Annotated in this window: 51 protein-coding genes (2 of these 51 cut by a window edge); 25 read left to right on the forward strand and 26 right to left on the reverse strand. The window is 45.0% G+C overall.

Going from position 1 to position 57671, the window contains the following annotated elements; translation table 11 throughout:
- The 3 genes from FC652_RS13845 to FC652_RS13855 form a co-directional block, all read right to left on the reverse strand.
- Positions 1-364 carry the 5' portion of a DUF3319 domain-containing protein gene (locus FC652_RS13845; RefSeq protein ID WP_176299054.1) on the reverse strand. It extends 11 nt beyond the left edge of the window, so the window shows 364 of its 375 coding nt (coding positions 1-364); its start codon is at positions 362-364; its stop codon lies off the left edge, out of view.
- Positions 365-609: 245 nt separating this feature from the next.
- A complete protein-coding gene (locus FC652_RS13850) occupies positions 610-1608 on the reverse strand; it encodes a D-alanine--D-alanine ligase (protein ID WP_176299055.1) in 999 nt (332 codons plus the stop codon).
- Between the two features lie 167 nt (positions 1609-1775).
- Positions 1776-2348: an SPOR domain-containing protein gene (locus FC652_RS13855; protein WP_176299056.1), complete on the reverse strand. Its 573-nt coding sequence runs from the start codon at positions 2346-2348 to the stop codon at positions 1776-1778.
- A gap of 223 nt (positions 2349-2571) precedes the next feature.
- On the opposite strand from FC652_RS13855, the gene FC652_RS13860 reads away from it, so the two are divergent.
- On the forward strand, positions 2572-5250 hold the full coding sequence (locus tag FC652_RS13860; RefSeq protein WP_176299057.1) for a bifunctional acetate--CoA ligase family protein/GNAT family N-acetyltransferase: 2679 nt from the start codon (positions 2572-2574) through the stop codon (positions 5248-5250).
- A 106-nt stretch (positions 5251-5356) separates the two neighbouring features.
- On the opposite strand, the gene FC652_RS13865 is transcribed toward FC652_RS13860, so the two are convergent.
- Positions 5357-6244 (reverse strand): LysR family transcriptional regulator, encoded by an 888-nt coding sequence (locus tag FC652_RS13865; RefSeq protein WP_176299058.1) that lies wholly within the window; start codon positions 6242-6244, stop codon positions 5357-5359.
- A 230-nt stretch (positions 6245-6474) separates the two neighbouring features.
- On the opposite strand from FC652_RS13865, the gene FC652_RS13870 reads away from it, so the two are divergent.
- Positions 6475-8640, forward strand: a complete 2166-nt coding sequence (locus tag FC652_RS13870; protein ID WP_176299059.1) for a TonB-dependent hemoglobin/transferrin/lactoferrin family receptor — start codon at positions 6475-6477, stop codon at positions 8638-8640.
- A gap of 282 nt (positions 8641-8922) precedes the next feature.
- Here the strand turns inward: FC652_RS13870 and FC652_RS13875 are convergent, their stop codons facing one another.
- Positions 8923-10920, reverse strand: a complete 1998-nt coding sequence (locus tag FC652_RS13875; protein ID WP_176299060.1) for a sensor domain-containing diguanylate cyclase — start codon at positions 10918-10920, stop codon at positions 8923-8925.
- A 268-nt stretch (positions 10921-11188) separates the two neighbouring features.
- Here FC652_RS13875 and FC652_RS13880 point away from each other — a divergent pair, with 268 nt between their 5' ends.
- The 3 genes from FC652_RS13880 to FC652_RS13890 are packed head-to-tail and all read left to right on the forward strand — an operon-like array spanning position 11189 to position 13557.
- Positions 11189-11932, forward strand: coding sequence for a 5-oxoprolinase subunit PxpA (locus tag FC652_RS13880; RefSeq protein WP_176299061.1), 744 nt, complete (start codon positions 11189-11191; stop codon positions 11930-11932).
- 9 nt (positions 11933-11941) lie between these two features.
- On the forward strand, positions 11942-12625 hold the full coding sequence (locus tag FC652_RS13885; RefSeq protein WP_176299062.1) for an allophanate hydrolase subunit 1: 684 nt from the start codon (positions 11942-11944) through the stop codon (positions 12623-12625).
- On the forward strand, positions 12622-13557 hold the full coding sequence (locus tag FC652_RS13890; protein ID WP_176299063.1) for a biotin-dependent carboxyltransferase family protein: 936 nt from the start codon (positions 12622-12624) through the stop codon (positions 13555-13557). Before FC652_RS13885 ends, FC652_RS13890 begins: the two co-directional genes overlap by 4 nt.
- Before the next feature lie 90 nt (positions 13558-13647).
- Here the strand turns inward: FC652_RS13890 and FC652_RS13895 are convergent, their stop codons facing one another.
- The 3 genes from FC652_RS13895 to FC652_RS13905 form a co-directional block, all read right to left on the reverse strand.
- Positions 13648-15105, reverse strand: a complete 1458-nt coding sequence (locus FC652_RS13895) for an FAD-dependent oxidoreductase (RefSeq protein ID WP_176299064.1) — start codon at positions 15103-15105, stop codon at positions 13648-13650.
- 318 nt (positions 15106-15423) lie between these two features.
- The gene (locus FC652_RS13900; RefSeq protein WP_176299065.1) at positions 15424-17871 is read right to left on the reverse strand and encodes an ABC transporter permease; all 2448 of its coding nucleotides are present in this window, start codon (positions 17869-17871) and stop codon (positions 15424-15426) included.
- Position 17872: 1 nt separating this feature from the next.
- Positions 17873-18550: an ABC transporter ATP-binding protein gene (locus tag FC652_RS13905; RefSeq protein WP_176299066.1), complete on the reverse strand. Its 678-nt coding sequence runs from the start codon at positions 18548-18550 to the stop codon at positions 17873-17875.
- Here FC652_RS13905 and tesA point away from each other — a divergent pair.
- The 5 genes from tesA to FC652_RS13930 all read left to right on the forward strand — a co-directional run bounded on the left by tesA (position 18549) and on the right by FC652_RS13930 (position 24878).
- The gene (gene tesA, locus FC652_RS13910) at positions 18549-19151 is read left to right on the forward strand and encodes a multifunctional acyl-CoA thioesterase I/protease I/lysophospholipase L1 (RefSeq protein WP_176299067.1); all 603 of its coding nucleotides are present in this window, start codon (positions 18549-18551) and stop codon (positions 19149-19151) included. The two genes, FC652_RS13905 and tesA, sit on opposite strands and share 2 nt — an antisense overlap.
- A gap of 78 nt (positions 19152-19229) precedes the next feature.
- Positions 19230-20432, forward strand: coding sequence for an enoyl-ACP reductase FabV (gene fabV, locus FC652_RS13915; RefSeq protein ID WP_176299068.1), 1203 nt, complete (start codon positions 19230-19232; stop codon positions 20430-20432).
- A 173-nt stretch (positions 20433-20605) separates the two neighbouring features.
- Complete coding sequence (locus FC652_RS13920) at positions 20606-22522, forward strand: EAL domain-containing protein (RefSeq protein ID WP_176299069.1); 1917 nt, start codon at positions 20606-20608, stop codon at positions 22520-22522.
- Between the two features lie 76 nt (positions 22523-22598).
- On the forward strand, positions 22599-24254 hold the full coding sequence (locus tag FC652_RS13925) for an ABC-ATPase domain-containing protein (protein ID WP_176299070.1): 1656 nt from the start codon (positions 22599-22601) through the stop codon (positions 24252-24254).
- Positions 24255-24338: 84 nt separating this feature from the next.
- Entirely contained in the window at positions 24339-24878 is a 540-nt protein-coding gene (locus FC652_RS13930) for a GNAT family N-acetyltransferase (protein ID WP_176299071.1), read from the forward strand.
- A 48-nt stretch (positions 24879-24926) separates the two neighbouring features.
- Here the strand turns inward: FC652_RS13930 and FC652_RS13935 are convergent, their stop codons facing one another.
- Both FC652_RS13935 and FC652_RS13940 read right to left on the reverse strand, forming a co-directional pair.
- Positions 24927-25541, reverse strand: coding sequence for a DNA-J related domain-containing protein (locus FC652_RS13935; RefSeq protein WP_011081231.1), 615 nt, complete (start codon positions 25539-25541; stop codon positions 24927-24929).
- Between the two features lie 159 nt (positions 25542-25700).
- On the reverse strand, positions 25701-26540 hold the full coding sequence (locus FC652_RS13940; RefSeq protein ID WP_154185529.1) for an isopenicillin N synthase family oxygenase: 840 nt from the start codon (positions 26538-26540) through the stop codon (positions 25701-25703).
- Positions 26541-26840: 300 nt separating this feature from the next.
- On the opposite strand from FC652_RS13940, the gene FC652_RS13945 reads away from it, so the two are divergent.
- Entirely contained in the window at positions 26841-27437 is a 597-nt protein-coding gene (locus FC652_RS13945) for a DUF2238 domain-containing protein (protein WP_026050845.1), read from the forward strand.
- Here the strand turns inward: FC652_RS13945 and cutA are convergent.
- Positions 27393-27734 (reverse strand): divalent-cation tolerance protein CutA, encoded by a 342-nt coding sequence (cutA, locus tag FC652_RS13950; protein WP_011152092.1) that lies wholly within the window; start codon positions 27732-27734, stop codon positions 27393-27395. The two genes, FC652_RS13945 and cutA, sit on opposite strands and share 45 nt — an antisense overlap.
- Positions 27727-28641, reverse strand: a complete 915-nt coding sequence (locus tag FC652_RS13955) for a LysR family transcriptional regulator (protein ID WP_176299072.1) — start codon at positions 28639-28641, stop codon at positions 27727-27729. The genes cutA and FC652_RS13955 overlap by 8 nt, the downstream gene beginning before the upstream one ends.
- A 217-nt stretch (positions 28642-28858) precedes the next feature.
- Here FC652_RS13955 and FC652_RS13960 point away from each other — a divergent pair, with 217 nt between their 5' ends.
- Positions 28859-30493, forward strand: a complete 1635-nt coding sequence (locus tag FC652_RS13960) for an alpha-glucosidase (protein WP_176299073.1) — start codon at positions 28859-28861, stop codon at positions 30491-30493.
- A 55-nt stretch (positions 30494-30548) separates the two neighbouring features.
- Here the strand turns inward: FC652_RS13960 and FC652_RS13965 are convergent, their stop codons facing one another.
- The 4 genes from FC652_RS13965 to FC652_RS13980 all read right to left on the reverse strand — a co-directional run bounded on the left by FC652_RS13965 (position 30549) and on the right by FC652_RS13980 (position 33237).
- On the reverse strand, positions 30549-30800 hold the full coding sequence (locus tag FC652_RS13965; RefSeq protein WP_017790901.1) for a hypothetical protein: 252 nt from the start codon (positions 30798-30800) through the stop codon (positions 30549-30551).
- Positions 30800-32491: an SgrR family transcriptional regulator gene (locus FC652_RS13970; protein ID WP_176299074.1), complete on the reverse strand. Its 1692-nt coding sequence runs from the start codon at positions 32489-32491 to the stop codon at positions 30800-30802. Before FC652_RS13970 ends, FC652_RS13965 begins: the two co-directional genes overlap by 1 nt.
- Positions 32492-32564: 73 nt before the next feature.
- Positions 32565-32801 carry a DUF3389 domain-containing protein gene (locus tag FC652_RS13975; protein ID WP_011081223.1) on the reverse strand — a complete coding sequence of 79 codons (237 nt, stop codon included), beginning with the start codon at positions 32799-32801 and terminating at the stop codon, positions 32565-32567.
- Position 32802: 1 nt separating this feature from the next.
- Positions 32803-33237, reverse strand: a complete 435-nt coding sequence (locus FC652_RS13980) for a hotdog fold thioesterase (RefSeq protein WP_176299075.1) — start codon at positions 33235-33237, stop codon at positions 32803-32805.
- A gap of 55 nt (positions 33238-33292) precedes the next feature.
- Here FC652_RS13980 and FC652_RS13985 point away from each other — a divergent pair, with 55 nt between their 5' ends.
- Positions 33293-34096 carry a M48 family metallopeptidase gene (locus FC652_RS13985; protein ID WP_176299076.1) on the forward strand — a complete coding sequence of 268 codons (804 nt, stop codon included), beginning with the start codon at positions 33293-33295 and terminating at the stop codon, positions 34094-34096.
- 72 nt (positions 34097-34168) lie between these two features.
- On the opposite strand, the gene FC652_RS13990 is transcribed toward FC652_RS13985, so the two are convergent.
- Positions 34169-35251, reverse strand: coding sequence for a site-2 protease family protein (locus FC652_RS13990; RefSeq protein WP_176299077.1), 1083 nt, complete (start codon positions 35249-35251; stop codon positions 34169-34171).
- Positions 35252-35626: 375 nt separating this feature from the next.
- Between FC652_RS13990 and FC652_RS13995 the strand changes: the two genes are divergently transcribed.
- The 3 genes from FC652_RS13995 (at position 35627) to FC652_RS14005 (ending at position 40141) form a co-directional block, all read left to right on the forward strand.
- A complete protein-coding gene (locus FC652_RS13995; RefSeq protein WP_176299078.1) occupies positions 35627-36874 on the forward strand; it encodes an outer membrane protein transport protein in 1248 nt (415 codons plus the stop codon).
- A 22-nt stretch (positions 36875-36896) separates the two neighbouring features.
- A complete protein-coding gene (locus FC652_RS14000; RefSeq protein WP_176299079.1) occupies positions 36897-39368 on the forward strand; it encodes a VolA/Pla-1 family phospholipase in 2472 nt (823 codons plus the stop codon).
- A 215-nt stretch (positions 39369-39583) separates the two neighbouring features.
- The gene (locus tag FC652_RS14005; protein ID WP_038941027.1) at positions 39584-40141 is read left to right on the forward strand and encodes a PhnA domain-containing protein; all 558 of its coding nucleotides are present in this window, start codon (positions 39584-39586) and stop codon (positions 40139-40141) included.
- A gap of 50 nt (positions 40142-40191) precedes the next feature.
- Here FC652_RS14005 and FC652_RS14010 read toward each other — a convergent pair whose 3' ends face one another.
- From FC652_RS14010 to FC652_RS14025, 4 genes are all read right to left on the reverse strand, one after another.
- Entirely contained in the window at positions 40192-40557 is a 366-nt protein-coding gene (locus FC652_RS14010; protein WP_176299080.1) for a nuclear transport factor 2 family protein, read from the reverse strand.
- Between the two features lie 32 nt (positions 40558-40589).
- Positions 40590-41798, reverse strand: a complete 1209-nt coding sequence (locus FC652_RS14015; RefSeq protein ID WP_176299081.1) for an arginase family protein — start codon at positions 41796-41798, stop codon at positions 40590-40592.
- A gap of 187 nt (positions 41799-41985) precedes the next feature.
- Positions 41986-42882: a DMT family transporter gene (locus FC652_RS14020; RefSeq protein WP_060533899.1), complete on the reverse strand. Its 897-nt coding sequence runs from the start codon at positions 42880-42882 to the stop codon at positions 41986-41988.
- A gap of 92 nt (positions 42883-42974) precedes the next feature.
- The gene (locus FC652_RS14025; RefSeq protein ID WP_176299082.1) at positions 42975-44357 is read right to left on the reverse strand and encodes a sensor domain-containing diguanylate cyclase; all 1383 of its coding nucleotides are present in this window, start codon (positions 44355-44357) and stop codon (positions 42975-42977) included.
- Between the two features lie 232 nt (positions 44358-44589).
- On the opposite strand from FC652_RS14025, the gene FC652_RS14030 reads away from it, so the two are divergent.
- Entirely contained in the window at positions 44590-45753 is a 1164-nt protein-coding gene (locus FC652_RS14030; protein WP_176299083.1) for a threonine/serine exporter ThrE family protein, read from the forward strand.
- Between the two features lie 4 nt (positions 45754-45757).
- Here FC652_RS14030 and FC652_RS14035 read toward each other — a convergent pair whose 3' ends face one another.
- Positions 45758-45991, reverse strand: a complete 234-nt coding sequence (locus FC652_RS14035) for an alternative ribosome-rescue factor A (protein WP_176299084.1) — start codon at positions 45989-45991, stop codon at positions 45758-45760.
- A 451-nt stretch (positions 45992-46442) separates the two neighbouring features.
- Here FC652_RS14035 and FC652_RS14040 point away from each other — a divergent pair, with 451 nt between their 5' ends.
- The 4 genes from FC652_RS14040 (at position 46443) to FC652_RS14055 (ending at position 48225) form a co-directional block, all read left to right on the forward strand.
- Positions 46443-46652, forward strand: coding sequence for a cold-shock protein (locus tag FC652_RS14040; RefSeq protein WP_176299085.1), 210 nt, complete (start codon positions 46443-46445; stop codon positions 46650-46652).
- Between the two features lie 73 nt (positions 46653-46725).
- On the forward strand, positions 46726-47265 hold the full coding sequence (locus FC652_RS14045; RefSeq protein WP_176299086.1) for a YaeQ family protein: 540 nt from the start codon (positions 46726-46728) through the stop codon (positions 47263-47265).
- A complete protein-coding gene (locus tag FC652_RS14050; protein WP_176299087.1) occupies positions 47258-47797 on the forward strand; it encodes a hypothetical protein in 540 nt (179 codons plus the stop codon). Before FC652_RS14045 ends, FC652_RS14050 begins: the two co-directional genes overlap by 8 nt.
- Before the next feature lie 68 nt (positions 47798-47865).
- Positions 47866-48225 (forward strand): glutathione S-transferase N-terminal domain-containing protein, encoded by a 360-nt coding sequence (locus FC652_RS14055; RefSeq protein ID WP_176299088.1) that lies wholly within the window; start codon positions 47866-47868, stop codon positions 48223-48225.
- Between the two features lie 88 nt (positions 48226-48313).
- Here the strand turns inward: FC652_RS14055 and FC652_RS14060 are convergent, their stop codons facing one another.
- Positions 48314-48910, reverse strand: coding sequence for an OmpA family protein (locus FC652_RS14060; protein ID WP_176299089.1), 597 nt, complete (start codon positions 48908-48910; stop codon positions 48314-48316).
- Between the two features lie 214 nt (positions 48911-49124).
- Here FC652_RS14060 and FC652_RS14065 point away from each other — a divergent pair, with 214 nt between their 5' ends.
- Both FC652_RS14065 and FC652_RS14070 read left to right on the forward strand, forming a co-directional pair.
- Positions 49125-49751: a thiol:disulfide interchange protein DsbA/DsbL gene (locus FC652_RS14065; RefSeq protein WP_176299090.1), complete on the forward strand. Its 627-nt coding sequence runs from the start codon at positions 49125-49127 to the stop codon at positions 49749-49751.
- Positions 49752-49768: 17 nt separating this feature from the next.
- A complete protein-coding gene (locus FC652_RS14070; protein WP_176299091.1) occupies positions 49769-50242 on the forward strand; it encodes an FKBP-type peptidyl-prolyl cis-trans isomerase in 474 nt (157 codons plus the stop codon).
- Between the two features lie 64 nt (positions 50243-50306).
- Here FC652_RS14070 and FC652_RS14075 read toward each other — a convergent pair whose 3' ends face one another.
- Positions 50307-50909 carry a beta-phosphoglucomutase family hydrolase gene (locus FC652_RS14075; RefSeq protein WP_176299092.1) on the reverse strand — a complete coding sequence of 201 codons (603 nt, stop codon included), beginning with the start codon at positions 50907-50909 and terminating at the stop codon, positions 50307-50309.
- Positions 50910-51191: 282 nt separating this feature from the next.
- Here FC652_RS14075 and FC652_RS14080 point away from each other — a divergent pair, with 282 nt between their 5' ends.
- The gene (locus FC652_RS14080; RefSeq protein ID WP_176299093.1) at positions 51192-52964 is read left to right on the forward strand and encodes a methyl-accepting chemotaxis protein; all 1773 of its coding nucleotides are present in this window, start codon (positions 51192-51194) and stop codon (positions 52962-52964) included.
- A 76-nt stretch (positions 52965-53040) separates the two neighbouring features.
- Here FC652_RS14080 and vmeZ read toward each other — a convergent pair whose 3' ends face one another.
- The gene (gene vmeZ, locus FC652_RS14085; RefSeq protein ID WP_176299094.1) at positions 53041-56193 is read right to left on the reverse strand and encodes a multidrug efflux RND transporter permease subunit VmeZ; all 3153 of its coding nucleotides are present in this window, start codon (positions 56191-56193) and stop codon (positions 53041-53043) included.
- A gap of 9 nt (positions 56194-56202) precedes the next feature.
- Positions 56203-57330 carry an efflux RND transporter periplasmic adaptor subunit gene (locus FC652_RS14090; RefSeq protein WP_176299095.1) on the reverse strand — a complete coding sequence of 376 codons (1128 nt, stop codon included), beginning with the start codon at positions 57328-57330 and terminating at the stop codon, positions 56203-56205.
- Positions 57331-57653: 323 nt separating this feature from the next.
- On the opposite strand from FC652_RS14090, the gene FC652_RS14095 reads away from it, so the two are divergent.
- Positions 57654-57671, forward strand: partial view of a dCMP deaminase family protein gene (locus tag FC652_RS14095; protein ID WP_176299096.1) — the 5' end (the start) only. 441 nt of this gene lie beyond the right edge of the window; 18 of the gene's 459 nt are visible here — the first part of the coding sequence; it begins with the start codon at positions 57654-57656; its stop codon lies beyond the right edge, outside the window.

Raw genomic sequence — 57671 nt, forward strand, 5'->3', positions numbered from 1 at the left:
GTTGCTCAGCTTTTTGCTTAGCGATTAGATACGCTTCGATATGGCGCTGAATAGCCGCTTTTGAACCTTTAATGAGTTTGCCATTAAAGAAGCAATACCAAGCATTAGGCTCGCCAGTATCGTTCTTAATGGCAAAACCATTAAAGTTTTCTGATTGTGGGTTTCCTATAGCTTCTTGCTTTCTATCTAAAGAAGAAAATTCTCTAGGATCGATGATAGATGCCGTGTCACACCACCAGTCGATACTTTTTTTAACGGCACTTAGGCTGCCGTGAAGCACACGATTCTTAATCTTAACCTGCCAAATATTAGTGTCATTGGCAGCAGATTGTAAGTTGAAACCACGGTAATGAGATATAGCCATGTAACTGAATCATCTAGTAGTTAAGTCTTACTATAATCATAATAGTAATCAGACGCTTAGCAAGTATAAAATTTCCTTAATAGCGTGCTTTGGTGCAACGAAATGGAAAAAAACCTTATTCTCCATGAAGATACTCTAAGGGTTTTGTACTGACCTTGTCTTATTTTGGTCAGTTTTCTGGGCGAAAAAGTACAAAAAGCAGCGCGGTATATCTGGTATACCTCGCTGTTTTTAGGTGCTTTAATTTATTGGATAGCGCGTTTAATACAATCGGCTAAGAACTCGTGAAACTTGTGCCCGTTGTGTTGTAGCATTTTCGGAAACATTGAAATTTTTGTCATACCGGGGAAAGTGTTTACCTCGTTTAGATAAATATCACCTTCTTTCGTTAAGAAGAAATCGATTCGAGACAAATGACGAAGGTTCATTTGGCGAAACACTTTTTCACTGTATTCTCTAATGGAGTTCTGTTGAGCTTGAGTGAGGTTTTTGGCTTCAACTTCGGTAATTGAGTGGCTGCCTGCACTGTATTTTTCATCATAAGAATAGAATGCCCCGTCTGGGGCAATGATTTCGCCTGGCTTTGAAATATGCAGCTCACCGTTCATTTCATAGGCAGACACTTCCAGCTCTCTAGGTCTTACTGCTTTCTCTACCAACACTTGGTGTGAATATCCAAATGCATCATCAATAGCTTTATCAAGCTGCGATTTACAAGTGACACTGTAACACCCTACTGATGACCCCTGCCTTGCTGCTTTTACAAAAACCTTTCCCCAATTATCAAACGCTTGGGAACATCGTTCATGTGCCTGTTGGTCGTTGTTCGTTAAGAATAGATAAGGAGTATTAGGGATACCTATCGCGTCATACCAAAGCTTTGATGTAATTTTGTTGAAGCTATTGCTACTCGCTTCTGGGCCACAGCCAAGATAAGGAATACCCGCAAGCTCAAACATCGACTGAATATCCCCTGTTTCACCGGGAAATCCGTGGATGCAAGGCACGATAAAGTCGACCTGTATTGAAAGATCAGATTCATCACTCTTAATGCACTTGGTGTGTATGTCGAGATATACGGCTTGGTTGTTTGTATCAAACCAACCGCTTTGCTCAATGACAACTTTATGTACGGTAACATTTTCAATAAGTCTGAGTTGCTGTTCTAAGAACTCTGACGACAGCAGTGAAATTTCGTGTTCCGAGGAACCGCCACCGCAAAGAAGTAATACATTTTTCATCATTAGAATATATTTCCGTGATTAAGAGACACGACTTTCTCAATGATAACCATATCGTCTCTCTCGTACAGTCATTTGTGGGTAAAAAGTGTTTTTCACTCGTTGGATGCTTAATTGTTGCGCAAAAAACAGAAGGAGCACAAGGCTCCTTCAAACATTGAATTTAGCGATTAGTTTAGCTTGTTGAGAGTTGGGTACTCTGAATTCTTAATCGCATCGATGCTTTTAACAAATGGCTGTAGCTCTTTGAACTCTTGCGGTAACGCAGAGATGGCTTTTTTCGCTTCAGTGCTGGTAGCAAAATCGCCATACAAAACGGTGAACCACTTAGTTCCGTTGACCACTTTGTAGTTTTCCCAAACTGGCTGTCCATCTTTAGGTAGCCTGGAAGCAAAGTAATCTACTTTGGCCTGTGTACCGACAGCAACAACTTGCACCGTGTAACCAAACCTCTGTAATTGTTCTTGTTGTTTCTTCGATGGCGGCACTATCTTAACCGATTTGGTATCAGATTGAGGGCTGAGCTTAACCACTTTCTTTTCTTCGACTTGTGGTTCCATTTTAACAACAGGTGTCGAAATCGTGGTCTCTTGAACGGTTTCTTCTTTGGCCATTAACGGTTCTGGAATCGGGTCTATCTTGAACTCTTCACGATGACTTTCCGTTGTGACATTTGCGACATAATTATCTGACGCACAAGCCGAGAGCAAAACAGAGAGAGTGATAATTGCAACTTTCTTCATGGGATTTGACCATTTCTTAAAATTTATATCGAATCATGCCGATAGCTATGCCTAGAATCAAGCTTAGATATCAATAAAGTGCCTTGAACATGTGACTTAATACACAATCTATCGACAGCGCGCTCTTTTAACAAGCATAGCGCTAATTATAGACATTTCACCGATTAAGTTTTTGTTTATGATGTAATCATTAGTTGGAGCTGTATGCGTCGGGAGAAGATTGGTGAATAAGTTACAGAAACTCTTTAAACCGGCTTCCATAGCCGTGGTTGGTGCGTCACAGCGTCACTTGAGTGCGGGCAATATCGTCATGAGGAACTTACTTCAAGGTGGCTTTGAAGGTGCGATTATGCCCGTGACACCTAAGTATAAATCTGTCTCAGGTGTACTAGCCTATCCTTCCTTGGATAAGTTGCCTTTGGTCCCTGATATTGCAATTGTTTGTACAAGATCCGAACGCAACGTGGAAATATTCGAGCAACTTGCGATTCTCGGCACAGAGTTCGTCATTGTACTTGCCTCTGATACTGACTATTTACACGGTGAAGCCGAAAATGTGGCAGATGCATGCGTTTCCATCGCACGTGCTAATGGCATGAGAATACTTGGGCCGAATAGTTTAGGGTTGATCCTTCCTTGGCATAAATTTAATGCCTCTTTTTCTCCTGTCAATGCCAAGCCTGGAAAGATAGCGTTTATATCTCAGTCAGCAGCAGTCTGTACGACAGTTCTTGACTGGGCAAATGACAAAGAAATTGGCTTTTCGGCGTTTGTCTCTGTTGGTAATGGTTTAGATATCGACTTCGATGAGCTGTTGGATTATCTCTGTACCGACAGCAAAACCGATGCCATTTTGCTCTATGTCGATTCGATTTCAGATGCACGACGATTTATGTCAGCTGCGCGTGCAGCGTCACGAAACCGCCGTATTCTTGTCTTAAAAGGTGGGCGTTCGATCTCTGGCCGTAAGGCGCTTAAAAAAGTGGGATTTGAGACACTCGATATTGTTTATGATTCGGCTATCAGACGTTCTGGAATGCTGCGTGTACACAATACTCATGAACTGTTTGCCGCTGTAGAAACTTTAACCCACTCTGTACCCCTTAGAGGTGAACGGCTTGCCATTGTCACTAATGGTGCCGGCCCTGCCCTGATGGCAGTCGATACGCTATTCGATAGAGGTGGCCAGTTGGCAAACTTGTCTTTGGAAACCATCGATGCGTTATCGTCTCAGCTTCCTGAAAGTTGGTCACGTGACAACCCAATAGACATCGTTGGCGACGCAGATAAAGAGCGCTATGTTAAAACCATCAACACGTTGCTTGATAGCGATTGTGCAGACGCGATATTGATTATGCATAGTCCCTCTGCTGTGTCTGATTCCGTTGAAACAGCACAGGCGATCGTTGATGCGATCAAGGCGCACCCTCGCCACAAACGTTTTAATATTTTGACCAACTGGTCTGGCGAACAAACAGCGAAACCCGCTCGAATGATCCTCACCAAGGCAGGCATTCCGACCTACCGTACTCCAGAAAGCGCTGTGGTTGCCTTCATGCACCTTGTTGAGTACCGACGAAACCAGAAGCAATTGATGGAAACTCCGACCACCGCCGAACCTCTTCATGTCTCTGATGTTAACACAGCGCGCGAATGGGTCGCTCAACAACTTAAGAACTCACAGCAAGTTCATTTAGATACTCATCAACTAGGCAACTTGCTGAAGTTATTCAATTTTGATGTGCTTCCGACTTGGATTGCCAGTGACACTGTCGAAGCTGTTCATATTGCAGAGCAAATTGGTTACCCTGTAGCGGTCAAACTTCGTTCACCCGATATTGCTCACAAGTCTGATGTGCAAGGTGTGATGCTTAACTTGCGCAATAGCCAAGAAGTCTCTTCGGCTGCTAATGCGATTCTCGATCGCACCAAATTGGCCTATCCAAGCGCACATATCCACGGCCTGCTTGTTCAGGGAATGGCAAAACTTGCTGGTGGTGAGGAGATCCGAATCAAGGTCATCACTGATAAAGTGTTTGGCCCAGTGATTTTGTTAGGCCAAGGCGGGTCGGAATGGAGCGAAGCCCGCGACGCTTCTGCGGCATTACCCCCACTCAACATGACGTTGGCTCGCTATCTCATTGTTCGAGCCATTAAAGAAGGACACATTCGGCTACAAAAATTACCCGAACCTATGGATGTGTTAGGACTGGCTAAGTTCTTGGTAAAAATATCTCAAATGGTCGTTGAACTGCCACAAATTAAAGAGCTGGATATCCATCCAGTATTGGCAAATGGTGAGCACTTTACCATTTTAGACGCGGATCTCACGCTAGAGGATTACAAAGGAAATGGTCAAGAACGGTTAGCTATCCGCCCTTTCCCAGCTGAGTTTGTCGAAACAATGCAACTTAAGGATGGCGAACACATACTGCTTCGCCCAATCTTGCCAGAAGATGAGCCAGCTCACGCTGAGTTCATTAACAACGTCTCCAAAGAGGATCTCTACAAACGCTTTTTTAGTGATGTGGGCGAGTTTAACCATGAGGCTTTAGCCAATCTGACACAGATTGACTACGACAGAGAAATGGCCTTTGTTGCCGTCTCCTTCTCTACGGGCGAAGCCAAAATTATTGGGGTTGCTCGTGCGCTGATTAATCCTGAGAACACGGAAGCTGAATTTGCGATCCTGATTCGTTCTGATCTCAAAGGCAAAGGGCTTGGGAAAGTATTAATGAACAAGATTATTGATTATTGCCGCAAAAAAGGAACTCAGCGGATGACGGGAATGACCATGCCAACCAACCGTGGAATGCTCACGTTGGCTCAAAAACTTGGATTCTCATTGGACGTGCAGTTTGAAGATGGTGTCGCGGATATGGTTTTACTATTAAATCCATAAATCGTTGATTAAATGGGAAGGAATGATTGGGCTGGTGATGAACCAGCCCAAATGTCAAAGTTAGATATAAGCGTAATTGGAGTGATTATCAAAGGTTAAATGGACTTTATTTGAGTTTCCAGTTCTTCTTAATGTACTGAATGCACCAAGATTTTGCTTCGCCCATTTGATTTCGTTTCCATGCGAGGATCACTTCCAAAGGTTGCGGTATAACGCCTTCGATAGCCTTTAACTGACCTTTTTCAATTAGTGTTTGTGCAACGTCCGTTGGTAACGTGCCGATACCAAGCCCAGCAGCTAATGCATCCACCTTGGCTTGTAAATTGGTGACCGTTAGTCTTGGCTGCCTTTGTACAATGTTTACTGTTATTGCGGGTTGCTCACGCGCAGTGTCCGCAATGGCGATGATTCGGTACTTTTCCCTTGCCAAGTCGTCAAACTCGCCCACACGCTTATGCACATAGTGACTTGGTGCAGCAACCCACGTCATACTCATTTTGCCAATCGTTTCTGCTTTAACATCGTGTGGCAACACTTCCATTCTTGGACAAATAAGCAGATCGGCTCTTCCTGTCTGCAGAGATTCCCAGCAACCTGCTAAAATTTCTTCTTGAAGCCTTACTCTGGTTTTACTGACGTTACTGAGAGCATCAACCAGAGGGAAAAAATGGTGAATACCAATGATCCCATCATAGGCAATCGCAATATCGAGTTCCCAACCATTGGCGAGCAATGTCGCATCGTTTACTAATTTTTCTGTGGCCGTCAGAATTGCCCGACCACGGTCGAGAATCAGCCTGCCTGCATCGGTAAAACTGGCCTTATGTCCCGAGCGATCGAAAATCATAATATCAAGATCTTGTTCAAGTTTTTGGATCTGATAACTCAAAGATGAAGGCGCACGATCAAGTTCATTAGCGGCGGCCGCGAAGCTCCCTCTTCTATCAATCGCATCAAGTATATGAAGTGCTTCTAACGTAATGGGGCTTTGCACATTTAATCCTTTTAGTGATCTTTGTCACATATGTGAATTTTGTAAAACCAGTAGATACTTCGTTCTAACTCAAAATATCTCGTTGAATAATATTGCCTTTTCGTGGAAAAGAAAATCCATCTAACCAAAGTGTTAGTTTAAAATAAAGATGCAAATGATAGTAATTATCACTCGCATAAAATAGAATTGCCGCGATGATTAGCCTGCTAAGGATTTAAAAGGTAGTAAAAATGTACAACAGAACGTTTCTTTCAGCCTCAATATTATTCGCTCTTTCTACTCCGCTTCAAGCGCAAGAAGTGGGTTTGTTCGATGAAGTCGTTGTTTCTGCAACAAGGACAGAACAGAGCAAGCAAGATGTTTCTTCTTCTATCGAGACGGTTTCATCTGACGACATCGACGCTCAGTTAGCCAAAAACCTACACGATGCGCTTATTTACACTCCCGGCGTGAATGTAACGACATCGAGTCGATTTGGCATTTCAGGGTTCAATATTCGTGGGATGGAAGGTAGCCGAGTAAAAGTCGTTGTGGACGGAGTATCACAAGTGACTCCTTTCAACCCAGGCGCAAACGTTCAAGCTATTTATCCAAATACTGTTGAATTAGATACGCTTACTTCAATTGAAATCAATAAAGGTGCATCTTCTACCCTATACGGTTCTGATGCGCTCGGTGGAACCGTTGTACTCCGTACCAAGCAGCCTGCTGATGTATTAGATGAAGGTGATGGCACGCATTTCGGTATTAAATCCAGCTATTTCTCAGCCGATACACAATTTAAGAACACCCTTACGTGGGCAATGAGAAAAGGCATATTCGAAACGATAGTCATTGGCACATACGCAGATGGTAACGAGCAGAAAACGTACTCAGATGATGCTGACATCGATGGCCCAATGCGTGGAACAGCAAACCCGGCTGATAAAAAGTTATCAAATATTCTGGCGAAAGCGTTTGTTGATATTGGAGATCACAATCGCGTGGGCGTTGTGTATGAACAATATAAACATGAATACAACGAAGATAATCGATATGGCAACTACACGATGAGTTATGGCCCCATGCCCGTTGCTACGTATTCAAATTCACACAACAATGATGAGGCAACTCGCCGTCGTGTTGGCTTAACATATGACTTTCATGGCAATGCCGTCGTGTTTGACTCATTGAATGCCGCACTTAACTACCAAGAGAGCGAATCAATTAACGGTAACTTCTCCCACGTAACAGATCATTCAGGAATGGTACGTTACAACGGAGACAGAACACGTGAGCGCTCGGCAAAAGAAGAAACACTGCAGTTTGATACGCAATTTGACAAACTTTTAGTGCTCGATGGTTCGACACATGAAATTACGTACGGTTTGAACTACCAACATACCGACTTTTCAATAGACAATGTCGATTATCTTCATGACAACAACACATCTAAACCGGCTAAAACGACGGTTCCCAACGCAAAAACGGTAAAAAAAGGCGTTTTCTTCCAAGACAATGCATTTTTGTTGGAAGAGTCTCTTATTGTTAATGCTGGCGTACGATACGACTCGTTTGAAACAACACCAGAGTATTCCGCTACAGCAACGACAAAGCGTGACAAAAACAGCAGTGACGCCCTTACAGGTAAGCTCGGTGCCGTTTATCACTACAACGGCAACATCAGTAACTTTGCGCAAGTTAGTCAAGGATTTAAAGCTCCAACCGTTGAACAACTCTATTATGAGTACAATACAGGAGCGGATTTTGTCCCAAATCCAGATTTGAAAGCGGAGCGTAGTACCTCTTATGAAATTGGCCTACGATCTAAAAATCGTTGGGCTCGTATTGAACTTGTTGGTTTTGTTAACCAGTACAAAGATTTTATTGATGAACAAGATCTAGAGCGCATCGACCCAAACAAAAAGCGTTTTACGATCGTAAACCGAGATCGTGTTGAAATTAAGGGGCTAGAGCTTAGTTCCGATATTTTACTGGATGACGCCATTAATGCTCCAAAAGGCCTGTACAGCAAGCTCTCCATTGCGTATGCCAAAGGAAAAGATAAAGAGACGGGGAATGCACTCGATTCCGTTGCACCGCTAACAGCGGTATTGGGCTTGGGCTACCACAATCAAGATCTGAAATTTGGTGGCCTTGCCAATCTTACTCTTGTGGATAAAAAAGATGATTGGTCTAAAGAAGAGGCATTTGATAGTGCAGGATATGGAGTTGTCGATATTTCGACATACTATACACCGATGAAAGACCTAACGCTAAGAGCAGGTATCAATAACCTTTTCGATAAAGAATACTGGTCATATCAAGATGTTAGAAACATTACCACCACGACCAACAAAGACTTCTTTTCGCAACCAGGTCGAAATTGGTCTGTTAGTGTTGACTACAAGTTCTAGCCCACAATAAAAACAAAAGCCAGCAACTGCTGGCTTTTTAAGTCTCATTCAAAATGTAAAAACAAAAAGAAAAGATGAATGATAACTTATTGTTTTGTCATTTCTTTTTTTACCATTACTGCAGAGGCAACGATAAAAGTAACGATCAAAGCAAGTTCCATGGGATCCTCGGTGTAAAACAAATTTTTTGTTACGAAATAAAGCCAAGTAAGTGTAACAGTTCATTAGCATTATGCTAGATATTTACGCAAAACTTGCGGTATTTCCGATTTGGATCAAAGTTTATTCCGAAGTAACCTCGTCTGATGAGTGCTCAATGTGCTCTGCTCCAATCAGTATCGCTCTCCCCTTACCCAACTTTTTCGCTTTGTACATTGCGGTGTCGGCGCTTTTTAAAATACGTTCAATATCTGTTTCAGATTGCCCAACTAACTTCACGCCAATACTGCATCCAACGCTCATTATCTGATTTTGATACTCGATAGGTTTCTTTATGCTCTCTAGGATGCGCTCACTGAGTACGGTGACCGAATGAATGTCTGCGCGTTTTATGAGCAAAACGAATTCATCTCCCGAGAGCCTAACAACCAAATCATCACTTCTCACCTCATTTAACAGCCTTTTTGATACCACCTTAAGCACTTCATCACCAGCATCATGGCCAAAAGTATCATTGACGTATTTGAATCCGTCTAAGTCCATGTAGAAAATAGAGAAGTCGTTGTTTGAGTAACTGCCGCGTTTTAATAGTTGCTCAAGTTCTGAGTTGAGTTTGGAACGGTTTGCCAAACCAGTAAGGGCATCGTGATGGGCAAGATACTCCAATCTCTCCATCTCTTTCGTTCCAGAGAGATCAGTGAAAATAATCACCATATCAAAAGCATCATTGTTTCCTACTTTCTTGGTCATTCGACTAATTTTCACGAAAAGTGGGATAAAATTGCCGTTACAGTGCTTCTCTAGAATCTCTCCTTGCCATTGCCCGTAATGTTCCACTGATTCATAAATCGTTGGCATGAGTTTGTGGGTTTCGTGCCAATCTATCGCTTTGAGGAGCGGCTGCCCAACGAGTTTCTCTTCCGTGTAACCGAGCATACGAGTTAGCGCCGCGTTCGTCATACTTATTGAGCCTAAGCTGTCAACCACCAGTAGGCCGTCTTGACTGTTCTCAAAGACATCTGCGGCGATTCGTTGTCTGTTGATGGCTTGTTGAATTTCCGTGATGTCCTCGATAGAAACTATGAGCAATGGATGGCTGTTTAACTTGGTTGTCGAAACCCTCAGAACTATTCTTTGTTGATCCTTCAACTGACTCTCGGCAACCAGATCGGAAAGGTTCTCACTGAAAGACAAAATTCTAGAGAGTGAATAGGGTTCTTTGAACTGCATGAGATCAACCAGATTGTTGTTTGCTATCTCTGATCGAGTACGTTGTAAAAGTGTGCTGGCGGCGATGTTATGACGCAGAATCTCCCCTTTGTTGTTAACGAGCAGTAAAGCATTTGGACTCCCCTCAATCACATCATTTGCTAAAGTTATTTCTTGTTCTAAATGACGAAGTGTATGAGATATCTGATTTTCTTTATAAGCTAACTGAGCACTCAAATGATCAAAGGCAGAGAGCAAGATCCCGAATTCATCGTTTGATTTTGCAGTGAGTTTGTTATTTTTAACCCTACCCTCGACCATTTCTTGTACGCTGATGTGAAGTTGATAGATACGATCTAGGACAATACGTTGAATCATCCAACCGATGAGTAAGCAGCAAGTCAACATGACAATGACGGCAAGTGCGCTGCTTTGGATAATTTGAACCTGTAACTTCTCGAGATTGTGTGAATGCAGGGCCACCGTTAGTACACCAAGCGTTTTTTCTTCCGAAGCAATATCTTGTTCTATGGTCATTGTTTGGAACAAAGCGAAGGGGCTGTATTCCAGTTGTTGACGCAGAGCTTTTAGGTAACCATTCTCATTGGCTTGGAAATGAAAGATCAACCTTTTGTCTGGACTTTCTAATTTGACCTGATAGACGAAGGGATTCACTGTGTAAATCGAGAGTAACTCATTGATCGATGCCATATCGTTGACTAGTATCGTGTCATCAAGCTGTGCAGAAGTGGACTGCACTAGAAGAGCAATTTGCTGAGACTGATGTTCAAACTCTAACTGTGTGCTTTTCCACATCTGAACCACTTGTGTAAAAGCAAATAGCAAAGTGCCAGAGAGCAGAGTTGGTAACAGTAACTTGTATTTAATGGATAAACCTTTGGAAGGAAACATCAAAGGCCTCCCTGTGTAGAAAGCCGCCTTAAACTTGGCTCAAAACAACAAAAAAGAGACCTAGACAACGGTAATGTACTGAACAAACGCGAATAAATTCTCATAGAGCGCTATCGACTGTTATTCTTTTCGTTATAGATTATGGCGAATATCCCCTACTTTCATCCATCATCGTGGTGGCTTAAGTAAAGGATGAGGCTGATCACTGTCATACCGAGTGTTTTCAGCCAACTTAGGTAAGTTACTAGCAAGGATGGTTTAAAGAATAGTGAATAAACAAAGAGTGACTCTAAATTGCGACATGGGCGAAAGCTTTGGCAATTGGAAGATGGGATCCGACGAAATGGTGATGCCTTGGATTGACATGGCAAACATTGCTTGCGGCTTTCACGCATCAGATCCTTCCGTTATGTCTAAAACCGTGGCATTGGCAAAGCATTACAATGTCGAAGTGGGGGCGCATCCTGGCTATCAAGATCTTGTGGGCTTTGGTCGTCGTAGCCTCCCTCATACGCCTGCACAAGTAACGGAATTAGTGCTCTATCAAGTCGGTGCTTTAAAAGCGTTTTGTCAATATCGTGACGTTAAACTCCACTACGTAAAACCTCATGGTGCGCTTTACAATGACATGATGGACAGTGAAGAAACCTTTCGAGCTATATGCGAGGCGGTGTCTGTATTTGGTATTCCATTGATGATTTTGGCAACGTCAGACAATCAGCGTTATCTTGACATCGCCGACATCTATGATGTCCCACTACTGTTTGAAGCATTTGCCGATCGCCAGTACGACGATGATGGCAAACTGACGCCTCGCTCTTTACCTAACGCTGTGTTTCACCAAGCTGATGATATTTATAATCAGGCTCTGCAAATTGCGTCCTATGGCTGTGTCAATACTCGTAATGGTGGTCGGCTAGCGATTGAAGCCGATACTATCAGTGTGCACGGTGACAACCCTGAGTCCATCGCACTTGTTCAACGAATTAGCCAAGCTATCTCTCGGCTTTAAGGAGTCACTTTGCCACATCATAGGTTTACTATTACCCCTGTTGCTGAATGTGCACTTATGATTCACTTTGATGAAAACTTCATAGAAGCTGACATTGGCAAATATGCTGGGGCTATCGGCCTTCATCTGCAAAGCTCAGTAATGAACGTCGTCCCAGCCTATCACACCATACTGGTGGAATATCTTCCCTTTCGATTGAATGAAGCCGCTATCGTTAGGCAACTTCATGCGTTGTTGACAGAGCAAGTGAAAATGGAATTAGAAACAAAGCCGATCCGCCACCTGATCCCTGTTTACTATGCAGCTGAAACCGCTCTTGATCTCGTGAGATTTCAAGAAAATGGAATTGATCTCGAACAGCTGATTGACTTGCACTCTCAAACTGACTATGAAGTCTCTGCTGTGGGATTTACTCCCGGTTTCGCGTTTCTTTCTGGTGTTGATAGCCGTTTGTCGCTCCCAAGACTGGCTTCACCAAGGGTAAAAGTTCCCAAAGGAAGTGTCGCTATTGCAGAGACGAAAACCGCAATCTATCCGAGTGATAGCCCCGGAGGATGGAATATCATAGGCCGAACGCCAAGTGAAGTTTATCAACCCAATCAGCAGCCTATTACCCTCTTCTCCATCGGTGACATTGTCACCTTTAAGCCAATTGCAAAAGATGAATTTCTGCATTTAGGAGGCACTCTATGAGCCAAGGATCCCTTCGAGTGATTAAGGCTGGCCCACTAAGTTTAGTGCAGGATTTCGGACGCTTTGGGTTAGCTCATGTTGGTATTACACAAGGCGGTCCGGTAGACGATTATGCATACAGTTGGTCAAACTATTTGCTGGAAAACCCCGTCAATCTTACATCAATTGAGATCACATTGGGCCAAACGGTGTTCGAAGTATTGGCTGATTGCCATCTTTCCATTTGTGGCGGAGACTTAACGGCTTGCCTTAATGGTGCCTCGTTAAACAACTGGAGTGACTTCGTTGCCAAGCAAGGCGACATTTTATCGTTTGGTTTACCGAGAAATGGTCTTAGGGCTTATTTATCCGTTAAAGGGGGCTTCGATGTTCCTTTGCATCTTGGCAGCAGCAGTGCCGTGAGTCGAGATCATTTGGGCGGATTGAGTCAAGATGGTTCAGTGCTACAAGCGAACGACATGCTCTTCTTCACCTCGCATCCTCTACCCAAGAGCAAACCGCGCGCGCTGACGTTCCGCTTTAAACCAGATTACAACCTTCCTTTGAAACTTCGAGTGATCGAGGGATTTCAAGCGCAGGATTTTGATCCTAACGAACGCGAGCGTCTATACCAAACCCGTTTTGAAGTCGATACAAACTCCAACCGTATGGGCTATCGGCTGAACCAAGGTAAAATCATTCCTCCATACAGTGGCATTTTGTCAGAAGGCATTACACTAGGGGCAATTCAGGTCCCCCCAAGTGGACATCCTATTGTTCTACTTAACGATCGGCAGACCATTGGTGGGTATCCCAAAATCGGTTGTGTTGCGCGAATCGACATACCGCGCCTTGCACAAGCTAAACCGGGTCAAGAAGTGCGTTTTGTGAAAGGAGATCGCGAAGGATTGCAAGATGTGTGGTGTCAGTGGGCAAGATTTTTCGGTTATTAGTTTATGTGCGTCAACCATCGCTTAGGTCTAAGGCATCACTAATATCGTTGTTTCGACAACGAAAAATAACTTACCCACTTCTCTTCTTTTTTATTTGTGAGAGGCTGATTTGCGAAACAAAGCCTCTCCCGTTGTCTTAGCCAACGCAATGGGATAGTCACGCATTTCTGCCAACATAATCGCTCTCTGTTCCACTTCATCCGCACTTAATGATTGTGTCACTGGGTGCTGCGCTTCGATGTCATTTGAAATAGGCAGCTCGAACCAGTGTTCAAGGGTTTTCTGAGCGGCTTGCAGAGCGGAAGAGGCTTTGACAATTTCAATGCACGCATAATTGTTAGTTGAAAACGCAACATCTGCCGCACGCAATGTGACGTCATTGCCTGGAATTTGCTGAGCACCGAACAGGGCTTTACCCGCTGCGTGAGCAGCGTGAAAGTCGGGGATAAACTGCGCCATGTGCTCGATTGCTCCTTGGGTTCTCGCGTTCAATACATCCTCATCCCAACCTTGTTGAATCTTTTTCATGTACTGCAATGGCAAACGAGGCTGTGAAGATTGATGATTACTACTTACCAATCCATCTTCAAATAAGGTGATCTCTTGAGTCATACCGTGCAGTTGGAAAATGCCATCAGCGTAAGGGGTTAATTGTGCCATACCCTGAGGTGTGCCACGTGGGCCGTGAAAAATGACTTCCGGCCACTCTTCGGAACATTGCGCCCAACGGGTGACGTAGGCCGCTTTAAACTCAACGAGTCGTTGTGTTTGCACACCTACACGGTCGTCAACGGTTCCCGTTTCGAACCCGCAAGCATTCACCAAGTAATCAGCGAAAATTGGCGATTCCTGTTCTGATACATTAAGTGACCATTGTCTGCCATCCCAACTAGCACTTTGTAATTCGGTATTGCAAAGCACTTTTGTTGAGGGAAATTGCTCCAAAGCCAAGCTGGCAATCGCAGAAAGCCTGAAAACGCTCCAACCAAACTCTTGAACCATCACCACTGGATACTTTAATTGATTTAAATTGGCATGGCGAGCAAATGGAATGACCCATTCATCCATTGTAGAGGGATGAGTAGGTTGAACTCGCTGGGCAAGTAACTCAAGGTCAGCTTGAGTATACAACTTGTAATAATGGTCAGGGTGCCCGAGCACTTGATTTCTGGGTTCTTGTTCGACTAGGGCTTTGTAAGTTTTAGCAATGGCCTCGAGACGCGTCAACAAATCCTCTGGCTGCCCTTCATCTGTCTTTGGTATCGCAATGACGGTAGGACGAATGTTGATGCTACTTGGGAACAAGCGAACACTGTCTATAGATTGTTTGAGCAGCTCGATACACTGCTCTGTCGAAATCTCTCTATATAAGTTTCCACCAGCGTGCAGATGGCAAATGGGAGGGCCGTTCACCAGTGACGGGCCTTTTTCAAGCAAGGTCACTTTAAAACCGAGCTCAGAAAAGTGTATTGCGGCAGTTGCTCCTGCAACACCACCACCAACGACAGCAATGTGTACACCATCGACACGTGAGTTTAACTTATTCATTTTTCAACTATCACTATGAATTCTGACGTCAGATTCTACCCGTGTTCAAGCGTTAATAAAATCACAAATTCCCTGCGGTTACTGGCACTTGACGGCTTTTTATTCGTTTTAGCTCAATTCAAACGCATGCTATAAATTTATCAAAAAAAGCTTGACGAGATTATGTCGACAACACGCTTTTGCTTAAATGTGAATAACCCAAATGCGCTAACTCAAGTGGTTCAATGACTCTGCTGGATTTGCACTATTTTGGCCGTTTACTTATCCCAAAAGTTATCCACTGATTTTGTGGATAACTGGGACAAAAGCCATATCAACCTAGGAATATGCATTGTTGACAGGTGTCAATAACTTCTTGATTAAACTTGCAACAACGCCAAAGAGCGTGATGAGAGCAACGGTTGGTAACATAAGCCATAGTTGCGGGTGCCACTGTGTCGTCAGCTCAAAACCAAATCGCATCACACCGGCAACAGCGAGCTCTGCGCCAAAAGTAGCGACAATGCTCGCAATGAATGCCATTAGGCCAAATTCGGCCCAAATGGTTTGCGTGACACGCTTTTTAGACGCACCTAAGGTTCGATATAGGCGAATCTCTTGTTGCCTTTGCGATAAGCTCAGTCGAAGTAGCGTAAAGATGAGCATTAGGCCTGCTATTACGCCGAGCACGGCAAGAATTGAAATAGACCAAACGATTTGCTCGATCAAGCTTTGTATCTTGGTCGCCATGGTACGGATATCTAACACAGTGACGGTGGGATGTGCACGCGACAACTGGTTCAATACACTCACCTGCTGCTCTTCAATTCGATAACTCACCAAATACGAACCAGGCATGGATGCCATCACATCGTTAGAAAATATAAAATAGAAATTGGGTTTCATGTCGCGCCACTCTACTTTGCGAATGGTGTTCACCGTCGCTTTGAAGGTTTGGCTACTGATAACAAAAGTGAGTTCGTCACCAATTTTTATCCCCATTTCGTTTGCCACTTCAGACTCGACCGATACAGCAAGCTTAGGGACCCATGAGCCTTCGATAACTTGGTTATAACTCGGTAGTTGATCAGACCACGTCAAATTGAGCTCTCGGCTCACTGCATCACTGCGATCGCGCCCTTCATTGTCTTTGGATTCGTTGACATCAACGCCATTTATTTCCGTGAAACGTCCACGGATGATTGGAAACGCATCTGAACGAGGAATTTGGCTCTGATCTAACGACGCCAGATATGCCTCTTTTTCGTAGTCTGCAATGTTCAAAGCAAACACATTGGGCGCGTCTGCAGGTAGTGTTCTTTGCCAATCGAGCAGCAAATCCGTTCGTACTAACCAAATGATCGCCAATAACATCAGGGACAATGCCAAAGCCCCTAATTGCAAACCACTGCTCAATGCTGAGCGATTGATTCGGCTCAAGGCGAGTTTAACGGGGGTGGTGAGTGGAAAACGTGTCAATAGACGACTCAATCCCAAACCGATGAGTGCGAGTACAAGAAAGAGTGTCACCATCGAAACCAGCACCACCCAAACCATCACATTGTTGTAGTAGTTAACCAGCATAGGAACAATAGGAACAAACACTAACGTGAGGCTACGCCAGTTCCGACTTATTGTGTCATCGTTATCTTGCATTACACTCACGGCTGATGTTCTGAGCAATGCGGAGAGTGGAATGCCAAGCGCAGGTATCGCGATACATAATGCTGTTGCCAACGAAACGATAAAAGGCTCCACGCCAAAACTCGGCAACGGATCTGGCAGCAAATCTTTCAGTGGAACTCTTAATAATTGTTCTAAACCTAAACCAATGACGATGCCAATGACTGAAGCGATAACGAAGAGAATCGTCAGTTGAATCGCCAACCAACGTACAATCCAAGCTCGTCGCGCACCAATACTTTTAAGCATCGCGATGGTTTGCTTACGCGTGACAACGTAATTTTGACAAGTTAAAACCAGGGTTGTTGCGGCCATAATGATGACGATCGCTACCGTCAGTGACAAATACTGACTGGTGCGCTCAAACACCTCGCTGCTTCTGTCTGCATTTTCTTGATCTCGCCAACGATCACTCGGTGTGAGGTTCACACTGTCTTTAATGGGTTGTAAATGGCTCTTTTCTCCCGTCAGATAAAGACGGTACTGTACTCGACTACCAATTTGAACTGCGCCTGTTTTTTCAACATCCTCTAGATGGATGTAAACAGCGGGCATTTGCTGAAATGGGTTAAAGCTTAGTCCTGGCTCGGATTCGATAAAACCGGTAACAGAAAAATTTGCATCACCAATTGTGACATTGTCACCTAAATTAACGTCAAGACGCTCTTTCACTCGAGCATCAAGCCATAACTCTCCGGGCGCCACTCTCGTTTCAATGCCACTACTGCCCGCTAAGCGCAGTTCACCCAGCAGCGGATAATTGGACTCCACCGCTTTCACCGTCACTAATTGCATTTCGTTTTCGCTAAACGCCATGGTCGCAAAACGCGTCATTCGTGATGTGTTAACCGCTTCGCCTTGCGCCGCCACTGCGGACTGCAACGTCGGCGGCAAAGGATTGGCTGAAACAAACACGGTATCGGCGGTTAAGGCATCTTTCCCTTGTTTTACAATCACCTGCTCCATGCGAGTTGCCAACGCTGATAATGCGAACACAGACGAGATGATCAAAACCAGTGCCACACTAATCGGCCATAAGTTCCCGTGTCGGATTTCCTCTAAACTCCATTGTGTCAAACGACGATTAAGTGTCATTTTCCCCATCTTATTCCACCCCAACCAGTTGTCCGGCGTTCATCTTGAATATTTTTTGGCAACGATGAGCAAGCTTGGTGTCATGTGTAACCAAAACAAGGGTGGTTCCATGCTGTTGATTGAGTTCAAACAGCAGTTCGATAATTTTCTCGGCCGTGTTTTGATCAAGATTTCCTGTGGGTTCGTCTGCAAATAGAATCTTAGGTTGGGTCATAAACGCACGTGCAAGGGCAACGCGTTGCTGCTCGCCACCAGAGAGTTGACTAGGCAAATGATGGACCCGTGACGCAAGGCCGACTGATTCAAGTAGTGTTTTTGCTCGCTCAATGTCCTCTTCTTGCCCTTTCAATAGACAAGGCAATGTGACGTTTTGCAACGCGGTTAGACTGGGGATCAACAAAAAGCTTTGGAAGACAAAACCGATATGCTCACTTCTTATTGCTGCTCGTTCTTCATCATCAAGCTTCGATAGTGGCTTACCAAGTAAATAAACCTCGCCAGTCGATGCGACATCGAGCCCCGCTAACAACGTCATTAAAGTCGATTTACCAGCGCCCGACGTGCCAACGATCGCGACACTTTCTCCCTCTTCTATCACAAGATTTACATTTTTTAGGATTGTTAACTGCTCGTTATTAGTAGAGACTTGTTTACCAACAGATTCGGCTTTGATTACTGGAGATTGCATGGTCAGATTTATTTCCTTCGTTATTATTTTCTTCCTTTCTGGCGTGACTCACGCAGCTGAGAAAGTGTTGATTCTGGGTGACAGCCTGAGTGCAGGATACAACATGTCGGCAGAACAGGCTTGGCCAAATTTGTTACCAGAGGCATTGAACATATACGGAAAAAACGTCGAAGTGATCAATGCCAGTATTTCTGGTGATACCACAGGCAATGGCCTCGCAAGATTGCCAGAGCTACTAAAAACGCATTCTCCCGATTGGGTTCTGATTGAGCTGGGCGCCAACGATGGCTTGCGTGGTTTCCCGCATAAAGTGATCTCCTCAAACCTCTCACGCATCATACAGATGAGTAAAAGTTCGCAAGCGAAAGTCGCGTTAATGCAAATCCGTGTTCCACCCAATTACGGTAAGCGTTATACCGACGCCTTTGTTGAACTCTACCCAACACTGGCTGAGCATCATCAAGTCCCGTTGCTGCCCTTTTTCTTAGAACAAGTGATCGTGAAACCAGAATGGATGATGCAAGACGGTCTTCACCCTACCGCTGATGCACAGCCTTGGATCGCTCAGTTTGTTGCGGAAACGTTTTCCAAACATCTCTGATTTTAATGGTCTAGCTCAAATCATTTTACGTTTCTTTACGTTAGCCTAATGCAATTCTCCCCTAGTCAGGAATACTGCATGCGTATAGAACCGATTATTCAAGGCGTTGTTGCTCGTTCTGCTCATCCTTATGGTTGCGAAGCGGCAATAAAAAAACAGATAGCATTCGTAAAAAATGCACCACAGATTTCACAAGGACCTAAACGTGTTCTGATTCTTGGTGCGTCTTCTGGTTTTGGCCTTGCCGCTCGGATAGCCCTCACTTTTGGTGGCGCACAGGCAGACACCATCGGTGTCTCATTTGAACGAGGCCCTTCTGAAAAAGGATCTGGCAGTGCGGGTTGGTACAACAACATCTTTTTTAGGCAGCAAGCAGAAAAAGAAGGTCGTATTGCGATCAACATTGTCGGAGATGCGTTTTCAGCAGAGACGCGTGCACAAGTCATTGAAGCGATTGAAACCTACTTTGAGGGTGAAGTTGATTTAGTTATCTACAGCCTTGCCACTGGTGTTCGCCCGATTCCAAATCGACCGGGTGAATTTTGGCGCAGTGTGATAAAACCCTATGGTCAAACAGTCACTGGCGCTTCTATTGATTTGGAGCTTGAGCAGTGGGTAGAAACAACCTTAGATCCTGCCACGGAAGATGAAGCGTTGAATACCATCAAAGTGATGGGGGGCGAAGACTGGGAAAGTTGGATTGATACCTTGATCAACGCAGAATCCATTGCAGAGGGTTGCCAAACCATCGCGTTTTCCTATGTCGGACCAGAAACGACTCATTCAATTTATCGTGATGGTACTTTGGGTCGAGCAAAGATTGATCTTCACCAAACCAGTCATTCTCTGAATCTCAAACTCGCCAATTTTAATGGCGGTGCTTATGCGACGGTGTGTAAGGCACTGGTGACTAAGGCAAGTGTTTTCATCCCCGCACTTTCACCTTACCTACTTGCGCTCTATCGTGTGATGAAAGAAGAAAAGTGTCATGAAGGCTGTATCGAACAGATGCAACGTTTGTTTAGCACTCGCCTTTATGGGCAAGACCACGTTTCGGTCGACGGCGAGCGTTTAATTCGAATGGATGACTGGGAAATGTCCCCAGCCATTCAACAAAAAGTAAACGCGATTCTAGAGCAAATGAACGCGGAAAACTTCAAAGAAGTCGGTGATTATCAAGGCTTCAGAAATGAGTTTATGCAACTCAATGGGTTTGACATTCAAGGGGTAGACTATGCACAACCCGTTGACTTAATGAACATTCTAAAATTAGAGCCATAGAATAGAACGTCTCACACGTGAGAATGCGTTCTCTTTTGCTAAGTCCCGAGTTTTTTCGGGACTTATTTTTTTGGGTAACACACTTGAGAGCCCCTATACTAATAGGGCTGCTGCTTTTCATAACTATTGTCACTCATTAGTACGTTGCTCACAAAAACAAGGACGTTTGCCCCATGGCAAAATACAGAACACTGGACTATCAGATTCCAGAGGCAATGCAAGAAAGTTGGCAACGCATTGTCAATTTGCTAGCGCAAATCGCAGATGTACCTTCTGCTCTGGTTATGCGTTTAACAACGGAACACATCGAAGTTTTTTCGTCTAGCCAAAGTGCATCGAGCCCTTATCACCAGGGAGATAGGGAGATTCTAGGACACGGTTTATATTGTGAAACTGTGATTGCAGAAAATGTCGAGCTTTTGGTGCCTAATGCACTTATTGATCCAGTATGGGATCATAATCCTGATATCAAGCTAGGCATGATTTCGTACTGTGGTTTACCACTCCGTTGGCCGAATGGCGAAGTATTTGGCACGATTTGTATGCTTGATGACAAAGAAAACCACTTTAGCCACACTTATCGCGAGTTGCTGGCAGGTTTTCAAACCTCCATTGAAGCGCAGCTCGCGGTGGTCTATCAACACCAAAAGCTACTTCGACTTAACGAACAGTTAAGAGTTCGCGTAGACAAGAGAACCACTAATCTCGCTAGGTTGAGCTTCAGCTTGAATCAAGAAATCGATCGTCGAAAAGCGGCTGAGCAGCAAGCGCATTATCAAAAACACCACGATCACGGCACAGGATTTTTGAATCGTAGTGCGCTCGAAGAGCATTTGCAGGGTTTGTTAGATACTAGGCAAGCAGATAGTACAAGTCTCGTGGTGATACACATAGGCTTTACTAATGCGCGCTCGATCCAGACCAAATACGGGTTTGCGCTACTAGATGATTTGCTGAAAATATATCGTAATCAAATTGGTGTCATTGAAGACGCCGATTCTATTACTGGGCGACCTAGCTCCCATGACCTAGTGATTGCAATTCAAGCTGAGAATATCACTGAAATTTTGGACAGCCTGTTAAATCGCATTATCAATGCCGGAAAACGAGGTTTTAAAGTGGGTGATAGCGAAGCTCATCTTCATGCTTTTATCGGCGTTTCAGTGGCAGATGTACACACAGAGAGCGCGCAGCAGTTACTAAGACACGCCAATCAAGCCATGGTGCTGTGTAAAGATTCTGGTCAGCAGTACGCGTATTTTTCTGCAACGCACGCCGATGCTCTGTTGCATCATAATCAAATTGAAAGTTATCTACTTCAAGCGGTGAGAAACGACGACCTCACCCTCTATTTTCAACCTAAGGTGTGTCCTCAATCTCATAAGTGGATTGGTGCGGAAGCCTTGTTACGTTGGAGCCACCCCGTTTTGGGGGACATTTCCAATGAAGCCCTGATTCATATGGCTGAGCAGAATGGGCTGATCTTTGAGGTGGGTGCGTTTGTGTTGCGCTCTGCTATTGAAAAAGCCAAAGAGTGGTCGGAAATCGTAGAGCATTTTCGCGTGGCGGTTAACGTTAGTGCGATTCAGCTAAAAAATCCGCTTTTTGCTGATCAAGTCCAAGAACTGCTTGTCGCGTACCAGTTACCTGCTCGATATCTTGAACTGGAAGTGACAGAAAGCAGTTTAATCAGTGATGAAGTGATTGCTAGAGCAACGCTTGAAAGATTACATGATCTTGGTGTGACACTGTCACTTGATGACTTTGGTACAGGCTATTCTTCTTTTAGTTACCTGAAAAAATACCCTTTTGATGCGATTAAAATAGACAAAAGTTTTGTTCAACACATTGATAACTCAGAAGAAGATAAAGAAATTATCCGTTCCATCATTCACGTTGCAAAGAAACTCGACTTAGAAGTGGTGATGGAAGGTATTGAGTCCGATCTTCAGGAAGCATTTTTAATTCGTGAAGGATGTGATATCGGTCAAGGCTTCCTCTATGGTAAACCCATGCCCTGTAGCGAGTTTTTGCAGGGGCTCTACAATCAGAACTTCTTAGGCTCTAGCCGTATCGCTTATCATATCTAAGTGATTGTTTGGTACTAGACTCTTGGTCCGGCGATTCCTATAATCGCCGCTTTCTGTTTCTAAAAGGCCGTTTGTTATGGACCAGTTGATTGCAAAACTTAAAAAGCTAGAAAAGCAAAATTATCGCGCTTATCAGCAAATCAAGGGGCAATACGATTTCACCGATTTTGATCTGTATATTGATCATATTCAATCTGACCCTTTTGCATCTGCTTCACGTTTCCGCGCTTTTCGTGCTTGGTCCTTAACTGGGCTTTCTTGGTTAAAAGAGGAGTCTGCGGCGTTCCAACTTGGCGCAAGAGATTTCATTGCACGTAGCTTCGCCGAATTCGCCAAGCAAGAAAATGCCATTGCCATTTCTTTGCATGGACAAACCGTTTTAGACAGCACTTCTGTATTATTTACGGAAGAAGGGATTGAACTGCGTTTTCGAGTCAACCTACCCGCTGAAGGCCGTGACATTCTGGCAAAGAAAGCGATTAATATCATTACCTTCCACTTACCGAAGTTTATCCGTCGTTCCACGATCGAACGTGAACTTGATAAAGAAGCACTATTGACGCACTGTCAGGTTGTGGAAGACCAAGAGGCATTGCGCGAACAGCTTGAGGTCAATGGCCTGGTTTCGTTTGTTGCCAACGGCAGCATCTTGCCTCGAGTGGCTGGTAACTGCGATCTACCAATGAAAGATGCTGTCGAGTTCACCGCACCAGAATCACTGCAAGTCACGTTACATGCACCAAATCGTGGCCATGTCACTGGCTTAGGGATTCCGAAAGGGATCACTTTGATTGTCGGTGGTGGTTTTCATGGCAAATCTACCCTGCTAAATGCCATTGAACGTTCGATTTACAATCACATTCCTGGTGATGGCCGTGAATACATTGTCACCGATGGTTCAGCAATGAAAATTCGTGCTGAGGAAGGTCGCTGCGTTCATCATTTGAATCTTTCCAACTACATTAATCATTTGCCAATGGGCAAAGATACTGCGGACTTCACCACGCAAGATGCATCAGGTTCCACCTCTCAGGCAGCGTGGTTACAAGAATCTGTCGAAGCGGGCGCTTCAACGCTATTGATTGATGAAGATACGTCAGCCACAAACTTCATGATTCGCGACGAGCGCATGCAAGCTCTTGTGGCAAAGGGTGACGAGCCAATTACACCGCTGGTGGACCGTATCGGTCAATTGCGCGATGAACTGGCGATCTCCACCATCATCGTGATGGGTGGGTCTGGTGATTATCTGGATGTTGCTGATAACGTTATCCAAATGCACGACTATCAGGCATTAGATGTGACAGAGAAAGCGAAAGAGGTGATTCAGTTGCACCCTACTCAACGTCACAACGAATCTGAGGCACCTTTGGTGACATTCCCTCCTCGCGCACTCCATTGTTCTGCGTTGATGAACATTCTAACGGATGGAAAGTTCCGTGTATCGGCGAAAGGTAAAGACAGCCTTCGCTTTGGTAAAGAGTTTACAGACCTTTCTGCACTTGAGCAGTTAGAATCGAGCGATGAAGTCAACGCGATCGGTTGGGTTTGGTATCAGCTTGCCCAACACGCTGGATGGAACTCAAACCCAGCTAAACAGATCAACGAATTATTGGGCGATGCTTGGTTCCAAAATATGCCTCAGCATGGCGATCTCGCCAAACCACGTCCAATTGATGTGATGGCAGCGTTAAATCGCATGCGAAAGTCACAGTTTCGTAACAACCATTAACGGATAACGTGTGTCCATAAAAAGCGCAGTTTATACTGCGCTTTTTCTTTAGTTATTCTTAACTATCTGTGAGATGGGCCATCTGTGACATTTACCATTACAACCGAACGATTGATTCTGCGTGATTTCACGCCTAACGATGTTGAAGCGTATTTTCAACAGTGCCAAGACCCAAAATACCAACGTTTTTATTCCGATGAAGATTGCTCAGCAGAGAAATGTGCATTCTTAGTGAACTTATTCTATGAGCAAGCACAGCAATCTCCTCGGCAAGCCTTCCATCTTGCTGTCACAGATCGCTTTACCGGCGAGTACATGGGCATTGCAGGACTGAGACTGGAAAATGATCAACAAGCCTCAAGTGGTTGCGGTTTAAAACGCACTTTTCATCACAGTGGTTTAGCGGTAGAAGCGATGTCTGCCCTACTCGATTTCGCTTTTAACCAACTGAATGTCCATCGGGTTTACGCCGAAACCATTGCGAAAAATCGCCCAGCAATTAAGTTATGCCGTCAACTTGGCATGACACAGGAAGCGGAGTTCATAGAAAACCGCTTCTTTAAAGAGACTTGGTGGAACACGGTGGTATTGGCAGTTCGAAGATCGCAGTGGTCACCCAAATAACTCAAAGATAACCAATAGACGTGATTGGCTCCGAGTGGCTAATGGGTGTCAGTGGCGTAAAACGTTCCACGCTTCGCACAGCACGCGAAATCGCTCTGCATTGCCGTTGTCACGGTCTGGATGCCAACGCAGCGCGAGCCTTCTCCAACGCTTACGAATATCAACGGCCGTTGCGTGTGGATCGAGTTCAAATAACTGCAACGCTTTTTCTCTGTCGATGGGTTCTCCTTCATGGTGCCCAACAAAACGACGATAACGCGTCCAGAACTCGTTCAAAAGACGTTTAACTTCCCCTTCATTCGCTTCGTAATTTTGCCACTGGACGTAGTATTCTCTTAAAGGATCATCGACGTCTATGGTATGGCCAGCGCAGGCGTGACTCGACATCAAAACGATGTTCATCGCTTCGACTTGAAGCCAATGGTCTGGGTAAAGCGTTTCTTGTAACTGATAAAGCGCATTCATGATCAAAAAGTTGCGCTTAAAAAGATCTTTGTCGGGAGAAGGATCAAGTTGGTGAATCAATCCCAGCTCACCTAAATGTGAAGCGAGAGTGTGTACCTTCCAGCCACTTGGCTGCTGACGTAATACTTCTAAAATCGGCCATAACAACGGGTTTTCCATGTAGGTTTGGAAAGTGGCCGCCAAATTCGTTTGCTGCATCCTATTCGCCTATCTGAATTTGCTTGCTCCTTTTATTCAAAGTCAGGATAGCCAATTTGTCGAGTAAGATTTCATTTTGACTGTCAGTTCGTGAAGCAGTGTTGAAAAAAAGAGACAGCACATTGGCTGTCTCTCACAGTCTGTGATGTGAAATAAGGATTAAATCACACCAAGCTCTCTTAAACGCTCCATCAGATAGCTATGCGCGGTGTAGCGCTCAGAAAGAACTACGTCAGGTTTAGGATGAAGGAACAATGGCAGTGAAATGCGCGACTGCGTTTGACGTTCACCCGTAGGGTTGATTACACGGTGTGTGGTTGACGGGAAGTAACCACCTGACGCCTCTTGCAGCATGTCGCCGATGTTAATAATTAAGTTGCCAAAGTCACACGGCACGTCAATCCAGCTGCCATCTTTCGCTTTCACTTGTAGGCCTGGCTCATTTGCCGCTGGTAATACGGTCAACAAGTTGATGTCTTCATGCGCAGCCGCGCGAATAGCGCCCGGCTCTTCATCACCCGTCATTGGTGGATAGTGCAATACACGCAATAAGGTTTTGTCACTGCCATTGATCATCTCAGACAGAGCAACAGAAAATCTTTCCTGAACCTCTTTCGGTGCGTGGGCTTCAACCCAGCCTAGCAGTTCGGAAGCAAAGGCATTTGCCCGCTCATAATATTCCATAATTTCTGCTTTGAGCTGCTCGGGCATTTGACCCCAAGGATAGACGTGGAAGTATTCCTTGATGTCTTTAACGTTATGCCCTTTCGCCACTTCAGAAACCGACGGTGGGAAGTAACCATCTTGTGTTTCAACATTAAAATGGAAATCGTGCTTTTGCTCCGTTGAGAAAAACTCGTACCAGTTCTTATAAATCGATTCCACCAACTCTTTCGGAATTGGGTGATTTTTCAAGACGCCAAACCCAGTTTCGCGCAGCGATGTGACAAATTGTTCTGCTGCATCATCAGCAAGATAATCGACAGTTTCCAGTTTCATGACTTCACTTTCTTTTTGTTTTTTGAATTAGAGTCCGGATTCTAGTGGTACAAGCAAATGTAAATCAAACTTTAATGAAATGTATTGCCGCAAACGGTTAAATGTTGTGCCAACGCGCAAGCTATCAACACATTTCGTAATCGATATGCCCGCTTACTCTCTCTGATTACATCGCCCAAACCATCAGGGTGAATGGTGCGTCACACAAATTAATTGAACAATGTTCAATAAGCTGTCATCATTTGACGCGATTTACGCGAAAACTAAGGGAATAGAATCACGATGAAGAAGGAAAACTTAATGACAAAACAAAATCCTTTGCTGCTCTTGACGCTCGGCTATGCTGTCATCTTCGTTTTCTCTGCGGTATCGCCGACCTCTCACGCAGTGTGGATTGCCGAAATCATTCCAGCCGTTGCCATTCTTGCGACGATCATTTGGCTCAGTCGACGCTTTACCTTCAGTCGCACCGCTTACTTACTGATGTTTGTATGGCTTTGTCTACACACCATCGGGGCAAAATACACTTTCGCCGAAGTGCCATTTGATTGGTTCAACCAACTGATTGGCTCGGAAAGAAACAACTATGATCGCTTGGCCCACTTTTCTATCGGCCTTTACGCTTATCCCATTGCAGAGTACTTGGTGAAACAGCATAAACAGTCGTTCACTTTTGCTTCTTTGTTTGCCCTGTTCGCGATTATGAGCTTAGCCGCTGCCTATGAAATTATTGAATGGTGGTATGCAGCCCTCGCAGGTGGTGACGAAGGCATCGCTTTTCTCGGCTCTCAAGGTGATATTTGGGACGCACAGAAAGACATGCTGTGTGACACTCTCGGTGCACTTACCTCATTAATGCTTTTGCGTCTCCAAGGTGTTGGCCGCAATCCAGCTTAAATAGGGCTGAAAGCCCGCAGCAATGTCGAGTTGTACAATTTGCGGCACTTCGTAGTTGTGCAACTCACGTATCGATTCTTCCACCAGCGTATAAAGCGATTTTTTGCTTTTTATCACCAGCAGCGTTTCACTATCGTGGCAAACCTCTTCTTGCCAAACATAATGGCTAGTCATCGGTATTTCTTGAATACACGCAGCAAGTTGTTTGCTCAATAGCGCCTTAATGATCGCGTGTTTGTTCTCATCATCATTGGTGGTGGTCAACACCACACAAAAGTCATGGTTTGAATCACTCATAATGCTCTCTCAATAACTGGATAAACTGCATTGTTTTTTCATCAAGTTCGCCTTTTGCAGTATAGATTCCGACATTACCGAGTTGCTGACGATTGATCACCAACGTTTCGATTTCCCTTGCGGCCATCCATTCGCACATACGATCACTATAGGGCATGATCGCATCGCTGCACTTTAATAGGTCTAAACTTGCGAACAATGAGTCAACATCATAGATTGCTCTGTCTTCTAGCCTGGATGCTGAAAGTTCAAAGGGTGATGTCATGTGGTCAGCAAGCACTGAACGGTGACGGGCATGATCGGGCGTGACACGCAGCAGCGGATAGCCTTTCTGCTGTTCGAGGCGCTTTTCACTCTCTTTCGAGCGAATTTTCAGTAACGGATGGTCACGACGCACAAAGTAAGCCTCGTTGTCTTGAAATAATGGGATGAAATGTACCTTACAACGATCATGAAGGCCTTGAACTTCATGGCCAACAAAAAGGTCCAACTCCCCTTGAACCAGATGATGCATAAGCGACAAGTTGTTACCAAATTCGAGGTGTAGCGAGGTATTGGGAATACGCTCTTGATAGGTTTCTACGCTTTCTTTGACAAATAGCTCCCACCAAGCCTCACCCGTACCAACTTTTAGCTTACCAAAATGACGCTGCTGCATATCGGTAAAACGGTGCATCAACTGAGCGTGTTTTTCTTGCTGCTCTTGGGCATAAGATTTAAACATCCGGCCATATTCCGTCAACTCGACACCTTTGGATCGGCGATGAAATAGAGAGACGCCAATATCACTCTCGAGCTTTTTGATGGCGGCGGTCAGCGTTGGTTGGCTAATATGCAGTTTTTCCGCCGCTTGTTTGATATTCAGTTCATGAGCGACGGTTAAGAAATAACGATAGTTTTTGTTCATGGTTCATCTCTCGCACAGCACACATCATCGGAGCGCACGGCGTTAAACGGTAAAGATCACATTTCTGCTGGCTAATTTATCCTCAATTGAACTTAGCACGGCATGCGTTGCTGATGATATAAAAAAAACCTATATCAAACCAAATGTAATCTATTTTTATTGTGCACTCAGAAAGACTACATTGACACTAACAAAAAGCTTAAAGAGGTTTTAGCGAATGGAAAACAAATGGTGGCACGATGCGGTCGTCTATCAAATCTACCCGCGTAGTTTTTGCGACTCAAACAACGACGGCATCGGCGATTTAAATGGCATCATTAGCAAACTCGATTACCTGAAAACACTTGGCGTAAACGTGCTTTGGCTCTCGCCCGTGTATAAGTCGCCTATGGACGACAACGGCTACGACATTTCTGATTATCAAGATATCGCTGCGGAATTTGGCACCATGGCTGATATGCAAAACTTACTTGATCAAGCAAAAGCGCGTGATATCCGCATCGTAATGGATCTTGTCGTCAACCATACCTCAGATGAACACCCTTGGTTTGTAGAAGCACGTAAATCAAAAGACAACCCTTATCGTGACTACTATATTTGGCGTGATGCAAAACCAGATGGCAGTGTGCCCGATGGCCAAGGTTCGATTTTTGGAGGCAGTGCTTGGCAATGGGATGAAGCAACACAACAGTATTACTTCCATCTATTTTCTAAGCGACAGCCGGATCTCAATTGGGAGAATCCTAAAGTCCAGCAGGAAGTACACAAGATGATGAACTGGTGGATTGACCAAGGCATCGGTGGATTTAGGCTCGACGTTATCGACTTGATTGGCAAAGAGATCGACAAAGGTATTACTGGTAATGGTCCAAGGCTGCATCCACTATTGCAGGAAATGAACAAAGCGACGTTTGGCGACAAAGATCTGCTGACCGTTGGTGAAACATGGGGAGCAACCCCTGAAATTGCAAAATTGTATAGCGATCCTCAGCGTCATGAACTCTCCATGGTGTTCCAATTTGAGCACATCACGCTCACTTGGCAACACGGTGACAAATGGAGCCCTATTCCTCTTGATCTCAAACAATTCAAACACGTACTGACCAAGTGGCAAACCGAGTTATCGAACCAAGGTTGGAACTCGTTGTTTTGGAACAATCACGATTTACCACGCGTAGTCTCGAAATACGGTGATGACCAAAGCTATCGTGTTGAGTCAGCGAAAATGCTGGCAACGGCGTTGCATTTCCTCAAAGGCACGCCTTACATCTACCAAGGTGAAGAGATCGGTATGACCAATGTCGCGTTTGAGTCGTTAGAGCAATACAAAGACATTGAAACGCTAAACTTCTACAAAGTGAAAACAGAATCAGGGGTGTCACATCAACATATGATGGACGCGATACATGAGAACAGCCGTGACAATGCTCGCACCCCAATGCAGTGGTCCGCATCTCAGAATGGTGGCTTTAGTCTGGCGAAACCTTGGATTGAAGTGAATCCGAACTATCCAGAGATCAACGTGGAACAAGCATTGGCAGATTCAGATTCCACTTTCTATCACTACCAAAAGCTGATTGAACTGCGCAAACAGCACCCAGCGATCGTCTATGGCGATTTCACCCCACTGTTTGCAGAGCACGATAGTGTGTTTGCCTATGTCCGCTCACATCAAGATGAGCAACTGCTGGTCATCAACAACTTTAGCGATCAAGATGTTTCAATAGAGTTGCCGGATAACTTGCAAAACAAAGAAGTTAACTGTCTGATTTATAACTACGATTCGTTGGACATGCTCGGAGTGACATTGTCACTAAAACCGTATCAGTGCTACGCATTTAAACTTAGATAAAGTGATATTCGATCTAGTCAAAAAGGGAAACCATGTGGTTTCCCTTATTTTTACTCTATTTCAGCTTGGCTTTCCCACCAATAATTTTATAAGCGGGTGTGCCTCTGATGAGGCTATCACGCGCAAACTCACTATCACAGTTGGGGCAATGGCATGCTTTTTCACAGTAATTGTCGACGATACGCTCTTTAAAACATTTCACTAAAGCGCCCTTTCCTCCTTTTCGATATTTAAACAGTAAGGCGCGACATTTGCTGCAAATAATCTCAACCGTTCGTTCGGGGGCTTTTTTGTTTGGCTTGGCCATCAGTTATCTAATTCCGGTTTCACCCACACTTGGCTGAAGTCAAACCAGCCCAGCGCATTGCACTTCGCGTTTTGCAGTGCACCACTGTGATCTTTGTTAACCCCTAGCCAACAATGGAACATCGGGATAACTTGGCAACTACGCACTAACTGTCGACCGATTTCACGCGCGGGAAACTCTTCGCAGCCTCCTTCTCGCCACAGGTCTACGAGTTGACTCCAGCGAGCAAAGTCACCATCTGTACTCATCGACTCAATGTTGCTGTAATCCAATAACCAACCCGCCAGTGCGTCATCGCGATTCGTCGCAATACCCATGGCTTTGATCCAAACATCCACACACTCAGGTTCTTGCAAAGACGCATCGTATTTCACGAAATCCACATCGATGTGATAGCGCTTAAGGATGGTCTTAATGGTTTTCGCGATCACGGGAAACATCGGATGTTGAGCTTGATACGCCACTGAAATTCGTTCTAGCTCTGTCGGCGGCTCCATATTGGGTTTCGGGTAAAGATCGATCCAGCCGGGTTTGATACCAAACGCTTGCAGTAGTCCTAGTTCGATCACTTTCTCTTGCGGGACGTAGCTAAACAGCTGATAGCCGTTGAGAACGGAAGCTAAAAACTCCGCCCAGCGGGGATCTTTTGCCACGCCACTACGCTTATTAAGCAATAGAAAAGTGCAACCGGGGTCGAGTTCCACTTCATCTGATAACGAGGAAGAGTCCATGATGGGCTTGCTTAAGCTTGGGTAGACCATCGAAGAGTACGCTTCGTCAATCACCCACACTTCCACTTGGTCCAGTAGCGGACGAAAGCCAAAATAGCCGTCAAATGCGCGAAGAATTAGCCTTTTATCGTCGTTCGATTGAACCATATAGGGGCCCGTTCCGACTGGGCGAATATGGTAATCCTCACTGCGCAGCCTTTCGGGCAATAATATCTTGGCTTGAGACTCACTCAGCGCCAAAGGCAGATGAAAATCGTCTTTAAACAGGTGAATATCCACCACCCACGGACTGGGTGTGGTCACAGATTGAAGATGAGAAAAAAGGTTGAGTCTGCGCAGCTCTAGTAAGCTTTCGATCACCATGTCGGTGGTAAGCAGCTCACCATTGTGAAAGCGCACTCCCGGTCGCAGGTAAAAACGCCAGTGTTTGGCACTGCGCATTTCCCATGTATGTGCCAGATCGGGTTGCAAAACGTCGTTATCATCGAGCTTGGTTAAGCCACTAAAGATTTGCCGTGCAATGTGAATTTCCGTTCTACGCATCTGTAAATGCGGATTGAGCATAGAGAGTGGTCGGTAATAAGGTAGACGAACCACCTGTTCCCCTTCTCGGTGCTGCAAACCAAGATAGCCTTGGATCACCTGCGTGAGTTTTGCCGCGTCACTGTCTAATACTTCGAGCGCTTGGCCAATTTTCCCTTCTTCCAAATAGCGCTTGGCAAGATTTTCACTCACGTCTGCTTTGCTACGCTTAAAAATAAGCTGGGAGAGCTTGCCTCGCCCTGCAGCGGGATGCCACTCAATCCAGCCTTCTTCTTCAAGTTTGTTTAGAACAATGCGAGCGTTGCGACGGGTGCAGAACAGAATTTCAGTGATGTCTTCAAGCTGAACATCGCTGTTTTTACCGTCGAAGTGTTGGAAAAGCGTTTCAAATTGGACTCTTAGACGCGGGCTACTCATAAAATGGGAAATTTCGTCGTTGAATTCGGTAGCCCTAAGTTTCCTTATTTTTGCTTAACAGTGCAAACGATTTTCACGCATCGATTGCAATGCCTAATTGCTGCGAAATTTCAATGAGTTGAGATTCAGAATCTAACTTGATTGACCATTTGCACTCCGCACCGTTCGCCACCAAAACATTGGCGCCACGACCAATCAGTTGAACAGCATCGACCTGAGCGCTTAAAGTGACACTGTGACCACCTTGCAGCCTCACAACGACTTCATGTGGCGTGACGATGATTTTACCGTGGCTAAATTCAATCACCATATTAAACACCACGCTCTTTGTGCTGTTTAACAGCTATGGTCAAACGGCTGGTGCAAACCAATCTCTCACGTTCATCTGTAATCGTGATTTGCCACACTTGCGTTGATACACCGAGATGGATTGGCGTCGCCGTACCAATCACATAACCACTGCGCATCGGGCGAATATGGTTGGCATTAATATCAAGCCCAACGCAATAAGAACCGGCACCCACGCAAAAATTGGCCGCTAAAGAGCCGAGTGTTTCAGCAAGCACCACCGATGCGCCACCATGTAACATCCCGAGTGGTTGATGAGTAAAACTGCAAACCGGCATGGTTGCAGTCAGAGAGTTTTCGGTAAACCCGGTGTATTCGATTTGTAAGTGTTCAATAAGCGTATTTTTTGAGGTTGCGTTTAGGGTCGCTAAATCGATCGGTTTTTTCCAAATGCTCATTCTTTTGCCAGATTTCCGTTACAATTGGCGCTAGTATATACCCAAAATTATCGATATGGAGATTGTTATGTCATCGTGGTTGAAAGCTTCTGCACTCATCGCCGTTGCTGGGCTTACTGCTTGCACTTCTTCCCCTACCGGGCGTAATCAACTGCTGATGTTTTCAGACAGTGAGATGTCCACGCTCGGCGCGAACTCTTTTGAGCAGATGAAGAAAGAGATTCCGATTAGCCAAAACAAAGCGACCAATCAATATGTTCAGTGTGTTGCCAAAGCGATTACCGACACCATTCCCCCTCAACCCGGTTTCAAAGAGTGGGAAGTGGTGGTATTTGATAGTGACCAAGTGAACGCTTTTGCCCTGCCAGGGGGAAAAATTGGCGTTTATACTGGCTTGCTGAATGTCGCGGTTAACCAAGACCAATTGGCAACGGTTATTGGCCATGAAGTGGCGCACGTGCTTGCAGAACACAGCAATGAACGTCTCTCTCAAAGTCAGCTTGCCAATGCCGGATTGCAGTTGGCCAACGTCGCCATCGGTGCGTCTGAGTATAAGCAGTATCAACAAATTACCATGGCGGCATTGGGTGTTGGCGTGCAATATGGGGTAATTTTACCTTACGGCCGAACCCAAGAATCCGAAGCCGATATTGTCGGCCTAGAATACATGGCAAAAGCAGGATTCGATCCAAAACAGAGCGTGGAACTGTGGAAAAACATGGCGAAAGCCTCAGGCGGAAATCAACCGCCAGAGTTACTTTCAACCCACCCATCTCACAGTACGCGCATCAAAGATTTGCAGGATAAAGCCAGTAAATTACCCGCTTACCAAAGTAAGTCTCCGAGCTGTAAAGCTTAAAAGTAAAGAGCTCCGTGAAGGAGCTCTTTCTTATTGGCAATACGAGACTTTTTTCTAGAAGCAAGGGATTGGCTAGGAGCCAAGAATCAATAGCGGTAAACGCATCAATTCATCGCCGGTTGCCGCAAAATGCCAGATGATCGCGACAAAGCCCGCCACAGACATAAGATACCAAGCAAATGCAAAGCACTGACCATAACGCGTCAGAGGAAGAAGATGGCTATGATGTCGGCCACGCCATTCCATTACTATCTCTAACATCCCCATAATGAGCAGAAAACCAAACAGCGTTAAACCTAACGCATAGGAAAGATACACACCTGCAGCCGCGGTGAGTACGCCGCCAACTAGCCCCACCCAACTGTTCATCGAAAATGTGATGCTTTTGAGAATATGCCCACCATCTAATGGGAGTATGGGCAGTAAGTTAAATAAGTTCAATAAGGCATTAAACACCGCCAGCCCAGCAAAAAAAGCCTCGCCCGTCAGCCAATAGATCACCACCAGAAGTAAGCTGAGGATCAGACCAAAAAACGGCCCCATAATTGAAATCACCACATCCTGCCAACGGGTATTGATCTTATCGTCGCTGAGCGCCATACCGCCAAAGAACGGAATTAGGTAAAAACCTTTGGTCTGCATGCCAAAGTATTTCATTGCGCGAACATGGCCATATTCGTGAATCACTAAACAAGCAATCAATGCCAGCGCGAACTGGAATGAAAACAGCCATGAATAAGCAGCCAAACTCATTGAAGCAAGGGCAACTTTGATAATCTTGGCACTTTTAAATGCTTTCATGCCTAAAGAAATCAAGCCAATAAGACTAAAACGGCGCTCTTCTTGGCGTGGTTGCACAGGGACTTGCTGCTCGATGTCTTTTTCGTTTCTAGTACCACTGGCTGCCACTTGACCATTGACTAAACATTGGTAGTCAAACAGAAACGGTTGCCAGTCAAGCTGACCCGACAGCTCACATCTGAGCTCTTCCTCCCCAGCCATCAAGACAAACTGGTGTGAAAATTCCGAATGCTGCCCTTGCGTTGCATCGCGCTGAGAAACGAGTGTGTTGTCCCAAAAAAGCTGCTGCCAGCCCGCCATAGAACCTTCAAGTCTCAATGAGCGTCCTAGAAGTTCGATATTTAATAATTCCAACGTTAACTCGGCTATCCAAATAGACAAAGGCCCCATTATGCCTGCGCACAATTAGCGTTAAAAGATCCCTTCTTCTGAACAGCGCACAATTTGAACAGATAGCACGCTATTTCCCCATCAAATAATCAAAATATTTCTGGTCAAACCATTCATTGAGTAAATATCTCCATAATACATCGCCTTAGAGATACTGACTTGATCCATGCATCAAATTTACTGTTTAAAAAGCACACTGACTTTGACACCTTTGCTTACATTAAATTAACATTCATGTTACATAATAGAATTAATACTCAACTCGATAAGTTGAGTTTCATAACAAACAACAATTACAAGGACATCTGTCCACAATCACACACCCTAGGAGGGTCAAGGATGAACAAGAAGAACTGCTCTCTGCTGACGATATCGATATTGTTTGCCTGCCATGCTAATGGCGCTGGTTTCCAAGTTGCGGAACATTCAGCGTCTGGTCTTGGTCGAGCGTTTTCCGGTGAAGGGGCTGTTGCTGACAACGCTTCGGTACTGGCGAGAAACCCAGCTGCGATGACACTATTTGAAAACGCACAGTTTTCTGGTGCTCTGTCTATCGTTGATCCAGAGGTCAATGTTTACGATAAAACGAATGGCGAACAATCTGATGACGTTGCGCCTTTGCAACTTGTTCCTGCGGCCTATTACATCAGCCCTATCAATGAGAAGTGGGCATGGGGTATTGGTATGTTTACTAACTACGGTGTGGCGACTGACTACCCAAACGACATTTCGGCTGGCGACATGGCTGGTGATACGGCGTTAGTTTCAGTGGGGATTAACCCCAATATCGCCTATCGCGTTAACGAAGCGTTGAGCGTAGGTGCGGGTGTGAATTTTGTTTATGCACACGCAGAGTTGACTCGTCACAAGGGTTCTCTTGCACCTCTGTTTGGATCGACTGATAAATCTGAAAACCTGATCGGCATGACTGGCACGACCTTTGGTTACGGCTGGAATGTCGGCGCACTCTACGAACTCAGTGAAAAAACACGCTTTGGTTTGGGTTATCGTTCCAAAGTCGATCTGGATTTCGATGATGGTGAATTCAGCAGCTACGATTCAGGCATCGCCACAGCCCCTAAAGTCGATGGCCGTCTACAGATCAGCCTACCTTCCATCATTGAAGTCTCGGCATACCATGAATTTAACGAGCAATGGGCGATGCACGCCGGTTGGCAACAAACCGAATGGAGCACATTCACCGAGCTAAAGGCAACGTCTCCACAGTGTAACGATGGTACCGCTGGTCAATGCTTCTATAAACCAGAGCATTACGAAAACAACAATCGTTATTCACTTGGTGCAACCTATCAAATGAACGAAAGCTGGACTCTTCGCGCAGGCTTAGCATTTGATGAACAAGCCGGTGAAGCAACCCTCAGCATTCCTGACAGCGACCGTTTCTGGTACAGCGCAGGCTTAACTTACTTGATGAGCGACAACATGACGATCGACGCGGGCTTTGCACTGGTTAAGAGCCGTTCTGGTTCATTCAAAGAAACCAACGCAGCAGATGCTGTGCTTGAGTTTGAAGCAGAAGGCACGGCCTATATCAGCGCGATTCAAATGAACTACACCTTTAAGTAATTAGGATTGATGGAGTATAACGATGAAACATACCTTTAAATTATCGCTACTATGTTCAGCAATCCTACTTGCGGGTTGTGGTGACAACACAGAAAGCTCAGGCACGACAGGTTCAGTGACTTTTGAACCAAGCGTTCAAAAATTGTTGGGGCGCGATGCGTCAATTAAGTTCGCCTTGAAAGGGACATCTGCGGCGGTACCGCTACCCTCTTTCTTGCTGTTTGATACCAATGATCACACCTTGAATATCCCAATTAGTGCGGGTTCTTCTAAAGGCTTGGATAACCCTCAAGTTGCAATGGGCGAGTCGGATGGTTGGAGTACCATTATGCCCTTCAGCATCAACCTCAATTTTTCTGAAGGAGTGACACTATTACGTGACTTCGATTCGATGAACCCCGTTAGCCAAAATCTGAATGATGGTGTTCTTGTGGCTAAGGTTGATGTCGATCTTGCGACTGGAGCAATGAGCAATTTCACGGCCCTAACCCCAGGTGTTGATTTTCTTGCGGTCACAACCGATCTGAAGAGCATTAACGTTGTTCCTCTAAAAGGTTTGGATCCTGCATCAAACTACATTTATGCGCTGACCGAGTCGATTAAAGACAGTAACAACAATTCCCTAGGAACCTCCAGCTCCTATGCAAGCTTGAAGAGTTCAACGGCTCAGTCTGGTCTGTTGGCGACACCGCAAAAAATTATCTGGAATATTGAAAAAACCTTCGAAGATAATGCACAAGTCACCAACAAAGATGAAATTGTCTACTCTTCTTGGTTTACGACTGCGTCAGCAGGCAATGTAATGCAGGGAACAAAAGCAGCGATAGCTGCCTCAGTGAATCCTGCTGTTAAGCCGGCTGGTGTTTGGAAAGGCACCGCGAACCCAAACAACCTCTCAGTTGACGATCTCAACTCGCTTTACAGCATTGATGCAGACGATGTCGGTGCCGATTTCGGCACAGCAGTCACTAATGATCCACTCTTCAAAACGGCATTTGGTGACGAGCAGGCAAGTGCGTTAAAAGCCAGTTACGAGACGTTAGCAGCGGCCGCACCGACACTCGATTCCATTCAAGTGTTTCGTGGTACAGTCAAACTGCCCTACTTCCTGAGTGATCAAGTTGATGGTAAAGAATGGAAGACGCTTCCTTGGCGTAGCGGTATGCCAAGTGTATTTAAGATTCTAAAGACCTTGAGTTCAGGCTCTGACGCAGATAAGGCTGAAATCATCCGTCAGTTAAGCGATTTAGGTTTTACTGTTCTCCCAGATCAGCTTTACTCCGCGCAACACCAAGCGCTGCTTGTGGGAGCGAAACTGACATTAGCCGATGGTACTCAGCTTGACGCCGATCGAATTATGACCAGATACAGTGCAGTACCACAGATCCGTGCTGTCAAAGAAGTGCCTTTCATCATGTTTGTTCCTAAGGGAGCTGGCGCAGATAATGTACCACTACTGCAATACCAGCACGGAATCACCAACCTGAAGGAAAGTGCTTATGCATTAGCACTGAGCCACATCAGTACCGCGATTCAAACGGGCAAAACCCCGTATGCATTAATCGCTATCGATCAGCCATTGCATGGTCAACGTGCTTTGTCCGATGGAACCGTAACGACGCCCCAGACACCGACTGTCTTTATGAATCTTGAATACTTGCCAGTGGCAAGAGACAACATTCGTCAAGGCGCAATAGACGGTTTAGGACTGAGATACGCACTCAATTACGTAAATCCAACAGAAGTCGCTTTCCAGACAGTCAATCAGGCGGATGTTTCTCTGATTGGTCATTCTATCGGTGGCATTACTGGCATCAGTAGCTATGCTGTTGCGAATACCTCGATCAATCCAGCGATTGATCCGATGTTTGCTTACCAGACAGCAACATTAGCCAATCCAGGTGGCGGTATTGCACCATTTTTGTTTGAGTCTGGTTCATTTTCACCAATCATCAAGCACAGCATCACTGCGGCGGCAATTCCAAGTTACTTAAATTACTACGCGAATACATGTCCGACCAAAGACGATCCTGGCACTTGTTTCAACAACTTCTACAGCGCGGCGGATGCCGAAACGAAAAGTGAAATCGATAGTACATTGACCTCATTTACATACGCTGCGCAGACCGTATTGGACAACGTTGACCCATTCAATATGGCTTCTCAAGTGAGCGGCTCTTTGTTGGGCATTCAATCCAATGGCGATGCGACCATTCCCAATAAAGTGTCGAAAATTCCGACCGCAGGCACAGAGCCATTGTTTAAGAAACTAGGATTAGCAAATACAGCGACTGATGCCTCTGGTCCGCGTGTTGCTTCATACTTTGATGCATCATCTAACGCAGCCCACTCTACGGTGATTGCACCCGGATCGGCTGACGAAACTGCAGCTCACGGTGAAATGAGTTCACAAATCGTTCAGTTTACGCTCACCAAAGGCAACAGTGACGGTTCATTAGCAGTCAACGCAGGGTGGTTGGACGCAAGCAAATAATTCAACAATAACCCGGTTAAGTTAGTGCCCAGTGTTTCTATAACACTGGGCATTTTATTAGATGTTATATATCTCGGACGTTCATGGCTTAAATTGAATCTTCCATTTGGGTTAGATTATTGTAAAACCCCCACTTTAATTGGCGAAGACCCTTTTAATTCTCAGGATAAAGTGGATAATACCGCCTCAAGTTAATACTACTAAGGTGAGTTCTTATGTCTATCGAAGCAACTCTGCTGGATCGTTGCCAGTCTAAATGTGAATTGTGTTCTTCTGAATCTTCGCTTACTGCTTATGCAGTGCCGCCTCACGGTCACGTGACCGTTGACACAGCTATCATGGTTTGTGACAAGTGCCTAGGTGAAATCGATGAGCCAAAAGACATTAATCACTGGCGCTGCCTTACTGACAGCATGTGGAGCCAGGTTCCTGCGGTACAAGTGACTGCATGGCGCCAATTGACTCGCCTAAACTCTGAAAGCTGGGCTTTAGACGCTCTTGACATGATGTACATGGAAGAAGAGATCAAGACTTGGGCTATGAAAGGAATGTCTGCGGACGACAAAACCGTTGACTGTAACGGCGCTGAACTGAAAAAAGGCGACGATGTTACGGTTATCAAAGATCTGCCAATCAAAGGCACTAACCAAGTTATCAAACAAGGTACCGTTATCCGTGGCATTAGCCTAAGTGACGATCCTAAATTGGTTTCTGGTAAAGTGAATGGCGGCCAATCTATGTACGTTATCGCGGAATACTGCCGTAAAAAGTAATGTCTCGCTAACGCTAAATGATCTTGGGTGTTCGAATGAACACCCATTTTTTATCCCATGAACGCGACGCGTTTAATCAGTCCATTTTCCACTTCATAAGCGGCCACCACCTTAATGCTGCGGTTTATTTCCCGACTTGCCAAATCTGAAGATTCCGCCAACTCATGGTCGACCAAATATTGCTCATGAACGATACGTTTTAACGAGGTCGCACGTAAATACGTTAACCCGCCAAACTTCTCGCCATAACGTTTGATCAAGGTCTCCCTACCCGAATAAAGCAACCCTTTTGAAAAATGGGCAATTTCAACCTCTGGGTGATACGTGGCTGCAAAGGCCTCAATATCACGGCGGTTGTATGCTTCGAGTTGTCGCTCAACAATATCAATGGTTTGCTGTTCTTGCTCTGTGTACATTTGTTGTCCTTTCCAACGTTATCATTGTGTCGCTACTGCCTAAAACCCCAAACACTGTCGATCAATTTAATCATCAGTTCTTTTGATACCCCTGAGTCATCCAGCTCAGGCAGATATTCAACAAAGTCCGCTCCAACAAATTTTGGGTGGGCCGCTACAGCTCTCACCAGATACAACGCTTCTCGCGCTGACAACCCACCGACATTCGGTGTGGCACAAGCACGAAATTGCGCGCCATCCAACGCATCATAATCAAAACTCAAGTAGATGTGGTCATAATGACGATCAAGATGAGTCAGCAGTGTATCGATGATGGTGTGGATACCCTTCTGCTCAATCATATCCATAGAATAATGGGAGATTTGCCATTGGGTCATCAATTGTTGTTCCGCTGGCATTAAATCCCTTACACCAATCAAGTAAACATCGCTGGGCGACAAGGTGGATGATGTTTCGATCTGCCAGCCATTATGTGGATATTCGTTCATCAGCAGCGCGATGGGCTTACCATGAAGATTACTCGCCAACTGGTTGTTGCAATCTGCATGTGCATCAACCCAGATCACCGCAACTCGCTTCTCTTGTTGGTGTTGATAGTAATTGAGCGTGGCCTGTACCGTGCCGACCGCAATCGAGTGATCGCCGCCAATCGTAATCGGTACTCGACCCTGCTGATAGCTTTTAAGCAGCTTCTGTTGTAACTCGCTGCTATAAAAAGCCAAGGCTTGCTCTTTGTTATTGGATGCCAACATATTGAGTACATCGGAAGAAGCGACAACATCCCCGCAATCGTTGATATCCGCATCCCAGCGATCATTGCGAATCGCCATCCACTGAGATAAGCCTAGCCCTGTTTTGTCATCAAACTGGCGAAATTGCTCGACAGGGTTCTGATTGGTAACGTAACAACCAAGCTGATTGAATGGCGCACCAATGATGTCGTAGCGACGTGCCCTTGGTGTAACTTGAGTTTGGTAAGACACTTGATAACAACGTTTTGCCGAACGTGTAATTTCGGCCCAAGCAGAAATGGCTGTGCGTCGTTGATGCTCATCGAAAGCAAACTGACAGGTGAATGTTTCCTCGACGTGAAACAAGCAAGGATTGACAGGATCTTGGCTTACACTAAACGTTAAGCAGCCCGGTTCCTTGCGTGTGAGTTCCATGTGTAGAGGCAGTGCCTGTATCACCTTCTCTAGCTCGGCTTTGTCAACAATTATGTGACCCTGTAATGAAATCATTCTCCACCCTGTTCTTTCACCATGCTGCAACAGACTGAATTAGTAGCACATTCCCCAACAGAGTCGATAAGAACCTACTCTCAAAGAAGAACAATGAGAGTCAGATCCACCTAACCCAACGCGTTTAAAACACAGTGCTACAAAATGGCAGATCTGGCTGTCGCATTCTTCTTTTCTCCTCAAGTAGCTAGCGATTTGCCAGCCACTTGGATTTTGGCCCAAATACGTTGATCAAAGCACCTGTTACGATCAATGAACCACCCAACAACGTCCAGATTGAGGGAACTTCATTAAACAGTACGACGCCTAACAAAGCGGAAAAAACGATCTGTACGTAAGAATAAGCAGAGGCATTACCCGCCGTTTGGGTTTGCATCGCTTTGGTAAGACCAAACTGGCCAATTTGAGTGAAGATACCCACCAAAATCAGTATCAAAATCAGAGTAATATCGGGCACAACAAAGTCGTCACCAATGAGCATGGCTGACACTGGCAGTGCGACTAAAGGAAAATAGAAAATGATAACAGAGCTGTCTTCTGTGCGACTCAGTTTCCTAACAATCACGTAGGCAATCGAACTGCCAAACGCCCCCAATAGCGCAATACCCACACTCAACATCGGTAACTCACCGACACCCGATGCATCAAAGCTTGGGTAAACCATGGTGAAAACCCCTAATAAGCAAAGCGTGATACACGCAAGGGTTGCAGGCTGTACACGCTCCTTCAAAAAGAGTACCGCCAGTAACGCAGTGAAAACGGGGTGTACGTACTGAAGAATGGTCGCTTCCGCCAAAGGTAATGCCGTTACGGCATAGTAGACACACATCAAAGCGAGCGTTCCGACCGCCCCGCGAGCAAACAACCAGCGTTTGTTGTTCCCCCAAACTGATATCCCTTTTCGTTTGACATCCAGATAGCTGATGATTAGTGAAACCAAAGCTCGGGCCGCGACAATTTCAAACAAAGGAATACCGTGCACACTCACGTACTTAACACTGGCAGACATTAGAGCGAAGCCCAAAGCCGATAGAATCATGTAGCGGACGCCAAGGGGAAACGCTGACTTCAAATTCGATAACATAGGAAAACTGATGTGGGAGAAAACAGAGTAAATGCACTCTATCACAAAGTTTCAAACGCGGCAGCGATTCTCGACTGACACAGATGTCGTGTCTACTGACAATGTTTATTGGGGATTTTTGCCGCACATGCTTGGTTCTTTCCTGAATTTTTAGCTTGATACATTAGCTTATCCGCCATACCTAAATCGACAGAGCCTTTCAGCTCAGGGTAATACGCACAGCCTAAGCTAATGGTAACTGCAGCAGAAAAATCGTCAAACACCAACATAGCTACTCTCTGGCAAATTTTTTCCGCCAACGATTGAGCTTCCGAGAAGCTGAGTTTACAAACAACAACCGCAAACTCTTCACCTCCGACACGAGCATAAAGCGCACCTTGAGGCAAGATATCAAGCAAACCTTGAGCGACGCCATGAATCACCACATCACCGGCAGCGTGACCGTAATTATCATTAATGCTTTTAAAGTCATCAATATCAAAAACCAACACTGACACTGAGGAATCACTCGGTTGTAACTGTTGTAACTGGTTCATGAAATGGCGCCGATTGCTGATTTTTGTCAAATAATCTTGCTGAGATAAAGACAAGAGATTTTGATTTGCCACTTCTAGCTCATAGGTTCGTGATTTTACAGTTTTCTTTAAAACAACAATGTACGCGACTGAGAAAAGAATAAATGCGCCAACTATGCTAGGAAGAAGATATTTTGGATAAACCGTCTGTATACTGATCCAGCTATTAATGGTGCGTTCAATATCTTCCTGACCAACAACTTTAAAGCCTCTATTCACGCTTGTTAATAGTGAACTCCCTTCGGCAACAGCGGGGCGAATATCACCAGAATACAAGAACAAAACGGGAATGAAGGTCACTGAGCGAGCTGTGGTGTACATATAGAAATTGGCCACTTGCAGATCAGCGACAAACGCATCAATCTCTTCTCGAAAAGCGGCTTCCATCATCAAACGATTATTTTTAAAGCGAGCTAACGACAACTGAGGAAAATGAGTTTCTACATAATGTTCTTCATACCCTCCTTCTACCACCCCAACACTTCGAGTCTCTGCACCGGACAAAAATGCGTTTAAATCTGTGGTGATGATACGTTGGCTCAAATAAAGTTGGGTATTAATCGTCATTATCGAATCTGCGAAGTCAAAACGTTTTTCCCTAGGCTCTGACCACAACATCCCTGCATGCACGTCTGCACGGCCGTCCTCGACCGCTTTCAGCGAGTCGGCCCAATCCAATAAAACAAACTCTATTTCAAGGCCATTTTTTTCGCCATAAAGCTGCCATAAATCAACCAAAATCCCTCTTGGCTTTCCATCTTCTGCGATGTATGAAAAAGGCTTCCACGCTTTAGAGTTTGCGACTTTAAGCCTGTTCGACTCTTTCTCCAACGCGTAACTCGGATTGTGAGCAAGCAACAAAAAGCCAATAATCAAAAGCCGCAAAACACGTAAATTCATCTTGTTAGATCTGCCTTTCGCTGTAGAAAAATGTATAACCACTATAAGAGTTTACTTCTAATTTAAGCATTCATTTTCTTTTTGTTGAGAACACAGTGAAAAATGTGTTTTGGGTTGTTTCAACCATAGCGACATTGATCATTTATTTTGTACCAAAATCGAGTTTAAGATCTCGCTTCCTGTTAACGTCTCTGCTACTTTATGGCCACTTTTTCTGGCCTTAGAAATTAACATGTCCTCGCAGTATCGAATTAAAAAAATCGTTGAGATTGGCGACACCCTCCATCGCAGTGGATGCGCTCCCTACAAAGTAGAAAAATACGCACAATATTATGCGCAAAAGCATGGGATTGAGGTGATGATCCAAGCAACACCGACCGCGATCAACTATCAATTTTCAGATGACAACAATACCGTTGTCATGAAACGCCTAAAACCTGCGTCCATTAATCTAAGCTTGTTAGCCAACACCATTATCCGTATCAATCAGCCGAGCAATGAACCCGTCCCTGAGCCAGTCGGCTATTCCAAATGGGTGATTGCGATGGCGAACATGGGCATTCCTCCAGCATATCTGATGTTGGTGGGTAGCACATTGGAAGCGGTTGGTTTTGCTTTTATTCTTGGCTTGCTTGTTTGGTTATGCCAGCAGGTGTTTCACTCGCGTCGAGCGATTGCAGTGGAATTTTTTTCATCGCTCATCACTGGTATCTTTGTCGCCTATCTTGCCAACACCGGACTGCCGATACCCGTTTGGGCGTTGTGCGTGGCTGCCGTAATTCTCTTCGTACCGGGGCTATCTATTGCTAACTCACTAGAGTGTCTAGCGTTTAACGATTTAATCTCCGGCACTAGTTTGCTCGGGCAAAGTGCACTCACACTGATCAAACTGTTCGTCGGGATAGTGATGGGACTGAACATCGGTGAAGCCATTTGGGGGCAAGCCGCATCGATTTCCTATACCAACGAAGTGCCCATGTGGATGCACATCTTTGGGCTATTTTTGCTCTCGATCTCACTTGGTATTCTGTTTAACGCACGACCTCTTGATATTGTGCTCGGTTTACCAGTGGCGATGCTGGGGATGTGGGGACCATTCTACTTAGGCTTTGAAAGTGGTTGGGTTGTCGGAACGTGGGTAACAACCGTGTTGATTACTTTGTACGGGACTTGGCTAGCGAAAAAAATGGAGCTCACTGGCTCTATCTATATTGTGCAAGGCATTATTATTTTGGTACCCGGCAGCCGAGTGTTGATCAGCGCGAGCCAATCGGTGTTTGAGCAATCCATACTACCGATTCCGAGTATTGGCCTTTCCGCGCTCTTTATGTTTTCAGCCATCGTTGCCGGACAAATTACCGCTTACGCCATTTACTCGCCAAAAATTGAACACTAAACATCTATAAAGAAAGAGCCCTATTCAAAAGTGATACTCTTATCATCTTTGAATAGGGCTCTTTACCACTATGCTTTGCTTTTCTTTGGAAACTTCCTTTTCCTTTTTTCGCTTTAACCACTCTGGTTCTAAACAGCTGGCTGGTCACTACCGCTTTTAATGCGTTATCTTTAATCACTCCTCGCCCAAATTCAGTCTTTTCACTGAACTGCGGGAGGCGTTCACTTTGCTTAGTCATGGTTACCTCAGTTTTTTGATTAAACGTTTATAAAAACGTCGCTATTGAAAGGCAAAGTAAGTGCGCTGTCAATGGTTCATAAAGGAATTCTTGCTCTTGATTTCTGCAGATACTGGACCGACAAGCTAGCATCAAATTTAGAAAAAACGTCCTAAATATGTCCATCTAAGTAACAAGTCTCGATTTCGGGTTCTCTTATTCTGGAAAAAGACTAAATAATTGGAAACAAAAGAGTGATTCGCTACAAAGATTCAAACTTTCCCTCAAGCGATCCGTTGACTCCTGCAACCGATCTCCTAGACTCTTGCTTGGTTGGAAATAAAGCCTTTGTTTTACGCATTTGCCGGATTACTTGACATTCTCGGCTTGTGCGATACAAAACGTTTAATTTCTCCATGTAATAGAGTCGCTAACTCGACTCAATAGAATTTATAGAAGATAGGATTTACACATGTCTAACACAGTAACCGGCACCGTAAAATGGTTTAACGAAACTAAAGGTTTTGGCTTCATCAAGCAAGAAAACGGCCCGGACGTTTTTGCACACTTCTCTGCAATCAAAAGTGACGGTTTCCGTACACTAGCTGAAGGACAGAAAGTTTCTTTCGTTGTCTCTCAAGGTCAAAAAGGTCCTCAGGCAGAAGAGATCACAGTGCTTTAATTAGACTGGACATTTTTACGGTAGCCAGCCATAGTGCTGGCTATTTTTATGGCTCAAAAGCACGATTTCGACTATGGCACTTAAACCAACCATCTATAAATTTCGTATTAACCTCACCGATATGAATCGCGATCACTTTGAGACGATTTCATTGACCACAGCCCTTCACCCCTCAGAAAAAGTAGACCGCTTAGCCGCAAGATTGCTGGCATTTTGCCTCCATGCAGAAGAAGGATTAACCTTTACCAAAGGGCTATCCACCATCGAAGAGCCCGATATTTGGAAAAAGCAACTCGACGACAGCATTGCTATTTGGATTGATGTCGGTGAACCAGAGGCGGACCGTATCAAGAAAGCCGCACGTCAAGCTAAACAAGTGTCGGTTTACAGTTTTAACGCTAAGTCTTCCGTCTGGTGGGAAAAAAATAAAGGTAAGTACCAACAATTGAAAGCGTCAGTTTTCCAATTTTCACCAGAAGCCATTGAGCAATTGGCAGATAAACTGCAGCGCGGTAGCTCACTGTCAGTGATGATCAGCGGCAACTCATTATTTATCGATGGTGAAAATTTCCATCAGCAAGTCGATTGGGAAATACTGCAGCACCATGAGTGAAATAAAGCAAGCTCTGACTGAACTAGGCGCTTGTACGCTTGAGTATGTTGAACAAAATTCAGACACCCTGCACCGTTTTTGCGACGCGCAAAATGCCCTATTTATGCGCGTTCGTGAGAATAAGCCAGAGACCTCTGTCGCCCTACTTCTGCTTGGAGTACTCACTAAAGCACACATAGAAGCCCTAGCTCAATTTACGACCAACAAAGAAAGTCGCCACTCAATGCGCGACGTCTTTGATAAATCGGTCGGCGAAGCGTTCAGTGATAAATTTCATGATGTTGACTTGCATGATCTGTTGATGGTTTCCACGCTTTGGGCCTTTGTTCAGGGGCGCTTGAACATGGATTTTAGCCTTGCTAACGATCATGCGGCAGAAAGTGCGATGCAACTTGCTCCATTCCTCGGTACCACGCCTGACGTGGTGCGAACTGAACTGATGCACGCTTTTTATCAAGGAAAAACTCTTTTTCAACGCCACGATGCAAAGCTGACTCTTTGGCAACGTATCGTTAACGCCCTATTCTCATAACGACACAGGTTTGATAACAATCCAAAGCCTGATAGACTTTCCACTTTTTTTACTATGGAAAGTCTGTTATGCAATTCATTCGTTGGTTTTTAGGCAAAACTATCTTGTTGGTTAACGCTCTATTCTCTCCTAAAGGCGTGAAACGCTCTAAAGAAGCGCAGGCGTTGGTGGACAGTCAAGCCCAAAACCTAAGCTTATATCAATTTGAAGCCTGCCCTTTTTGTGTAAAAGTACGCAGAGCAATGAAGAGACAGTCTGTGAATGTGGAACTGCGAGACGCAAAAAATAACCTAATCCACCGACAAGAGCTAGAACAAGGTGGTGGCAGAATCAAGGTGCCGTGTTTAAGGATAGAGCAAGATGGGCAAACTCGTTGGATGTATGAGTCGAGCGATATCGTGGCGTACTTAGAGAAAACCTTCCCTTAATCGTTTTTCCCATAACGCATAATAAAAAAGGCACGTTAAGTGCCTTTTGCCATTTTTTCGTCTTATTTTGGCTTGTACTACAGCCGCGTTATTTGGTTACAATCAGCATCAGTTCGACACGGCGATTGCATTTTCGGCCGTTGATAGAGCTGTTACTGCAGGCAGGAAGATATTCGCCATATCCGCGCGTATAAACACGATGTTCGGGCACTCTCGACATCAAGAGTTGCTTTTTCACTTCACCCGCACGCTTTTCTGACAGAGTGTTATTAAAACCAGAGGTGCCTGTGCTGTCGGCATGCCCATCAATGACCACATCTACGTCATTACGACTGTTTAAATAGCTACCGAGCAATCCTATCCATCTTGCTGAAATGGGAGAGACTTCTGCGGAGCCCGTCTTAAAGTGGATGGTTTCCGTTAAATGGATCATCAAGTGATCCCCAGGCAACACTTGATATTCAATGGCATTTTGCTTGAGGAAATCTTGCAATGAATCAAAATTTTGTTTTGCTGGCATCACAGTTGGCGGTGCTACTGGCTCCTCTTTAGGCGTTTCTCCACCCCATTCAGGATAGATCAGTTCAGCTTCTGTTTTGGGAGCGGTATCGAGCATATTGGGGGGGACAATCAAATTACTGCAACCCGATAGCAAAACACATGCAAACAAAATACGTTTTTTCATCAGTTCAACCCAACACCTCAATTTGTCCTCTGAGTATAGTATCGACCAAAAGTAGAAATCTTTAGAAATTCTTTAGTTTAGCTATCTTACTTGTACAAAAGTACGCCGTTTACTTACATATTGTTTCAAAGTGCAAGTTATCCATAAATAGCGGTTTTCGAGCACAATGTTAGCCGCTAGAATGAGGTCTACTTACTATTACACTGAGTTGATTATGCTAAAACAAATTAAGCAAATCTCACTTCTTTTGCTGGCCGCGCTAGCGTTAACCGCTTGTAGTGACAGTAACCAACCCACTGAAGGCGTTCAGTACAAAACTTTGGCGAAATCTTTAACGAGTTATCAACTACCTGAGGTGACTGAAGTCTTCGCACTGACTTGTGGCCATTGTCGAACAATGGAAGGTGTTATTCCGCAGTTACAAGAACAAACGGGCAAAACGTTTGGCAAACTGCATGTTACCTTCAACGACAGCGCTCAAATCAGCGCCTTCATCTTCTACACCGCGGTGATGCAGCTAAATGACATCCCAGATCACGACTTTATGAATGAGCTTTTTGCCGCAGTCCAAATGGGGCCGGAAGTTTCTGGGGTTGAAAAACAGCAAGCGCTCGAAGCCGCTTTTGAAAAACGTGGTTTGGTTAGTCCATACCAACTTGAAAAAGCTCAGCAAGACAAAATGTTTGAGTTGTTCCAACACGCAGATGAGATTTCACAGGCCGCACAGATCAACTCAGTACCCACTTTTATCGTGAATGGAAAATATCAGGTGATCACATCAGGCCATCAAAACGCCGAAGACATTGGCAAGACCATTCAGTTTTTGCTTACTAAACCATAAACCTATAGGGGTATTTAGTGTCTAAATTAATTTTACCAATCATCATTTTTGTTCTTGCTGCATTTATGATTTATCGCACTTGGAACAACCACAAAGCCGCAGAAGTTAACTTCGAAAAAGGTCAAACATTCCTGCTGGAAAATAGTAAGCTAGATGGAGTCGTCACCACAGAAAGTGGGTTGCAATACCAAGTATTACAAAAAGGTCACGGCGAAAAACATCCAACGGCATCAAGCCGTGTGAAAGTGCATTATCATGGCATGCTGATAGACGGTACTGTTTTTGACAGCTCTGTTGAACGCGGAGAACCCATTTCCTTTAACCTCAACCAAGTGATCAAAGGCTGGCAAGAAGGCCTTCAGTACATGGTTGAAGGTGAAAAAGTTCGTTTGTTTATCCCAAGTTCGTTGGGTTATGGCAAAAGCGGTTCTGGTCCGATTCCGCCGGCAAGCGTATTGGTTTTTGATGTGGAACTGATCGAAATACAGTAGTTAGCCTAAGCCGAGCAATCAATATAAGTGCCACTTTTTGGAGTGGCACTTTTCGTTTCTATTTTCACTGTACGGGGTAGAATACTAACCCACCGTTTTCCACCATCACGCAGTCCATTCCTGCCGCATGAGCCGCTTGTTTTCCGAGCTCGGTATCTTCAAACACGACACATTCACTTGGTGCTAACGCTAACTTTTGCGCAGCCAACAGAAAAGTATCGGGGTATGGTTTGTGATTTTCGACATCAGTAGCGCTAACCACGGCATCCAACTTATCTAATAGATTCGCTTTACCCAATAAATGCATGGCACTGTCACGTTGACTGCCCGTGCCGACCGCCATTCTCTTTTTTCCTTGATAGCGTTCCAACACTTCATGGGTGCAATCGATGTTATCACCATGAAACTCCAGTTCAGCAAACGCCGACATTTTGAATTTTGATACCGCCATAGGAACGAGCGACAGGCCATATTTATCGTTGATCTCTGAAGCGATCTTAAAACTTGGCATCCCACCCATGCTGTGTATCCACGACGGCTCAAAGGGAAAACGAAAATGCTGTGCAGTTAGCTCCCACGCTTTCAAGTGCGCTGGCATCGTATCGATTAAGGTGCCATCCATGTCAAAAATAAATCCCGCATAGCGAGTTAGAAAATGTGTACTCATCAAGGTAACGTCTGTTTTTGTGAAATTGGGTAGTCAATTCTATACTTAAGCCAACAACCATAACAAAAGAAACATTCCACCAAACGCTCGGCTTATATGCGTTGGTGTTAGTGAAATATGCCACGGTGCGACCATCGATAAACTACTGGTTTAAAAAGATATTTATTAGGTAAAAAATCACAGCGAGTCACAAAATTTGTTAATAATAATTAAATCAATTGAAGTTGGATACTGTATAATCACGCAAAAATATATACTGCTTTCATATATAAGGTGTTCAGTATGACTATCAAGCAGAAACTCTATGCTCTGGGTTCAATTGCAATTTTAGGGATCATTACCCTTCTTTTTACTTCAAACCACTTTGTGGACAAATCGAATCAGTTACAACAAGCGATAAAACTGGTCAGTGACTTGGAAATTCGCCTACTCAACCTTCGTCGTAATGAAAAAGACTTCTTGTTACGTAGTGACGCGAAGTACTTAAGTTCCTTCGATAAAAATGTGGATGAATTCCTAACAACAGAAAAGCAGCTTGCGCGAATTTTAAGTAACAACAACTTACCTTCAAGTGCACAATTCAGGCAGGACCTTATACAGTATCAAAAAGGTTTCCAAAAACTTGTTGCTGCATCTCAAACGTTGGGTCTGAGTGATCAACAAGGCCTATTGGCTCAGTATTTTGTTGAATTGAACAAGGTGAAAGATAACGCTGATGCTGATCAGCTCTTAAAACTGATTGACTTCAACATTGCTACGTTACAAGGGGACATGCAACCAAACTTGCTCACTGGAATTAGTGACACCCAAGCGCTGACGAATTCAGCAAAACGAGTCGCCGATCAACACGTGCTGATTGGTGTTGCATACAACAAAGGCTTGCTTGGTGAAGTGCGTAATCTTTCTCACCAAGTAGAAGAAGGTTTCCATTCTTTTTCAAAAGCGCTTAATGAAGAAAACGTGTCGCAAGAAAAAGAGATGGTAGTGGTCAAGAACGTGATTACCTTTAGCTTATTGGCTGTGCTCATCATCGTCATCTTGCAGATTTCTCGCTCGATCAATAATCAAGTCCAAGTCCTATCAACAACGATTAAGTCTATTTGTGAAACCAACAACATCGGCTTACGCAGTCAGTTGAAAGGGAAAGATGAACTGGTGATGATTGGTCAGCACTTCAACACTTTGTTGGAAAAAATCGAGCAGTTGATCTTTAGCTCTCAAGAAAAATCCTCTCAGTTGACCCGTAGCACCAGCAATATGCATGATGAGCTAGAAGGTGTAATCGAACAGTTCCATGTCCAAGCCGACCACACCAATACCATGGCGACGTCTGTTCAAGAGATGGTCGCTACTATTGGTGAAATATCTGAAAGCACCAATATCGCGGTTGAAGGGGTACAGCAAGCTGCACGTAATGCTGAGTCTGGTCGCCATGTGGTGGAATCGACAGTGAAGAATATTGATCAACTGACAGCGATTCTTGCCAACAGTCAACAGTCTATCGGTTCACTTAACGGGCATGTTGAAAAAATTGGTGGCGCCGTGGTGATCATTCAAGGTATTGCAGAACAGACCAACTTACTCGCGCTTAACGCAGCGATCGAAGCCGCTCGCGCAGGAGAGCAAGGTCGTGGTTTTGCCGTGGTTGCAGACGAAGTTCGTGCACTGGCCAGCCGTACCCACCAATCGACAGAAGAAATAACCAAAGTGGTGTCTGCTATCCAGTCACAAATGGCTAAAGTGGTTGCAGATATCGACCAGTGTAATGAGCAAGGGCAAGACACTTTGCATGCCTCTGAGAAACTCGATTCGAGCCTCAGACAAATCATTTCAGATATGACGACTATTCAAGCGAACTCAGAACGCATTGCCTCTGCGATTGAAGAACAAGGCGTGGTGATGACCCAAGTCAGTGGCTCTATCACAGAGTTGAACACCATCTCTGAAAACAATATGCATTCTGCACAAGAGTGTTTAAAAGAAGTCGATTTAGTCTCCTCTCAAGCTCATTCGATGGATGTCGCAGTTGCACAGTTTAAAACTCGCAAACGCTAATATGTTTAACAATAAGAATGCCCCAGCTCTCTGGGGCATTTTTTTACTCACTTAGAACGCATCACGACCGCTCAAACTACTCATCATCGAGAGGAACGAGCTTTGTGCTTCCACCGTGAATTTTTTCTCTCTTACGCTGAACCATGGCGTAGAAGCCAGGTATGAGGAAGGTTCCTGCAAGCAGCACGCACAACAGCCCACCCACTAAGGATACACCTAAAGAGTTTTGGCTTACGTGACCTGCCCCTGATGCAAAAATCAGCGGGAAGATGCCTAAGATGAACGACCATGACGTCATGTTCACTGCGCGGAATCGTAACTTACCCCCTTCTACAGCAGCTTGATCAATCTCCACTTCTTTATCTTCACGCTCTTGTTTGGCAAATTCCACGATCAAAATCGCGTTCTTGGCCGCAAGTGCAATCAGCAACACTAGTCCTATCTGTGCGTAGAGGTTCAGTGGTGTTCCCGTCATGTTCAAGGCTAAGAATGAGCCTAAGGTTGCCACCGGTACAACAAGAATAATCGCTAACGGGATACTCCAACTTTCGTATTGAGCCACCATGAAAAGGTAGATAAAGATAAGCGCCAACGCAAATGCGTATATTGCTTGGTTGCCAGCTAGCACTTCTTGGTATGCCATTCCTGTCCATTCATAAGTGTAACCCTGAGGAAGCAAGTCAGAGGCGATACGCTCCATTGCGGCGATGGCATCACCACTGGAATAACCAGGTGCAGGTTGCCCTTGTATAATCGCGCTACGGTACATGTTGTAACGCCATGCGACATCGGGTTCAAACACTTGTTGATAACTCAGTAACGTACTGAGTGGGATCATCTCACCCGACGCGCTTCTCACATGGAAACGAGACAGATCTTCCATACTGCTGCGATGTTGGCTATCTGCTTGCATAGTTACACGGAAGTTTTTACCAAACATTGTGAAGTCGTTGACATACATAGACCCCAAGTTACCTTGTAGCGTTTGGAAAATCGACGACAGTGGGATCCCCAATTGTTGTGCTTTTTCACGGTCGATATCCACATAGTAATGTGGCACGTTCGCTCGGAATGTACTGAAGGTATAAGCAATTTCAGGCGCTTGATTCGCAGCTTGAATCATTTCACCCATGACCATCGCCAAGTCAGTACGACTTCGGCCCAAGGTGTCTTCCAGTACAAACTCAAATCCAGATGCCGCGCCCATTCCCGGCACTGCTGGCGGCCCCATGGCAAAAACGACCGCGTGTGGCAGCTCTGTCGCCGCTCGCCCATTTATGCGCTGAGCAATGGCATTGGCTGAGTGATTTCCGTCGAGTGCGTTTCTTTTTTCCCAGTCATGCAGTTTGATAAATATCGAAGCGCCATTGGATGCCGCGGCACCGGTCATAAACGAGAAGCCATTAGCAACCGTTACGCCATCAACTCCTGGCTCTTGCTCTACCATGTTCAACAGAGAATCCGTTACCTCTTGAGTACGCGACAACGATGCAGAGTCTGGGAGTTGGACGTTAACCAGCAAGATACCTTTGTCTTCTTGAGGCACAAAAGCCGTAGAAGTAGTTTTGGCAAAAAGTGCCACTGCGGCCACCGCCACCATGAAAAAGGCCACCAACAAAAGCGACTTTTTCACCAAATATCCTGCTATTTGCCCATATCTGTAAGTGACTCGCTCTAAGCCACGGTTGAAAGCTTTGAACCAGTTCGCGGTATTCTCACCGCCTTGTTTCAGCACTAACGAACAAAGTGCTGGCGCAAGCGTTAGGGCATTGATAGAAGAAATGACGACTGAGATACAAATGGTGAGAGCGAACTGGCGATACATAATTCCGGTAATCCCCGGCAACATCGCGACCGGCAAGAACACCGCCAAAAGAACCAGTGTTGACGTGATAATCGGTCCTGTCACCTCTTTCATCGCCATCAATGTCGCTTTGCGTGGCGAAATGGTAGGGTCTTTCGCCATCGTCGTATCGACATTTTCAATTACTAGAATCGCATCATCCACCACAATGCCGATTGCCAAAATCAAACCAAATAACGTCACGGTATTGATGGTAAAACCGGTTGCAAGCATCACGGCAAAGGTACCGATGAGCGAAACAGGGATCGCAACCACTGGAATTAAGGTCGCACGCGCACTACCTAAAAACAGGTAAGTGACGGCAATAACCAGCAAAATTGCTTCAATTAGCGTTTTAACGACGCCTTTGATTGACTCGGCGACAAACACAGTCGTGTCATAACTGGTTTCATAAGCCATTCCTTGAGGAAAGTTGGTACTTAAACGTTCGAGTAGATCCATTACCGCCTTGCCACTTTCCAATGCGTTGGCATCAGACTGTAACGACAGTGCGACAATCGATGCATCACGCCCACGGAACTTACCATTTCCATCGTAGAATTTTTTACCAAGCTCAACTCGCGCAACGTCTTTCAAATATACGCTTGAACCATCAGAATTCGCACGTAATACAACGTTTTCAAACTCACTAACACTCTCTAAGCGCCCTTTTGTGACTAGGTTGAACTGCACTTCTTGCGGGTTGTTGTACGGCGCAGCCCCCACGCGGCCAGCAGCCACTTGCACGTTTTGCTGGCTTAGGGCGGCATACACGTCTGATGTGGTCAGTTTCAGGGTGGCCATTTTCTCAGGGTCTAACCAAACACGCATTGCATATTCGCCACCACCAATCACATTCACTTCGCTGATGCCCGTCACGCGAGCGAGTTGATCTTTGACATTTAAGTTAATGTAGTTGATCAAAAACTGGTCATCATACTTGCCATCTGGCGAATAGAAGTTGAGTACCATCAGCAGATCTGGTGAGCGCTTTTTCACCGTTACACCGACCATACGTACTTCCTGAGGAAGTTTTGACTCAACCTGTGCAACTCGGTTTTGTACGTTCACCTGTGCCATATCTGGATCGGTACCGACATCAAAAGTCACATTGAGACTGTATGAACCATCATTGGCGCTTTTCGAGGACATATAGATCATGTTCTCAACACCATTCACCGATGTCTCTATCGGATCAGCAATCGCCTGTTCAACCACTTCAGCGCTTGCACCCGTATAATAAGCGGTGACACTCACTGAAGGTGGACTGATTTTTGGATACTCAGCGACGGGTAAAATCGCCAACGCGATTGCTCCGGCTAGTGTCAGGATGATTGAAATAACCAGCGCAAATTTGGGTCTCTGAATAAAGAAACGACTTAACATAACGCAACCTTAACCATTGTTTTCTTCAGGCGTTTGAACACGTACAGCCATTCCGTTTCTGACACGTTGTAATCCCTGAGTAATCACAACATCACCTTGGTTCAATCCTTCACCAATAATCACGCCTTGCTCCACTTGCGCACCCAGTGTCACATTTCGACGTTCGGCGACCTCCCCTTCAAGCATAAGCATGACAAAGTTGCCTTCTAAATCGGTTTGCACCGCACGACGTGGCACTACGACCACTTGCTTGCTTTGCTTATCACGCAAAGTGACTTTTATGTGCTGACCAGGAAGCAGCTGATGATCTGGATTGTCAACCACTGCGCGTAATGCGATGGTGCCTGTTTGGGTATCGATTCGATTGCCAAGAAAATCTAATCGACCTAGGTGGTTGTATAACGCACCATTTTCTAACACGAGTTGCACTTCCACCGCGGACGATTGTGCCGAGCCATCACCTTTGATTCTTTCCATACCAAGTGCTAAACGTTCACGTTCACTGACGCTAAATGCAGTGTGGATGGGATCAAGGCTCACCAACGTGGTCAGGATGCCCGAGGAAGGAGAAACCAGATCACCTGTGCTGACTTTGCTGTCACTGATCCTTCCCGAAAACGGCGCGCGAATTTGAGTATAAGACAGGTTAACGTCCGCCAGTTTCAACTGGGCATTAGCTGCTTCCAATTGCGCCTGAGCACCTAGCAGGTTCGCAGTTAACGCATCAAACTCAGATTGAGAGATACTGCCTTTTGGCAAAAGGTTTTTACCGCGTTGATGATCTAACTCTGCTTTTTTCAGCGCTGCTTTTGCTTGAGCCAAAGATGCTTTGGCACTTGCAACCTGTGCTTCAAATGAGGATGGTTCAATTGTGTATAAAAGTGCCCCTTTTTCAACCAACTGGCCTTCTTCAAAATGACGCGCTTGGAGATAACCAGAAACTTGCGCCGTAATATTGGTATCTTCCACCGCTTCCACTCGGCCGATATAAGCGTTGCTCGGTTGATAATCCAGAGTTACGACACTTTGTGTGACCACTAACGGTGCTTGTAACAATCGTTGCTGCTGGGTTTTATCACCGCACCCCGAAAGTAAAGCTGACGCCACCATAACCCCGACAATTGGTTTTAATTTCATACATTTACCATGCAAATATAAAGGAATTTTCTTTAAAATACGCAAGCTTGAACTGTGAATTGTCCGAACACTATCAGATAAAAAAACGAAACTGTTTCAAAGTGTAAGGGTATGCAACGGAGAGAAAGCATCGTTAGAAACTGAGCGTAGATGTTGAGTTTGTGTAATGGTTTTTCCAGTTTGAAATATTGTCCTTCTTAGCTTAATCGTTATCAGCGGCCCAAGAACCATAGGTAAAACTAAGGATATCCACCGTCACATCTATGTTTTTAAACAAAATGCGTTATCATTCATGCAAGATCCTAATTCAGAGTGGATGAAAAATGATTTCTAAATGGGCA

Origin of the sequence: Vibrio sp. 05-20-BW147 (assembly GCF_013369385.1) — a bacterium.
Lineage (GTDB): Bacteria > Pseudomonadota > Gammaproteobacteria > Enterobacterales > Vibrionaceae > Vibrio > Vibrio floridensis.

Excerpts from the sequence above, each read along its gene's own strand:
- FC652_RS14060 (WP_176299089.1), bottom strand. The coding sequence starts at position 48,910 with ATGAAAAAACGTATTTTGTTTGCATGTGTTTTGCTATCGGGTTGCAGT.
- vmeZ (WP_176299094.1), bottom strand. The coding sequence starts at position 56,193 with ATGTTAAGTCGTTTCTTTATTCAGAGACCCAAATTTGCGCTGGTTATT.
- FC652_RS13980 (WP_176299075.1), bottom strand. The coding sequence starts at position 33,237 with ATGAGCATTTGGAAAAAACCGATCGATTTAGCGACCCTAAACGCAACC.
- FC652_RS13940 (WP_154185529.1), bottom strand. The coding sequence starts at position 26,540 with ATGAAACTGGAAACTGTCGATTATCTTGCTGATGATGCAGCAGAACAA.
- FC652_RS13850 (WP_176299055.1), bottom strand. The coding sequence starts at position 1,608 with ATGATGAAAAATGTATTACTTCTTTGCGGTGGCGGTTCCTCGGAACAC.
- FC652_RS14025 (WP_176299082.1), bottom strand. The coding sequence starts at position 44,357 with ATGAATTTACGTGTTTTGCGGCTTTTGATTATTGGCTTTTTGTTGCTT.
- FC652_RS14040 (WP_176299085.1), top strand. The coding sequence starts at position 46,443 with ATGTCTAACACAGTAACCGGCACCGTAAAATGGTTTAACGAAACTAAA.
- FC652_RS14020 (WP_060533899.1), bottom strand. The coding sequence starts at position 42,882 with ATGTTATCGAATTTGAAGTCAGCGTTTCCCCTTGGCGTCCGCTACATG.
- FC652_RS13920 (WP_176299069.1), top strand. The coding sequence starts at position 20,606 with ATGGCAAAATACAGAACACTGGACTATCAGATTCCAGAGGCAATGCAA.
- FC652_RS13895 (WP_176299064.1), bottom strand. The coding sequence starts at position 15,105 with ATGAATAAGTTAAACTCACGTGTCGATGGTGTACACATTGCTGTCGTT.
- FC652_RS13925 (WP_176299070.1), top strand. The coding sequence starts at position 22,599 with ATGGACCAGTTGATTGCAAAACTTAAAAAGCTAGAAAAGCAAAATTAT.
- FC652_RS14090 (WP_176299095.1), bottom strand. The coding sequence starts at position 57,330 with ATGAAATTAAAACCAATTGTCGGGGTTATGGTGGCGTCAGCTTTACTT.
- FC652_RS14045 (WP_176299086.1), top strand. The coding sequence starts at position 46,726 with ATGGCACTTAAACCAACCATCTATAAATTTCGTATTAACCTCACCGAT.
- FC652_RS14030 (WP_176299083.1), top strand. The coding sequence starts at position 44,590 with ATGTCCTCGCAGTATCGAATTAAAAAAATCGTTGAGATTGGCGACACC.
- FC652_RS13855 (WP_176299056.1), bottom strand. The coding sequence starts at position 2,348 with ATGAAGAAAGTTGCAATTATCACTCTCTCTGTTTTGCTCTCGGCTTGT.
- FC652_RS13870 (WP_176299059.1), top strand. The coding sequence starts at position 6,475 with ATGTACAACAGAACGTTTCTTTCAGCCTCAATATTATTCGCTCTTTCT.
- FC652_RS14000 (WP_176299079.1), top strand. The coding sequence starts at position 36,897 with ATGAAACATACCTTTAAATTATCGCTACTATGTTCAGCAATCCTACTT.
- FC652_RS13890 (WP_176299063.1), top strand. The coding sequence starts at position 12,622 with ATGAGCCAAGGATCCCTTCGAGTGATTAAGGCTGGCCCACTAAGTTTA.
- FC652_RS13975 (WP_011081223.1), bottom strand. The coding sequence starts at position 32,801 with ATGGTGATTGAATTTAGCCACGGTAAAATCATCGTCACGCCACATGAA.
- FC652_RS13965 (WP_017790901.1), bottom strand. The coding sequence starts at position 30,800 with ATGGCCAAGCCAAACAAAAAAGCCCCCGAACGAACGGTTGAGATTATT.
- cutA (WP_011152092.1), bottom strand. The coding sequence starts at position 27,734 with ATGAGTGATTCAAACCATGACTTTTGTGTGGTGTTGACCACCACCAAT.
- FC652_RS14035 (WP_176299084.1), bottom strand. The coding sequence starts at position 45,991 with ATGACTAAGCAAAGTGAACGCCTCCCGCAGTTCAGTGAAAAGACTGAA.
- tesA (WP_176299067.1), top strand. The coding sequence starts at position 18,549 with ATGGTCAGATTTATTTCCTTCGTTATTATTTTCTTCCTTTCTGGCGTG.
- FC652_RS14080 (WP_176299093.1), top strand. The coding sequence starts at position 51,192 with ATGACTATCAAGCAGAAACTCTATGCTCTGGGTTCAATTGCAATTTTA.
- fabV (WP_176299068.1), top strand. The coding sequence starts at position 19,230 with ATGCGTATAGAACCGATTATTCAAGGCGTTGTTGCTCGTTCTGCTCAT.
- FC652_RS13935 (WP_011081231.1), bottom strand. The coding sequence starts at position 25,541 with ATGCAGCAAACGAATTTGGCGGCCACTTTCCAAACCTACATGGAAAAC.
- FC652_RS14065 (WP_176299090.1), top strand. The coding sequence starts at position 49,125 with ATGCTAAAACAAATTAAGCAAATCTCACTTCTTTTGCTGGCCGCGCTA.
- FC652_RS13970 (WP_176299074.1), bottom strand. The coding sequence starts at position 32,491 with ATGAGTAGCCCGCGTCTAAGAGTCCAATTTGAAACGCTTTTCCAACAC.
- FC652_RS13995 (WP_176299078.1), top strand. The coding sequence starts at position 35,627 with ATGAACAAGAAGAACTGCTCTCTGCTGACGATATCGATATTGTTTGCC.
- FC652_RS14055 (WP_176299088.1), top strand. The coding sequence starts at position 47,866 with ATGCAATTCATTCGTTGGTTTTTAGGCAAAACTATCTTGTTGGTTAAC.
- FC652_RS13960 (WP_176299073.1), top strand. The coding sequence starts at position 28,859 with ATGGAAAACAAATGGTGGCACGATGCGGTCGTCTATCAAATCTACCCG.
- FC652_RS14075 (WP_176299092.1), bottom strand. The coding sequence starts at position 50,909 with ATGAGTACACATTTTCTAACTCGCTATGCGGGATTTATTTTTGACATG.
- FC652_RS14015 (WP_176299081.1), bottom strand. The coding sequence starts at position 41,798 with ATGATTTCATTACAGGGTCACATAATTGTTGACAAAGCCGAGCTAGAG.
- FC652_RS13955 (WP_176299072.1), bottom strand. The coding sequence starts at position 28,641 with ATGAACAAAAACTATCGTTATTTCTTAACCGTCGCTCATGAACTGAAT.
- FC652_RS13875 (WP_176299060.1), bottom strand. The coding sequence starts at position 10,920 with ATGTTTCCTTCCAAAGGTTTATCCATTAAATACAAGTTACTGTTACCA.
- FC652_RS14050 (WP_176299087.1), top strand. The coding sequence starts at position 47,258 with ATGAGTGAAATAAAGCAAGCTCTGACTGAACTAGGCGCTTGTACGCTT.
- FC652_RS13985 (WP_176299076.1), top strand. The coding sequence starts at position 33,293 with ATGGAGATTGTTATGTCATCGTGGTTGAAAGCTTCTGCACTCATCGCC.
- FC652_RS13905 (WP_176299066.1), bottom strand. The coding sequence starts at position 18,550 with ATGCAATCTCCAGTAATCAAAGCCGAATCTGTTGGTAAACAAGTCTCT.
- FC652_RS13900 (WP_176299065.1), bottom strand. The coding sequence starts at position 17,871 with ATGGGGAAAATGACACTTAATCGTCGTTTGACACAATGGAGTTTAGAG.
- FC652_RS14005 (WP_038941027.1), top strand. The coding sequence starts at position 39,584 with ATGTCTATCGAAGCAACTCTGCTGGATCGTTGCCAGTCTAAATGTGAA.
- FC652_RS14010 (WP_176299080.1), bottom strand. The coding sequence starts at position 40,557 with ATGTACACAGAGCAAGAACAGCAAACCATTGATATTGTTGAGCGACAA.
- FC652_RS13945 (WP_026050845.1), top strand. The coding sequence starts at position 26,841 with ATGACAAAACAAAATCCTTTGCTGCTCTTGACGCTCGGCTATGCTGTC.